A 55457-nucleotide genomic window follows, 5' to 3' on the forward strand; every position below is an offset into this window, starting at 1 on the left:
CCGGCCTGTCCCTGGACCGCATCACGCTAGGCGTGCCCGCCATGTCCCCCCGCGACGTCCTGGCGGCCGTGATCCCCGCGCTCCTCTCCCAGCGACACCACTGAGGCACGCCAGGCCCGTGAACGTCGCTCTCAGTCGCCGGGCCGGCGGCGTGAGGCCAGCTCGGGTGCCGGCTCGCGCGCCGCCAGCCAGTGCTGGAGCACGCGACGGAACAGCTCCGGGTCCTCCGCGCTCCACACGTGGTGCATCCTGGGCACCACCCGCGCGACCGCCTTCGGCGCCCGGGAGGTCACCTCGGCCAGCGCTCGATGCACCGCCTTCGGCTCCCGTTCGCCCGCCAGCATCAGGATCGGCGTCCGTGTACGCCGCAGGCCCTCGAGGTCCGTGGCCGGCACGCCTTCGTACACCTGGGTCAGCATGCGTCGCGCCGACGCCCGGTCGATCCCCATGCCGGTCTCCACGAACGTGTCGACCGAATCATCGGGTAACCGAAACGCGCGCGCCATCACCCGCCAGTACGAGCGCGAACCCCACCACCGGATCTGCGCGACCCCCGACACCCTTGTCGTCGTCCCCACGCCCTGGAGCGGCGCGCCGGTGAGCATCGCGCTCCTGACGAGATCGGGATGGCGTGCCACAAGAACAGTGCCGACCACGGCGCCGAGGGAGAGGCCGACGACGTGCGCGCGTCCGCCGTGGGCGCGGTCTCGGATGATCGCCGCCGCCGAGTCGGCCACCTCGGCGACGCTCGTCCAGGGCTCGGCGTTGGACGCGCCGAAACCGGGCAGGTCCGGGATCAGGCTGTGGTGATCGGGCAGCGACGCCGCCAGGTCGCGCCACATCCACCCCGCGACATTGCCGCCGTGCAGGAACAGGAGGGTCTCGCCGGCGTCCTGATGTTCCTCGTGCACGAACATCACAGCGCCTCCTCGAGCTCGTCGAGCCAGCTGAGCTCGGCCTCGTGGTGCACGATGCCGTTGCGCAACGTCATCGCCCGCAGACGCTCGGGGTACGTCGTCGTGGGCGCCTCCAGCGCCCGCAGCTCGTCGAGTCGTCGCCTCAACAGCGCCCTGCGCTCATCGACGAGCTTCCGTACGAGCTGGGGATCCTCGGCCCGGCCGGCGAAGTAGACCCGCGCCAGGAACGCCTCGCGCGGCAACTCGGTGGGCGCAGGGGAGCGCAGCCAGGTGTCCAGTTCGGCGGAGCCCGCCTCGGTCAGCCGGTACTCATGCCGGTCCGGGCGTGAGCGCTGGCGGATCACGTGCTCGTCCAGCAGGCCGTCGGCGTGCAGGGCGCCGAGGGTCCGGTAGATCTGCGACCGATCGGCAGCCCAGAAATGCCGGGCCGTGTCGTCGAAGGTCTTCTTGAGGTCGTACCCGGTCATCGGCTTCAGGTCGAGGAGGCCGAGGATGGCATGTCTAAGGGACATGACACATAGTCTACATCACACCTATGGCCGTCTGCGGATCGCTGAGCCATCTGCCGTCGATCATGAGATCGCGCCCGGCGAGCTCGTTCACCTCGCGCCAGGCCTGGACCTGCAGCGGGACCACATGGAAGTAGGGGTAGGCGCCGCGCTGCTCGCGCGGGTCGAAGCCCGTCTTGGCGGCGAAGGCGTCGCCGACCTCGGCCGGGAGCTCGGCGGCCGGTATCACCTCCCGTACCTCGGCGTCGATCAGGACGACGTCGCGCGTGGGGCCGAGCGCGACTCGGACCTTGCCGGTGGCCTCCAGGAATCTGGCCGTCGGGTTGGTCCTGGCCGTGGAGATGAGCAGGGCCCTGCCGTCCCACAGGAACGACAGCGGCACCAGGTACGGCAGGCCGGCCGGATCGGCGGTGGCGAACCAGGCGTCGACGTCACGGTCGAGCCGGTCCAGGGTGTCGCGGATGCGCAGGGCGAGGGAGCGGGCGGGCGGGTTCACGGTGGTCAGGGTGGTGCTCATCGGTCAGCCCCACGCCCCGGCGATCTGCCGCGTCGAGGCGTTGAGCCGGTTGAACAGGTTCGTCGCACCGATCATGAGGATCAGCGCGGCCAGTCCGCGCTCGTCGTAGTGCCTGGCCGCCTCGTCCCAGACCTGGTCAGGGACGGCGTCCTGCCGGTCGGCCAGCCGGGTCGCCGACTCGGCCAGGGCCAGCGCGGCCCGCTCGGCGTCGGTGAAGTACGGCGTCTCGCGCCAGGCCGTCACCGCCCCCAGGCGCTCCTCGCTCTCACCCGACTTCCTGGCGGTGCGTGACCCGCCGTCGACGCAGGCGCTGCAGCCGTTGACCTGGCTGACCCGCAGGTGCAGCAGCTCCAGCGTGGTCTCAGGGACACCGCCCTGCCTGGCGACCTCCACGATCTTCATGAGTGGCCGCATCGCGCCGGGCAGCACGGTGACGGGGTTCGGCATCCGAGGGTTCATGGTGTCCTCCTGAATGAGTGGCTCGCGGCTCCATGACGCCACGGGGCCACGGCCGCCCGCCACCGGCCGCGAGCCGTCCGGGACGCGATCACCGTCTGGGCGGACGAGCTGACCTCGGGCGATACAGTGAGATCCAGTTGTCCCTGCGCTGTCCCGGGACGGGACGTCCGAAGGATGGAGCATGAGCGAGGATCTCGCACGGCGCCTGCGCCAGATCCGGGAGACCGGCGGCCGCAGCCTGCGCGACCTGGAGCGCTCACTCCACGTGAGCAGTTCCTCGCTCTCGCGCTACCTGACCGGTCAGGCCGTGCCGCCCTGGTCGGTGGTCGTGGGGCTCTGCCAGGTCGCGGGCGTCGACCCCCGGCCGCTGCGGCCGCTGTGGGAGGCGGGCAAACGCGGCCCCCGGGTGGGTCCCGCCGTCACCGTGACCCGCAACGACCTGCCGTACGACATCACCACGTTCACCGGACGGCAGGAGGAACTGGCCGCGGTGCTGACGGCCGCGCGCGCCGACCGCGTGGTGGCCATCGACGGGATGGGCGGGGTCGGGAAGACCACCCTGGCCGTCCACGCGGCTCACCGGCTGACCTCCGACTACCCCGACGCGCAGCTCTACCTCGACCTGCACGGCTTCACCCCCGGCCGGGATCCGGTCGAGCCCGCCGAGGCGCTGCGGATCCTGCTGGCCGCGCTCGGCGTGCCGTCCGGGCGGATACCGGAGGCGGTGGAGGAGCGCGCCGCGCTGTGGCGGTCGGAGCTGGCCATGCGGCGCGCCGTCGTCGTGCTCGACAATGTCGCGGGCCAGGCGCAGGTGCGGCCGCTCCTGCCGGGGGCCGGGTCCAGCATCGTCCTGATCACCAGCCGCAGGCGGCTGGTCGGGCTCGGCGACGCGCACCCTGTCTCGCTCGACGTGCTCGGCCCGCGCGAGGCGGCCGACCTGTTCGGCGCGGCGCTCGGCGACGCGCGGGCCCAGGACTCGCCCGCGCTGGAGGAGGTGCTGCGCCGCTGCGGGCACCTGCCGCTGGTCCTCGGTGTGGCCGCCGCGCGCATGCGGCACCGCCCGGCCTGGACGCTGGAGACGCTGGCGGAGTACCTGCGCGAGGGCGACCTGGGCACCGCGGGGGTGCTGTCGATGTCGCTGCGCGACCTCGACGGCGGGCAGCACCGCATGTTCCGCCTGCTCGGCCTGGCGCCCGGCGTGGACCTGAGCGTGCACGCCGCGGCGGCGCTCGCCGAGGTCCCGGTGAGTACGGCGCGCCGGCTGCTGGATGACCTGGTCGACGCCAGCCTGGTGCTGGAGAACGTGCCGGGCCGCTACCACCAGCACGACCTGCTGCGCGAGCTCGCCCGCGGGGCGGCCGAGGAGCGGGACGAGAAGCGCGGGGCGCTGACCCGGCTGCTCGACCACTACGTGAGGGCGGCGGCCACCGCCACGAACCTGCTCTACCCCTCAGGCGCGCACCTGCGGCCCGCCGTACCCGCGGGGGAGCCCTTCGCCCGCCCCGCCGACGCGCTGCGCTGGCTGGACGGCGAGCGCGCCAACCTCGTGACGGCGGGGACGTACGCCGCCGAGCACGGCTGGCCTGAGCACGCGGTCCTGCTGGCGCGGACCCTCTACCCCTACCTCGACGGCCACGCCCACCACGCCGAGTCGCTCCCGCTGTACGGCGGGGCGCTGGAGGCCGCCCGCCACCTCGGAGACCGGGGCGGCGAGGTGCACCTGCTGAACGAGCGGATGTCGATGAACGCCCGCCAGGGCCGCTACGACCCCGCCCACGACGACGCCAAGCACGCCAGGGATCTGGCCCGCGAGATCGGCGACCGGTACGGCGAGGCCAGAGCGCTGAACGCGCTGGGCGACATGCACTGGCGCGAGCGCGACGACCTGCGGGCGGAAGAGCGCTTCCGCGCCGCCCTTGAGCTGTTCCGCGAGGTGGACGCCGGCACCGACGTGGCCATCGTGCTGGGCAACCTGGGGCTGGTCGCCGGGCGGCAGGGCCGCTACGACGAGGCAGAGCGGGCGCTGCGGCAGGCGCTGGCGGGCTTCGAGGCGATCGGGCTGCCCGGCGGGCAGGGCACGATCCGCGCCAACCTGGGGCAGATCTGCCTGTGGCGGGGGCGCCCAGCGGAGGCGCTGGAGCACTACCGGCAGGCGCTGGAGCACCATCGTGGCCTCGACTACCCCGGCGGCGAGGCCGACGCGCTCAACGGCATGGGCACCGCGGCGCGCCACCTGGGCGAGACGACACAGGCGGTGGAGGACCACCGTGCGGCCCTCGCCATAGCGGTCGAGGCCGGCGACCCTGCCCGACAGGCCGCCGCCCACGAAGGGCTGGCCCGCGCCCACCGCGAGCGCGGCGAGCGGGATCTGGCCCGCGAGCACGCCACCGGCGCGCTGGATGTCTACGTGCGCATGGGACTGCCCGAAGCCGACGACATGCGCGCCTTCCTCGCCGGCTGAGCCGCGCCGCGCTCTCGCGACCCGACCCCGCGACGTCGGATGACGCGCGTGCCGTCCGGTCGAGCGCCCACGGGCACCCCGCCTCACGGCCGGATCTCGTAGACCACGTTGAACGACGTCTGCGCGGACCGCCGGAATCGGGTGAAGCCCGCCTCCGTGATCACCTCGCGGATCGCCGCCTCACCGGCCTGCGCGCCCAACGCGTACCCGCCCGGCTGGGACAGGCCGTTGGGGACGCACAGGAACGTGGAGGCGCTGTAGAACAGCCGTCCCACCGGGTTGAAGTTCTCCTCGACCCTGTCGGAGGCGAACGGCTCCACCAGAAGCCACGTGCCGTCCTGAGCCAGCGCTTCCCGCACCCGCCTGGCCGCCCCGAGCGGGTCGCCCATGTCGTGCAGGCAGTCGAACATCGTCACCAGGTCGTAGCCGGTCCCTGTGAAGGTCTGCGCGGTGGCCACCTCGAAGCTGACCCGGTCGGCGAGCCCGGCCTCCGCGGCACCCTTGCGCGCCAGCGCGATCGAATCGGCGTGGTAGTCGGAGCCGACGACCGTGGTACGCGGATACGCCTCGGCGAGCAGGACCGACGACGAGCCCAGACCACAGCCGACGTCGGCGACCAGGGCCCCGGCCGTCAGCTTCGCCTCGACACCGTCCAGCGCGGGGATCCAGCTCGGGATCAGCTCGGCGACGTAGCCGGGCCGGTAGAACGCGTCGCACCCGACGAAGACGTCCTCGTCGTGCTCGTGCCAGCCGACGCCGGCACCGGTACGGAACGCCTCGGTGATGCGCGGTTCCGCGCGCAGCATGCCCAGAGAGATGAGGAAGGCCGTCGGCACGTTGGGACCGTTCGGGTCGGCCAGGCAGAACGCCTGCTCCTCGGTCAGCGAGAACTGACCGGTCTCCGGTTCGTAGCTGACATATCCCCCGGCGGCCTGTCCGCGCAGCCACTCGGTGAGGTAGCGCAGGTGGCACCCGGTGCGCTCGGCGAACTGCTCGGGCGTCGCCGGGCCCTCCGCGAGCGCGCGATAGAGGCCGAGCCGCTGCCCGATGACGACGGAGCCGGCGGCGTCGGTCGCTGCCAGGTCGCTCACGAACCGGCCCAGGAACTCGTTCACCTTCTCGTGGTCCATCTCTGGTCTCCCCTCCTGTCGGACCGGCTGGTGCCGGTCACAACCCCAGGGTCGGCCCGCCGCCTTTCACGGCCCTCGCACGGGCTATCGTCGTGCTAACAGGCCGAGTTCGTCCTCGTCACGGGAGTGTTGGACACGGGGGATGCCATGGCAGTCAGGAGCCTGCCGCCGCCGGTCCGGGTGGAGGTGCTCGGGCCGCTGCGGCTCCTCGTTGACGGCGCCCCTGTGGAGGTGTCCGGCCCGAAACGACGGGCGGTGCTCGCGCTGCTCGCGCTCGCCGAGGGCCGAGTCGTCACGGTCGATCGCCTCGTGGACGCGCTCTGGCCGTCGGAGGTTCCAGAATCCGGGCGTCAGGCCCTGCACAACCACGTGTCCCGGCTGCGTGGGCACCTCGGTCCTGCGGCGGCCCGGCTCGAGACGCGGCATGACGGTTATCTGCTCGCGCTCGAGCGCGACGAACTGGACGTGGCACAGGCGCGAGCACTGCTCGCGACGGCGCGTACGACGGCGCAGCGGGACCCGGCAGGCGCGCTCTCCCTGCTGCAGGAGGCGCACGGGCTGTGGCGAGGGCCGGTTCTCGCCGACCTCTCCGACGTCGTGCCCATCGCCACCGCGGTCGAGGAGTACGCGCAGCTGCGCCGCGAAGTGACCGACGCGCTGGTCGACAGCGCCCTCGCCGCAGGACAGGCTGATGAGATCCTGGGCCTGGCCGCCGCGTCGTCGGCCGCCGACCCCCTGCGGGAGCCCGCCGTCCTGCTGCTCATGCGGGCGCTGGCGGCGACCGGGCAGGCGCCGGAGGCCCTGCGCGTCGGACGGGAGTATCGGCGCAGGCTGGTCGAGGAGACCGGCCTCGATCCTTCAGCCGCGCTCGACGCGCTCGACCGCGAGATCATCGGCGGCGCCGCCGGTTCCCCGCCCAGCCGGCCCGAGGGGCCCGCCCGGCCGACCACGCGGCTGTTCGGCCGGGAGTCCCAGGTCGCTGCCCTGCATCGGCTGCTGGCGGCCGAGCGCCTGGTCACGCTCGTGGGGCCAGGCGGCATCGGCAAGACCCGGGTCGCTCTGGAGGTCGCGCTGCGGAGCGGCACGGCGACGGTGCTGCTGCTGGCGCCGGTCACCGACCCCGCCGCCATCCCGCACGCGCTGGCGGCGGCCATGAACCTGAAGATCGACCAGGGTGACGTGCTGTCCGCGTGCGTCGCCGTGCTGGGCGACCACCCCGGCCTGTTGATGATCGACAACTGTGAGCACCTGCTCGACGGGGTCAGGGACACGGTGGACGTGATCCTCTCCTCATGTCCCGGAATCTCCTTGTTGACCACCAGCCGCGAACCTCTCGGACTGGCGGCCGAATACGTCTCACGGCTGGCGCCGCTTCCGCTGCCCCGCCCCGACCAGGACCCCTCGCGGGCTCCGTCCGTGGCGCTGTTCCTGGACCGGGCCCGACGGGTCCGCCCCGGTCCACCGCCGACGCCGGCGGAGCTGTGCACGGTCGCCGACATCGTGCACCGGCTCGACGGGATGCCGCTGGCCATCGAACTGGCGGCGGGCCGGCTGTCCACGCTGTCCCTCGCCGATCTGCGTGGCCGCCTGGACCGCTCGCTCGACCTGCTCGGTGATGGCAGGCCCAGCGCGGACTACCGGCACCGCACGCTGCGCGCGACCATCGAGTGGTCGTACCAGCTCCTCACCGAGGACGAACGGCGGCTGTTCCGGCATCTGTCGGTCTTCCCCGACGGTGTCGATCTCGACACCGCCGAGCGGCTCGCCGCCGAGCTGGGCCTGGACACTGATCCGGGAAGCGCTCTGGCCCGTCTCGTCGACGCCTCCATGATCGACGCCTCCTTCCAGGGGACCACCCGGTATCGCATGCTGGAGACGCTGCGGGCCTTCGGGCTGGACCGGCTCGCGGCGGCCGGCGAGGAGAAGGCCGCCGTGGAGCGCATGGCCCGGTGGGCTGTGGAGCTGACCTCATGGATCGAGGCCACCATGACCACCGAGCGGGAGCCCGAGGCGGACGCCGTCCTGCGCCGCGAGCTGCCGAACCTGCGGGCCGCGTGGCGGCTGGTTCGCAGCCGGGGCTGTCTGGACGAGGCCGCGGCGATGGTCATCGCGCTGTTCGAGACGGTCGCCTACCGCGACCTGATCGAGCTCCGGGACTGGGCAGAGGAACTGGCCGGCGACCAGGGGCTCGCCGGCCACCCGCGGGCCGGCGCCGTGCTCGCGACCGCGGGGGAAGCCGCCTACCACCGTGGCGACTACCGCCAGGCCGACCGGCTCGCCCGCGCCGGGCTGGAGAAGGCGGGCGACAGCATCGGGTCATGGCACTGCCTGATGGTGCTGTCGGTGGCCGACCTGGCGCGCGGCGCCTACGACGACGTGGTCGAGCATTCCCTCGCCGCAACCGTTCTCGCCGGCCCGCACCGGGAGAGCCTGGGGATCGCCGCCCTCGCGACCGCCTACGCGGGTGATCCTGATGCGGCGCGCGGACTGAACGAGCGGGGGCTGGCCGGCGCGGTGTCGCCCACGATGCTCTCGTGGGGCGCCTACGTCGCCGGAGAGATCGAGAGTCTCGCGGGCCACAGCGAGCCGGCCGAGCGGCATTACCTCCGTGCCATCGACCTGGCCCGCACCTCGGGCGCGACCTTTCTCGTCGGCGTCGCGACCGTCGGGCTGCTGTCGGTGCGCGCCGCCACGGGCCGGGTCCACGAGGCGCTGGGCGGCTACCGCGACGTCATCGAATACTTCGCCCGCAACGGCAACTGGACCCACCTGTGGGTCACCCTGCGCAACCTCGCCGATCTGCTACGCAGGCTCGGCGACGACGAGCCCGCGGCGCTGATCGACGCCGCGGCGGCCCAGGCTCCCGACGCTCCGGCCGTGGACCGCTCCCACGGCGAACGCCCCGCGCGCGCCGTGGCCGCTTCAGCGACGCCGATCCCCAGCCGGGTCGCCCTCCTCGAGCTGGCTCGGCAGGCGATCGAGCGGAACCTCACTCGGTCCTGACAGCCGTTGGGCGCGGCTCGGCGAACGACTCGTCGCCGACCCATGCCGTGAAACGGTCGACGCCCATGGCGGCGATGAGCTCGCCCGTCTGCGTCTCCTGCGCCGCCAGGGCACGGACTTTGCGGGCCGCCGTCTCCGCGTCCAGCACGAGGTCGACCGCCAGCAGGTGGGCCGGTGTCGTGATCGGGTATCCCGGCGGGAAGATGCCCAAGCTCTCGTTGAGCGCGCTCCAGCGCGGTGCCCGCCGCTCCGCGAAGGTGGCGTACAGCAGCCGCGCTCCGGTTGAGGCGGCGCGGCCGAACGCCGCGGTGGTCCAGGCCGAGACCGCCTGATGGTCCGGGTGACCGGTGATGCCGTCAGGGCCGAAGGTGAGCACGGTGTCGGGCCGCACCCGCTCGATGACGTCGCACAGCCGAGCGACCGCGTCGGACCTGCTGGCCTGCGCGCACTGCCCGTCCCTGTAGCCGAGCCAGTGGTGCTCGCCGACCCCGAGGATCTCCAGGCAGCGCGCCAGCTCGCGGGCGCGCGCCGCGGCGAGTCGATGCGGCGGCCACTCCACCGGGTCACCCGTGCCGAGCTCGCCGCAGGTCGCGGTCACGCACACCACCCGCGATCCGCTGTCGCGAGCCAGGGCCATCAAACCGCCGGACAGGTAGGCCTCGTCGTCAGGATGCGCCCAGATCCCCAGGATGACGCCCAGGTCGGCGACATCACACGCACGCTCGATCATGCCAGGACCTCCCTGCCGAATATGCCGTGTACGGCCAGGCCCGCGCCGCAGCAGGCGACGGCGATCACACAGAGACCGCCGACTCCCGCGGTGTCGACCACCAGGCCACCGGACAGCGCGCCGGCCGCGGACCCGAGATGGATCGCGGAGCTGTTCAGGGCGAGCAGCAGGGGCGCCGACCCCGCCCCCAATCCGATCAGGCGGTGCTGCTGTGCGGGGACGAACGCCCAGGCCGCGATCCCCCACGCGACCATGACCGCCGGCGCCCCGGCCGCCGTCGTCGCGACGTGCGGGAGCGCCGCGAAAGCCACGGCCAGCACGGCCACAGCCGGCAAGATCACCCGTCGAGGGCCGCTCCGGTCGGCCGCGGTCCCGCCCCACCAGGTGCCCAGCATGCCTCCGATGCCGAACGCCCCGATCAACAGCCCGAGCCCGAGCGGCCCTGCCCCTGCCGCCACCTGCAGGGGAAGGTAGGTGTACATGCTGTACGAGGCGGTCATCACCAGGAAGGTCACGCCGAGCACCCCCACGACGGCAGGCGAACGCATCGGGCGCAGCCGCTCGCGCACCGTGGCGCGCGTCAGCGGGCCCGGCCCCGCACGGGTGAGCAGCAGAGCGATCACGGTGGCCCCCGCCAGCACGGCGACCAGCCCGAACGCCACCCGCCACGAGAGCCTCGACGCCAGCGCCACACCCAGCGGAGCGCCCAGCACCATGGCGGTCGCCGTACCCCCCAAGATCACGCTCAGCGCCCGCCCGCGGTGGCTCGCCGGTACGGCCGCGACGGCCGCCGCGCAGGCGGCCGGCACGTAGACCGACGCGGCAAGCGCTCCCAGCACCCGGACGGCGAGCAGCGCGGGAAGCGCCGGCGCCACCGCCGACAGCGCGCTCAGAATCCCGAACAGCGCCGCTGAGCCGATCAGCACCCGTCGCAGCGGCCACGACCCGAGCAGAGCGCTGAGCAGCACCGCGCCGATCGCGTACGCCAGCGCGAACACCGTCACCGTCAGCCCCGCGGCGCCGACGGTGACACCGAGGTCCCGTGAGATCCCGCCGAGCATCCCGGCCATCGCGAACATGTCGGTACCGATCGCGAACGCGCCGATCCCGAGGGCCACGACCGCGAGCCACCTGCGCCGGTCCCCTTCCGGTAGGCGGGCTGTCCGGTCCAGCACCGCCGTGCTGACCACGTCATCGTCCATCTCGTCCTCCACGTTCGTCGCCATCCGATCGTGGAAGCACGGACTCGCAGCGCACTACCGCGGCGCTGTCACCGCCGGAACCAGGCCTGCTCGGAGGTGATCTTGCAGGGCCACTGGATCGCCTTCTTGCCCTTGAGCTTCTCGCCTGACCCGATGGCCAGGCACATGCCGGTGGCCCTGTTGCGCAGCCGCTGCATGCCGTCGTAGACCCACTCCTGGGCCAGCCCGCCATCGGTGCACGGCCACTGGATCGCGACCTTGCCCTGCTTCTTCTCCCCCCGCCCGATCGCCAGGCACAACCCGGTCTTGACGTTCACCAGCCGACGGTCGGAGCGGTGGATCCAGCGCTGGGCCTTGCTCCCGATGCAGGGCCACTGGATCACCGGCTTGCCGGCCTTCACCTCTCCCCCGCCGACGGCCAGGCACATGCCGGTGGCGCCGTTGACGTGCGCCCGGCCGGGGCCGGCGGAGGACGCCACGGCCTGTGAGGACGCGGCGGGCGACAGGGACAGGACGGTCAGGGCGGTCACGACCACGGCGGTGGTCTTGGAGCTCGTGCGCATGGAGGTCCTTCACTCGGTGGGTGATCAAGGGGGGATGGGATCACGAGACTGGTCACGATGGGCAAGCAGGCCGGGACAGCTCCCCCTGCGGCCCACGGCGGGCAAGCGGCCCTTGACCGTTTGCCCGCGGAGACCTGTGGCACCAGGATCATGGCGGCACGATTGTTCGACACCCCTCATCAGACAGGCAAACAATGCTTCTCTCGGCGAACGGGTCCTCGCCACGCCTCCCCGACCCGTGGCAGTGGCTTCTGACACCGATCGGCCCTCGTGCGTTGCCTGCCCGCGCAGGCCTGCACGCCGCGACGCACGCGATCGGCGAACCCGGGTCACGCGTCGAGGCGAACCCTCTTGGTCGTCCAGTGAACGGAGTCCGATAGCGGTGGCAGGCCGTCGCGAAAGTCCGGTGGACCCGGAAGCAGGACCGGTTCAACGCTTCGCCTCCGAGTTACGCGACCTGCGCCAGAAAGCGGACGGCCTCACCTATCGGGCCATGGCCAAGCGCGCGGGTTACTCGGTCACCACGCTGTCGCAGGCGGCGGCGGGCGAGCGTCTGCCTTCACTGCCCGTCGTCCTGGCCTTCGTGCAGGCATGCGACGGAGACCTCTCCGAATGGGAGCGCCGCTGGCAGCAGGTCGCCGATGAACTGGCCCGCCAGAGGGCGGACGAGGATGACGCCGCCGGGCCGTACCTGGGGCTGGCTTCCTACGACACCCATGATTCCGGTCGATTCTTCGGACGGGAGCGGCTCGTCGAGGAGGTGCACGAGTTGCTTCGGCGGCATCGCTTCGCCGCGGTGTTCGGCCCTTCGGGCAGCGGTAAGTCGTCCCTGTTGCGTGCCGGGCTCGTCCCCGCGGCACGTGGGGAGACGACACCCTCGGGTCAGTCCTTCGGGCAGAGCCTGGTACTCACCCCGGGGGAACACCCGATGCGGCACGCCGACCGGTTCGTCCCTGGCGAGGGCGGCTTCGACACACTGATCGTGGTCGACCAGTTCGAGGAGGTGTTCACGCTCTGCAGGGACCAGCGTGAGCGGGGGCAGTTCATCGACCTGCTGCTCAGCGCGCGACAACCGCAGAGCGGGATGAAGGTGGTCATAGCGGTGCGCGCCGACTTCTACGGGCGATGCGCCGAGCACCGCGAGCTCACCGTAGCGCTGCGCGAGGCCAACCTGCTGGTGGGGCCGATGCGGCACGAGGAGCTCAGGGAGGCGATCGTCCGGCCGGCGATGGCCGAGGGCCTGACGGTGGAGCGGGCGCTGACGGCCGCGATCGTCGCCGACGTCGCCGACGAGCCGGGGGCACTTCCGCTGATGTCGCACGCGCTGCGGGAGGTCTGGCGCCGCCGTACGGGCAAGATGCTGACCTTGGGCGCCTACGAGAGCGTGGGCAGGGTCCATGGGGCGATCAGCCATACCGCGGAGGAGCTCTACGCCGGCCTGTCGCCGGCGCAGGCGAGGATCGCCCGGCGGGTCCTGCTCAGGCTGATCAGTCCGGGCGAGCAGGCCCAGGACACCCGCCGTCCCGCCGCCCGGGCGGAGCTGGACCCCTACGGGGAGGCGGACACCGCGCTGGTCATCGAGCAGCTGGCCGCGGCCAGGCTGCTCACGCTGCACCAGGACAGCGTGGAGCTCGCGCATGAGGCCTTGATCGAGTCGTGGCCGCGACTGCGTGGATGGGTGGACGAAGGACGCGATCGCCTGCGCACACATCGGCAGTTGACCGAGGCGGCCCAAGGGTGGGAGGCGCATGGCCGGGATGCCGGGCTGCTCTACCGGGGCAGCCGCCTGGCCGTCGTCGACAAGCTGTTCGTCGAGCCGGGGGACCGCGACGACCTCACGCCCCTAGAACGGGACTTCGTTCACGCGAGCGCGGCACTGGCCCGGCGCACCTCCCTCATGCGGGTCGCCGTCTCGGCCGTTCTGGTGATCTTGCTGGTCGCCTCCATGGTGGCGGCGGGAGTCGCCGTCCGGCAGGCCGGACTGGCCGACGACCGGCTGCGGGAGGCGACGGCCCGGCTGGCCGCCAGACGCGCGGCCACCCTGCGGATGAGCGACCCGCAGCTGGCCCGCCGCCTGAGCGCCGCCGCCTGGCGGATCGCCCAGGTCCCCGAGGCCAGGAGCGAGCTGATCGACTCGATGGCGCTCCCCTTGGTGGACGTCGTCACCGCCCCGTACAACGCGACGGACCTGGTGCATGGGCTCAGCGTGGACGGCACCAAACTGGCCGTCTACACACCCGGGACGGCGGCCGAGCCTGCCGCCCTGCGTATATTCGACCTGGTCACCAAGAAGGAGATCGCGAACACGAGATGGAGCGGGCAGCAGGTCTGGAAAGTGGTGTGGAGCCCCGACGGCCGTACGGTGGCGGTGGACGACGATACCGACACCCGGTTGTGGGCCGTCGACGGCGCACGATTGACGGATCTCGGCGTGGCATTCCCCCAGCTCGCTCCTACGGAGTTCAGTCCGGACGGGCGCTTTCTCATCGGGGTCCGCGATGAGCTGAACGAAGTCTGGAGCGTCGCGGACGGCACACGCGTGCTCCTTGAGCCGGTCAGCGCCATCAGCCCGGACGGCCGGCTGGCCCTGGTCATCCCGGTGAACGCCGACGAGTTGACGGCCACCCTGTCATCCTCAGGCGATGGAAGGAGTTCGGGGCGGCGAGTGGAGCTGTGGGACTTCGAACAGCGCAAGCCGCTCCGGGCCTCCTGGCTGCCGCACACCGCCACGGACGGCGCGTTCAGCCCAGACGGCAAGCACCTGGCCGTCTCCACCTCCGACGGCATCTGGCTGTTCGACCTCTCCTCGGGCAAGGCGGTTCTACGCCCGCTGCTTCCGGCGTCCGGGCGCGTGGAGTTCAGCCCCGACGGCCGGTTCCTGGTCGGAACGCAGGCGGAGGGGCGGGTGACCTTGTGGCGGGTGGACGACGGCACACTGCTGATGAGCTCCCCGATTCCCTCCGACGTCGTGGCAGCCGATGCCCGTTTCTCACCGGATACCCGCCTTCTCCGGGTGACCGGCCAGTACGGCACGGTGAACGTCCTGGACATCTCCCCCTACACCCACCCCGAGGTACTCGCTCCGGGAGGTGACGAGCGGCTGTTCAGCCCCGACGGCCGCTACCTGGTGACGACGAATCACCGGAAGGGCAGGCCGGAGGTGCGCCTTTGGGATGTCGCCGCGCGCAAACCCGTGAGCGGCCCGCTACCCGTCGACGATCTTCCTGAAGAGGATTCCACGGAGACGGCGTACGCCCCGGTGTTCAGCCCCGATGGGCGTACGCTCGCGCTCGCCCACCCCGCGTCCCCCGTGGTGACCTTGTGGGACGTCACGAACGGCCGCCGCGTCGGCGCGTTCCGCGTCCGGAGCCGGGGCGCCGTCGGAGTCATGTCCCTGACCTTCTCCCCCGACGGCGAAACCGTCGCGTTCGTCCCGCTCAGCCCGTATCCAGATGACAAGGAGGCGATGTGGGACCTGGAGCTGTGGGACGTGCGAGCTCGCCGATGGCTCCGCACCGTCGCCGGTGCGGGATCCGGGATCATGATCTTCGAGCCTGACGGGCGCCGGCTGTTCGTGGACGTGTCCCCGGAGGGGCGCCTACTGGTCGACACGGCCACCGGCGAGATACGCCGGCGATCATCCGACGCCCGCGCCGAGGGAGAGATTCTCTTCATCGAGAACATGGCCGCGATCGGCGACGTCGACGGGCGTGTGACGTTCTGGGACAGGGAGTTGCGCAGGCCCCTGTCCCCGCCGCAGACGGCGCACACGGCATCGATCAACGCTCTCGTTCCTTACCCGCGGGGCGAACTGCTCGCCACCGTCGCCGGCGAAGGCGAATACGGCATCCAGCTATGGGACTGGCGGGGACACCAGCGGATCGCCTCACCGATCACCTACCACACCCGGTCCGTACCGGCCGTGGCGTTCAACCGGACCGCTCTCCTCGTCTCATCCGCCGACGGGGCCTTACGGGAGATCACCGTCGATCCAGGCGCCGCCACCGCCGTGATCTGCCGCCGGGACGGCGGCCTGTCCCCTGCCGAGTGGCAAGCGCACATCCCGGAACTGGCCTATCAGCGGACCTGCCACCGATGACCTCATGGAGCTGCCGCCTGACGGGGCTCCGCCATACCGCGGGCGGGCTACCGCAGAAGTTGCAGCACCGTCGGCAGGGCGGGTGAAGGTCCCCTTCTCTTTCCACCCTGCGGCTGACGCGCAGGACGGCGTCCCGTTCGTAACCTGATGCGGCCCAACGGCCTCGAACGAACCGCTCGCGCAAGGATCTGCGCCGTTTCCCGGCAGCGAGCCCGTTCACAGCGCCCTGTATGGCCGCCACATACGAGAGAGGACGGACTTTATGCGTGCAGCCATGACCCTCCTGACCGGGATCACGCTGGCCGGTGGCCTGCTGGTGGCTCCCGCCGAGGCCTCCGGCGGAGCCGGCGGAGCCGGCGGAACCATCGTCGAACTGCAGAACGCCGCCACCGGCATGTGCCTGGCGATCGGCCGCGGTGAGGCGCGCAAGGGCAAGACCGCCATCCAGTGGCCCTGCATCCACAGCCCGGCGCAGCGCTGGATGATGACGTCCGAGGGGTATCTGGTCAACGTCGCGACCGGGATGTGCCTGGCGATCGGCGGCGGACAGGAGCGCAGGGGCAAGGCCGCCATCCAGTGGACGTGCAACGGCGGATGGGCGCAGCGCTGGAAGAACAAGCAGATATGGCGTGGCTCCACGGATTCCCAGATCTCCGGCCTGCCGCGGCACTTCATGAACGGCGCGACCGGGATGTGCCTGGCGATCGGCAACGGACAGGCCCGCAAGGGCAAGGCCGCCATCCAGTGGCCGTGCAAGAAGTCGCTCTCACAGGCCTGGCACATCACCGTGGTCGGCTAGGAGCCGCAGAGCGTGAGGCTCTATCGGCCGGGGGTGACGAGGCCGGCTTCGTAGGCCAGCGCGACCGCCTGTGCGCGGCTGGTGAGGTTGAGTTTCGTCATGGCGCGGTTGAGGTGGGTCTTGACGGTGGCGGCGCTGACGCACAGGCGGCTGGCGATCTCGGTGTTGGACAGCGCGTGCCCGACCAGCTTGAGCACCTCGGCCTCGCGGGCCGTGAGGCTGCCCAGCTCGGGCGAGGGCGGAGCGGCGGCCGGGGTGGGGCGGCGGGTGTAGGCCTCGATCAGGCGGCGCGTGACGCTGGGGGCGAAAAGCATGTCGCCGGAGGCGACGGTGCGGATGGCGGCGATGAGCCGTTCGGGCGGGGTGTCCTTGAGGAGGAACCCCGACGCCCCCACGCGTAAGGCGCTGTAGACGTACTCGTCGAGGTCGAAGGTGGTCAGGATGAGCACCAGGGGCCGGTGGTCGTGCTCCGCGGCGAGGATGCGCTCGGTCGCCGTGACGCCGTTCATCCCGGGCATCCTGATGTCCATGAGGATCACGTCGGGGCGGGTGGCCGCCGCCATGCCGACGGACTCCTCGCCGCTCGCCGCCTCTCCCACGACGTCCAGGTCGGGTACGGCGCGGATGAGCGCCGCCAGGCCCGCACGGATGAGAATCTGATCGTCGACGACGAGTACCTTGATCATGCGTTCGGCTCACCGGGCGGGTCGGAGGGCTGATGGACAATGCCGGGGGGCGGCATGGGCAGGGTGACCACGACCTCGAATCCGCCTGACGGCTTTACTCCGGCCGTGACCGTTCCCTTGTAGAGCTTGACGCGTTCGCGCATGCCGATCAAGCCGTGACCGTCTCCCTGCGAGGTGGGCGCCGTTCCGACGCCGTCGTCGGCGACGCGTAGTTCCAGCTCGCGCCCATAGGTGAGCGAGACCCACGCGCTCGCCTGGCCCGCGTGTTTCAGCACGTTGGTGAGGCACTCCTGAACGACCCTGTACGCGCACAGATCGATCCCGGACGGCAGCGGGCGCACGGAACCGGTGATCGACACATGGACCGGCACGCCCGCCGAGCGCACCCGTTCCACCAGTTGGTCGAGCCGTTGCAGGCCGGGGACCGAGTCGTAGCCGTCCCCCTCGTCGTCGGCGTCGATGCGCAGGACGGACAGCAGCCGCCTCATCTCGCCCATGACCTCGCTGCCGGTGTCGGCGATGGTGGAGAGCGCGCCGCGCGCCGTCGCAGGGTCGGAGCCGAAGACGTACCGGGCCAGCCCCGCCTGGATCACGATGACGGACATGTGGTGGGCGACCACGTCGTGCAGCTCGCGAGCGATGCGTACCCGTTCCTCGGTGACGGCGCGCCGCGCCCTGTCCTCCTGCTCCTGGCGCAGCCGCTGCGTGAGGTGGGCCAGCTGCTTGTTGCGCTCGACCAGCAGCCGGGTGCTGTTGCCGAACGTCCAGGCGACCGCGACCATGACGCTCACCTGCACGAGGTTCGGCCAGAGGTACTCGCCAGGACCGAGGAACGACGCGTGCCACCAGGAGGCCGCCACGGGCAGCCCCCACGGGAGCGAGACCGCCGGGCGCCGCCGGCTGGCCACGGTGTAGAGCGCCAGCAGCGGTGCCACCTCGTTGAGCCTGGAGTCGTAGCCCGCCGCGTGAAAGACGACCGCCGCAGCGCACGAGATCGCCAGCACGGCGAGCGGAGCCCTCCGCCGCCATGCCAGCACGAGGTTGGTCAGGAGCGTCAACCCCACGCCGACGGCGTCCAGGGGGCGCTGCGCATAGCCCAGATCGCCGGAGTCCGTGGCGAACGCGAATCCGAAGCCCAGGGTGGTGCCGGCGGCCACCACGCTGAATGTCAGGTCGACGACGAAAGGATCGATCTCGGCGAGCCGTCTGAGGGACGGCAGCACCTTTGCGCGCATCAGCGCATGGTAGCCGCGATCGTCTCCGTCCCTCATCGGCCGCATGGCTACCTGCCGCTACGACTCGGGCGGTATGCGCCGCGCGCCGTACCGCGCAGGTTTACCTCCGCGGCCGTCCGCGGCCTTGGAGGCGATGCAGGCACGGCATCGCGGCCCGTGACAGGCGTCATGCAGGCACCTGCTGCCGGCTCTTTCAACTGAACTATTGAGTACAGAAACAACTGTCCTGTACAGTACAGTTCAGTTAATCTCCTCAGCGAAAGGCAGCCATGAACGAGACCTGGGCCGTGGTCCACGCCGAACGCGAGGCACTGATCCGAGATCTGGAGACCGTCCCACCGGAGCGGTGGACCACACCGTCCCTGTGCCCCGGCTGGGACGTGCACGACGTCGTGGCGCATCTCGCCGATGACGCCAAGACCACCCGCCTGAGCTTCCTTCTCCGTCTTGCCGCCGCCCGCTTCGACTTCGACCGTTACAACAACGCGGGAGTCGCCCGGGAGCGCGCCGGCGAACCGCGACGCACGCTCGCCTCGTTCCGCGCGGCGCGCAGGAGGACTACCGGGGCTCCTGCGCCGCAAGCCACCCGGCTGGTCGAAGCGTTCGTGCACGGAGAAGACATCCGGCGCCCACTCGGCCTCAGCAGGGACCATCCGGTCCAGCACGTCGCCGCCGCGCTGCGTTACCAGCTCGGCGCGGGAGTGGCGCTCGGCGACGGCAAGGAACGAGCGCGTGGACTGCGCCTGATGGCGAGCGACACGGCTGTCGATGTCGGCAAAGGCCCTGAGGTGCGCGGCACCGCCCTGGCGCTGCTGCTGGCGGTGTCCGGGAGGCCCGTCGGCCCAGACGAGCTGACCGGCACCGGCGTCCCCGCGCTGACACGAGACGGAGGACTCCACCACGGGTGACACCGCAGGAGCGGCGCGGGAGATCGATGCCCTGTTCACCGCCTCGATCGGATGCCCGGCTCGACCGAAGCCGACCTTCCTCTAGATATTCGTTGACACGAATATTCTCTATGGTGAATACTTCACCTCATGGACGCACTCCTCACCGCACTGGCCGACCCGGCCCGCTGGCGGCTCGTCTGCCTGTTGGCCGAGCGGCCCCGCCCGGTCGGCGTCCTCGCCCAGCTCGCCGAGGCGCGCCAGCCGCAGACGACCAAGCATCTGCAGGCCCTTGAGCGCGCCGGCGTCGTCACCTCCCAGCGCACCGGCCAGCGCCGCATCTACGCGCTCCAGCCCGGTCCGCTGCGGGAGTTGGCGGCGGCGCTCAGCCGGCTCGCCGACACCGCCGACCAGGCCGGTGGCCCGCGCGAGACCTACGACCGCTACGGGCTGAGCCTGCGCGCAGAGCGGCTCGCCGCGCAGGAGCGGGGGTGGGCCGACAGCCGCTCATTCAGATTCCACCGGTCACTGATGGGACCCCCCGAGCTGGTCTGGCGCCACCTGACCGAGGCCGCCCTGCTCGCCCGATGGTGGACGCCCGACGATCTGCGCGTCTCCGAGCTCCTCTTCGAGGCGCGGCCGGGTGGGCGGATCGTCCACGAGTACCGCGATGCCGAGGACGCCGACGGCTCCGACCTGGTCGCCGGGCGCGCGCATGGAGTCGTCGACGACGTACGCCCCGGTGAGCGCCTCTCCTACCGGCTCTCCCCGCTGCTTCCCGACGGCAGCCTCGCCTTCACCGCCCACGTCGACCTCGGCCTCCGGCCCACCGACGCCGGCACGGACCTCGACGTCCACTGGCGGATCACCGACAGCACCGTCGACTCCGCGGACTTCGTCGCGGGCATCGAGATCGGCTTCGGCCAGAGCCTCGACAAGCTCGCGGCGACCCTCGCCGCGAGCCCGCACGACACCGACAGCACCGGGCACGTCAACACCGAGCACGTCAGCACCGGGCACGACACCGACACAAGGAGCACGACATGACCAACCCGACCGGCCGCAGGGTGACCGCGAACCTGAGCCTCACCCTCGACGGGCGTTACAACGGTCCCGGCGGGCCCAGCGATTTCGGGGCGTTCGCCCCGTATGTGACCACGGAGGTCGCGCGCGACCACATGACCCGCATCTGGGAGGGCGCGACGACGGCGCTGCTCGGCCGGCTCAACGCCGAGGGATTCATGGGGTACTGGCCGTCGGTCGCCGACGACGAGAACGCCGATCCGCGTGATCGCGGGTACGCGAAGTGGCTGGTCGACACGGACAAGGTGGTCCTCTCGACCACCTTGACGCAAGCGCCGTGGGAACGCACCCGCGTGGTGAGCGCCCCCGCCACGGACGTCGTCACCGAACTGAAGTCCACCGGTGAGGGCGACATCCTCGTCAACTCCAGCGCGAGCATCATCAAGCCGCTGCTGTCGGCGGACCTGCTCGACCGGCTGTACCTCATGATCTTCCCCGAGATCGCCGGGGGCGGGCAGCGACTGTTCGACGACGGCCTGCCGGCCACGAAGTGGACACTCTCTCACCAGCACACCGGCGAGCTGGGCGAAATGGCCATGGTCTACGACCGAGCCCGCTGAACCGACCGATCAGGGTCAGCGCACCCCGCCCACGACCGCCTTGCCCTCGCCGGCAGCCGCCGCGTAGAACGACCCGAGGGCCTCGAATCCCTCATGAGCGCCGAGGAACGGCTATCGCCGGCACCCCGATCGATGCCGGGTCCGCCATCATCATGAGACTGCGGGCGATCGGGAAGACGTCCGCTGACCACCCCGTCCCGCTCCGAGTTCCCTCGGCCCTCCTGCTGCGGGCAACCCGGCAGCTGGTAAGACTCACCTGCGGCTACTCGCGGGCGGCAGACCCTCGATCCGAGTCGCGTTCTTGGGCGATGCGGTTCTGCACCTGGTCCCATTCGATGGGCAGTCGCTCGGCGGGCACCGTCCAGAAGATGAACGTGGACTCCCGCATCACAGCACGCTTGCGACGCATGGTCGTCCTGTGCGGCTCGGTGGCGGCGTAGGCGTGCACGGCGGCCTTGTCGGTCCAGGCGGAGACGGTCCAGAAGGTTCGTTTGAGCAGGTCGGCCTTCAAGGAGACACCCAGAGCACCAGGCGATCGACGAGCCTGGCGCAGCAACGTCATGGAGGCCATCAGGAAGCCTGGCACCTGGCGCAGCGATCTGACCTCCAGACGAGAGGCCATGATCAGCGCGTCGGGCGCGACAGGGGTGTCAACCTTGATCCAGGGCACAGTGGGCATCAAATGGCCTTTCGGTGGTGAGGTGTGGCGAGGTCGCGGGAGGCGAAGCCGTCCGCCTCCCGTCGAGGTTGGGTCCTGCACGCATGGGAAACACCCCCTTGCTGCGGTCCACCCTAGGGAGATCGGAAGGTCGGCAGAATGGCCGTCTGTCTTCGCCACATGTCCCAGCGTCTCGCCCCTGCGGCGTTCTCAGCGAAGATCACCAACGGGGCCGAACTCGCCCGAGGGCGGGGGCGCTCTTCGCGCGATAAGTCGGACCGAGGAGGGCCGCCACCCCGTCCGGCTCGCTTGGAGCGACGGTCGTCAGCTGAACAGACCGGTGACGAGTTCCATGCTGCATCCTCGCTGCGCACGTCGAGCGGCCCGAGAACTCCGATACGCATCGGCCCAGTATCCCGGCTCAGGCCAGCACGCCTCGAATCCTCGTCGAGGACCTCGAGGGCTGGAAGGAGCGGCTCTGACGGTGTGACGACGTTCACGCCCGGTTGACTTGGAGCGCGCTCGAAGCCCTAGCGTCCCTGGGCAGAAGACGGTTCCGAGCCAGGAGGCAGCAGCATGAACAACGTCCCCACCCGGTACCTGGGCGAACTGGCGGTCTCCGCGCAGGGCCTGGGGTGCATGGGCATGAGCCACGGCTACGGCGCCACGGACGACGCGCAGTCGATCGCGACCCTGCAGCACGCCCTCGACCTCGGGGTGACCTTTCTCGACACCGCCGACTTCTACGGCGCCGGGCACAACGAGGAGCTGATCGGACGGGCCGTCGCAGGGCGCCGCGACGAGGTGGTGCTGGCCACGAAGTTCGGCTTCGCCAACCGTCTGGGCGAACCCACCAGGGTCCGCGGTGACGCCGCCTACGTGCGGCAGGCTTGCGAGGCGTCGCTGCGCCGGCTCGGGGTCGACCACATCGATCTGTACTACCAGCACCGGGTCGATCCGCAGGTGCCGATCGAGGAGACCGTCGGCGCCATGGCCGAGCTGGTGCGGGAGGGGAAGGTCCGTCACCTCGGGCTGTCCGAGGCCGGGGCGCCGACCATCCGGCGGGCGCACGCGGTGCATCCGATCGCCGCGCTGCAGAGCGAGTGGTCGCTGTGGACCCGCGACCTGGAGGCGGAGATCGCCCCGGTCTGCCGTGAGCTCGGCATCGGCCTGGTCCCCTTCTCCCCGCTCGGGCGCGGCTTCCTGACCGGCCGCTACAACTCGGTCGAGGGGCTGGAGGAGAGCGACGTACGGCGCGGCCAGCCGCGTTTCGCCGACGGCAACCTCGAAAGGAACCTGGCGATCGTCGCGAGGCTGAACGAGCTGGCCGCGGCGAAGGGAGTCACCGCCGGCCAGCTCGCCCTGGCCTGGATGCAGTACCGGGGCGACGACGTGGTGCCGATCCCCGGCACCCGGCGGCGGCAGTACCTGGAGGAGAACCTCGCGGCCCTGGACGTCGAGCTGTCCGGCGAGGACCTCGCCGCCATCGAGGCCGCCGCCCCGCCCGACCAGGTCGCGGGCACCCGGTACGACGCGACCAGCCTCTCCTTCGTGAATGGTTGAGCCCACGCCCTCGGAGCGGTTCCGGTGGCCCCGGCCGCCACATCCGCCACGACGGTCGGGAGCACACGCAGGTGGTATATACGGGTGATGAACGAGCGCGACGCCGAAGTGATCCAGCCTGCGATGCTCGAACGTCCGGTGAATCCAGCCCGTTACAGAGGTGTGGTGCGGCCGGACAAGACCGTGCGGTGGGCGAGAAACGAGCTCGAGCAGGTCAGCCGGATGCGTGGGCGATCTCCGGACATGTGGCGCTTACCCGAGGCGCTGGACCACCTGGCCTCGTTGCTGACCGAGCTGGGTTGGGACGATCTCGCCTGCCTGGCTCGCCGGGAGGAGCTGGCGGTCTGCCGGACGTTGTCCCCTGCCCGGCCGGGCTTCTTCGCTGACCGGATCGTCCACGCCCTGGCCGCGTTACGCGACAACCTCATGGAGTGCAAGCGGCATGAGGAGGCACTGGAGGTTGTCGAGGAGCTCCTGCGACTGTCGGAGGCCAACCGATCGGCGCAGGCGCAGGCTCCGGGTGCGCGCTACTGGCGGACGGTGCTCCTGGCCAGGCTCGGCCGCGATCGCGAGGCGGTGGAGTCCGCGGCCGAGGCGGTGACCGAGATCCGTGAACGGCTACAGCACGCCGAGGCCCTCTCGACGGGCTTGGAGCTCATCCACGCGCTGGCGGCCTATGCGGATCGTCTGGACAAGGTCGGCCGCGTGGCCGAAGCCGCCGAGGTGAGCGCCGAGGTCATGGCGGCCTGGTGGCGCCGGGCCGACTCGACGGTTCAGTTCCTCCAGACGCTGGACCTGTGCAGCGAACGGCTCGTCCGGAGCGGGCAGACCGAACGGGCGCACGCGTGCATCATCGAGGCGATGAGAAAGCTGCGGCGCCGTAAGCGCGACACCTACCAGGCAGGGGCCTGGCACAACCTCGGCGTCCGGCTGCTCGCGCTGGGGGCGCCGGAGGCGGCGCTGACCGCCGGCCAGGAAGCGGTACAGCTCTACCGCGACAGGGCGCGCGCTCATCAGGAGCGGCACCGGGAGCTGGAGGCGGAGGACGACTGGGACGACGACCATCGCTACTCCGAGGCCTACCTGCTCGGCCGGCGACGTGAGGAGCTGAAGTCCTCGCGCAGGCAGGTCCGTCGCGCCGAGCAGGATCTGCACGACGCCCTGCTCAGCCTGAGTGCCTGCCTGCAGCAGCTCGGCCGCCTCGACGAGGCGGCGGCGGCCGGCGCCGAAGCCGCCACACTCCCCGGCTGAGGCGCGTCCGCCGCCGTAGGCGGCTCAATCCTCGGAGGCGCTCGGCGTGCCCTGAGTGTCAGGGCGAGGGGGTACGGCGCGCAGGGCCAGGGCGAGCAGGGCGCGGGCGTCGGCGACGGGACGCTGTTCCACGACGTGCTCCAGCCACTGGGCCGTGACCGTCGAGTAGATCAGCCGCGCGGTGGGGTCGTGGGCGGGCAGCCCGAGCGCGTCGGCGACGATGGCGACGCATCCGTCGGTCCAGCGCCTGGCGAGTCGCTGGAGGGCGGGGTCGCGTCCGGCGTGCACGTACAGCTCCCACAGGGCCAGCTGACGCCCACGGTCGGCGTCCGCGACCTCGTCGATGATCTGCTCCAGGCCGTGGTCGGTCACCCATGCGCGGGTGGCGGCCAGTTCGCTGTCCACCAGGCAGGCGAAGGCCTCGGCCAGCAGGTGATCACGCGAGGTGAAGTAGTAGGTGGTGGCCGCCAGGGGCAGCTGCGCGCGCTGGGCGACCGCGCGGTGGGTGACGGCCGCGAAGCCGCCCTCGGTGAGCAGGTCGACGGCGGCCGCCAGCAGGGCGGCCCTGCGGCGCAGGCCGCGCGGCTGGGTGGCGGTCAATGCCCGCCCGCCAGGTTGAGCACGACCACACCGCCGACGATGAGCAGGATGCCGGCGACCTTCACCAGAGTGAGGCTCTCGCCGAGGAACAGCGCGCCGATGAGGGCGATGGCCGCGGTGCCCACGCCCGACCAGACGGCGTAGGCGGTGCCGACGTCCATGTGGAGCTTGAGCACCTGCGCCAGCAGCACGAAGGAGGCGACGTAGCCGAGGGCCACCACGACGCTCCAGCCCAGGTGGGAGAAGCCGTTGCTGAGTTTGAGCGCCGAGGTCGCCACGACCTCCGTCGCGATGGCGCCGAAAAGCAGGAGCCAGGCCATAGGGGACCCTTTCACGAAAAAGTGGTACGCACGTGCCACTTTAGCGGAGCCGGAATCGCGGATCCGCTTGAAACCGCTGTCGAATGCGTGTTCTATGTGGAGTGTGGGTTGGGACGCGCTTTCGCTCGTGGACGTCGCCGACGAGCGCCCGGCGATCGAGCGCCGCGCGCTCGCACGCGGAGCGTTCTACGAGACGCAGGCTCGCACGATGATCGAGAAGGTGCCCGCGAGCGCGGGCATCACCGAACGCTGGGCCGTCAGCCCCTACCGAGGGTGTGCGCACGCCTGCAGAGGGTGCGGCGCCAGGCGCCCGCATCGTGGTCTCGGTCTCGACGCAGGGCGCGACTTCGACACCCGCATCGTGGTCAAGGCCAACGCCGCGCCGCGCCTGCGCGCCGAGCTGACGCGCTGGCAGGGCGAGCCGGTCGCGATCGGCGTGGGCGGCGACTGCTACCAGGAGGCCGAGCTCACCTACCACCTGATGCCGCCACTGATCGCCGCGCTGGCCGAGGCCGGTGTGCCCTTCACCGTCTACACCAAGAGCCCTCTGGTGCTGCGCGACGCGGCCCTGCTGCGATCCGCGGGGGCGCGGGTGGCGGTCTCGATCGCCTTCGTCGACGAGCAGATCCGCCGCGCGGTCGAGCCCGGCGCGCCGACCGCGCAGCGCCGCCTGGAGCTGGTGGCGGCCCTCGCCGAGGCGGGCGTGGAGTGCAGGGTGCTGATGGCGCCGGTGCTGCCGCTGCTGAGCGACGCCGCCGACCAGCTGGCCGCCACCGTACGGCGCATCGCCGCCGCGGGGGCCACGGGGGTGGAGCCGGTGGTGCTGCGCCTGCCGCACGGCACCCGGCAGTGGTACCTCACCTGGCTGGAACAGGCACATCCCGCGCTGGTCGAACGCTATGCGGAGCTGTATGACAAGGCGGGCATGCCGGCGCTCGGCTACGAGTCGCGCATCACCGGTCAGATCGCCCAGCTGGCCCAGGCGTACGGCATGAGCTGCGGCCCCGCCCCCTCCCCCGCGCCCCGCCCACCGCAGGCCGACCAGCTCGCCCTCGTCTGACCCCGCCACCACCTCACCCACCCCGCTCCCCCGGCTCGGAGATGCGGCCGATCACGACAGCACGTCAGGCCGATCGTTCGCGGCGCTCGCGTGAGAGCTGCTCGCGCGGCACCAGGGTCGGGTTGACGTGCTCGAGGACGGTGTCGCGGGTGACCAGCACCTTGCCCACCTCCTCCAGGCTCGGCACCTCGAACATCACGTTGAGCAGGACCTCCTCGACCACCGCCCTGGCCGCCCTGGCGCCGGTACGGCGCAGCAGCGCCTGCTCGGCCAGCGCCTCGATCGCGTCAGGGGTGAACTCCAGCTCCACGCCGTCGAGCTCGAACAGGCGCTGGTACTGCTTGACCAGCGCGTTGCGCGGCTCGGTGAGAATGCGCCGCAGCGCCGTCGCGTCCATGGGCTGGAAGGTCGTCACCACCGGCAGCCTGCCGACGAACTCGGGGATCAACCCGAAGCTCAGCAGGTCAGAGGGCATGACGTCGGCGAGGCTGTCGCGCGGCGCGGCGCGCGGCGCCGCGTTGAAGCCCGAGCCGTGATCGCCTGCTCGCCGTTCGATGATCTGCTCGAGGCCGGCGAAGGCGCCGCCGACGATGAACAGCACGTTGGTGGTGTCGATCTGGATGAAGTCCTGCTGCGGGTGCTTGCGGCCGCCCTGGGGCGGCACGGAGGCGACGCTGCCCTCCAGCATCTTCAGCAGCGCCTGCTGGACGCCCTCGCCCGAGACGTCGCGGGTGGTCGACGGGTTGTCGCTCCTGCGGCCGACCTTGTCGATCTCGTCGATGTAGACGATGCCGCGCTCAGCTTTGGCGACGTCGTCGTCGGCGGCCCGCAGGAGCTTGAGCAGGATGTTCTCGACGTCCTCGCCGACGTAGCCGGCCTCGGTGAGGGCGGTGGCGTCGGCGACGGCGAAGGGGACGTCGAGCAGGCGGGCCAGGGTCTGGACGAGGTAGGTCTTGCCGCTGCCGGTGGGGCCGATGAGCAGGATGTTGGACTTGCCGAGCTCGACGGGGTCGTGGCCGGAGAGGGTGGCGTTGATGCGTTTGTAGTGGTTGTAGACGGCCACCGAGAGGGTCATCTTGGCGGCGTCCTGCCCGATGACGTACTGGTCGAGGAAGTCGTGGATCTCGCGCGGCCTGGGCATCGGGGCGCGCTCACCGGCTTCGGGCGGCAGGTCTTCGACGATGAGCTCGTTGCACAGCTCGACGCATTCGTCGCAGATGCAGACGCGGCCGGGTCCTGCGATGAGCTTCTTGACCTGCTGTTGGTTCTTGCCGCAGAAGGTGCAGGTCAGCGGGTTGGCGATGCGAGCCACCGCGGTCAGAGGGTGACCGGCAGCGTGGACAGCCGCCAGGTGCCGGGGTCGGGGACGCGCCGCGCCTCGTGCGGCGCGGCCGCCAGGGCCAGGCCGGGATAGCGGCGCAGCAGCGCGGTCAGGGCGACCTCGGTCTGGACGCGGGCCAGGGAGGCGCCGAGGCAGAAGTGCGGACCGTGGGCAAAGCCGAGGTGGGGCGCGGTGCCGGCGGGCCTGCCCAGATCGAGGGTCTCGGGGTCGGTGAAGGCCCGGGGATCGCGGTTGGCCCCGACGATGGAGGCGCTGACGGCCTCGCCCTTGTGGACGAGGGTGCCGAACAGCTCGACGTCCTCGCGGGCGTAGCGGGGAATCGACAGCAGCATGGGGCCGCACCAGCGCATGAGCTCCTCCACCGCGCGGGGCATGAGTTCCGGCTCCGCGCGCAGCCTGGCCAGGTGGTCAGGGTGGGACAGCAGCACGTGGACGGCGTTGGCGATGAGGTTGATCGGGGTCTGCCCGGCCAGGACGAGGTTCCAGACCATGGTGACCATCTCGGTGTCGCTGAGCCTGCCGCCGTCGTCGTCCTGGGCCCTGATGAGGTCGGTGAGCAGGTCGTCGCCGGGTTCGGCGCGCCTGCGCGCGATGGCGGCCCTGGCTCCCTCCAGGACGGCGGGGATGGCCTCGCCGAATCTCTGTCCCGAGCCGGCGGCCACGGCGGCGCCGTACTCGCGCCAGCGCGGGCGGTCGGCGTCGGGGACGCCGACCAGCTCGCAGATGACGTCGATCGGCAGGGGGGCCGCGAAGTGCGCCATCAGGTCGACGGCGCCGTCGTCGAGGAGGCGGGGCAGGTCGTCGAGGAGCGCCTCGACGAGGGGTTCGAGACGTGGCCTGAAGTCGGCGGCGCGCCTGGCGGTGAAGGCGGGGGCGACGAGCCTGCGCAGGCGCAGGTGCTCCGGTGCCTCCATCTCGGTCATGGTCCTCATGTACGGCAGGCAGTCCTCGGGGATGCCGGGCGGCGGGGTGAAGCTGCCGGAGGTGATCTCGAAGCGGGGGTCGTTGAGCATGGCCCTGGCGTCGTCGTAGCGGGTAAGCACCCACAGGGAGAAGCCGGGGGCGCTGACACGGGCCAGCGGTGCCTGCTCGCGGGCGCGGCCGTAGGCGGTGAAGGGATCCGCGACGACGTCGGGGCTGGTGAGGTCGATCTCGGGGACACCGCTGGTCATGAGGGCCTCCACGGGTTAGATGTTAATAACAGATGATGATGTCATCTGAATGGTCACGGTATCTTGGATCCGTGAAGGACGGCAACGCGAAGGAGGGCGATGGAGCGGCTCAGCAGGGCGCAGACGCAACAGCTCAACCGGGCCAGGGTGCTGAGCGCGGCCAGGCAGGAGTTCGCCGAACGCGGTTTTCGCGAGGCCAAGGTCGACGGCATCGCCGAGCGCGCGGGGCTGACCCGCGGCGCGGTCTACTCCAACTTCCCCGGCAAGCGGGCCCTGTACTTCGCCGTCCTGGCCGAGCTCGCCGAGCAGGCTCCCGAGTCGCCACGGCCCCAGCAGGACATGCGGCCCGGCCAGGCGCTGGGCGCCTTCGCCCGCGCCTGGGTCGCCAGGCTCCCGCTCACCACCGACGACCGGCACGGCAGCACCGGGCTCGGCATGGATCTGCTGGCCGAGGTGATCGCCGACGAGCGCACCAGGCTGCCGTTCGCGCAGCTGCTGAAGCTGCAGGCGATCCTGCTGGGGCTGGCCATGGAGCGGGTGGGCTCGCCGCGGACGCCGCCCGCCCGCCTGGTGGGCGTCGCCGAGGCGGCGCTGACCACCCTGTACGGCGCCGCGCAGCTGGCCGCCGCCGCGCCCGGCTTCGTCGAGCCGTTCAACGTCGTCAGCGCCTGCGAACGCCTGGCCGGCCTCGAACTGCAGGACACCTGGCCGCCCCCGCACCTGCCGTGGGCTCCGCATCCGCGCCCCGCCGACGAGCCGTGGTCACCTCCCGCGATCGCCGACGCGCTGCGCGGCGAGACCGTGCCCCTCGAGCAGGACGGCGTGCTGGCCGTCCTCGGGCTGCACCGGCTGGAGGCCGTCGAGGAGGCGGTGCGGGCCGCGCCGCAGGGCGCGCCGGTGACCCTCGCCATGGTCACCGGCGACCCAGGGGAGCTCGCGCCGCTGGCCAGGCTCGTCATGGCCGAGCTGCGGCACTGCCTGCGCCAGTCCTTCGCGCCGCGGGACTGGCCGCGCCTGCGGGTGGTCTTCGACGACAGCGGCGAGCTGGCGACGGCGGCGGGGCTGAGCGCCGTCAGCGACGGCACCGAGGCCGCGATCGCCGTCAGGGCCGCGCGCGTGGTGGCCAGGGCCGACGGTCGCGGGGCCTGCCACGCCGCCGCGCAAGCCCTGCACGAGGAGGACTTCGCACGCCGCTCCTTCGCCCCGAAAAACGATTGACCCGGTTGCTAGCGTGACCTGCATGGCAATCAGCGAGGATTTCGTCGCCAACGGCTTCGTCAAGATCCGGGCAGCCTCCGACGAGGTCGGGCTGGCCGCCCAGGCGCTGCTGTGGAAGCAGATCGGGCTCACGCCCGACGACCCGTCCGGGTGGACCGAGCCCGTCCGATGGGCCGCCGACCTGACGGGCGAGGGGCCGTTCGGCCAGATCATCAACTCGCCCGAGCTGGCGCGGGCGCTGGACGAGGTGTGCGGGCAGGGCGGCTGGCGCAAGAGCGGCAGCTGCGGCAACATCCCCATCCGCTTCCCCAAGGTGCCCCCTGCCGACGACAGGGGCTGGCACCTCGACCTGAACGTCATGCGCGAGGACGGCAGCTGGGCGGTCAGCGCCCGCTCGGCCACGCTGCTGATCCTCATCCTGTTCTCCGAGGTCGGCCCCGACGACGCGCCCACACGCATCAGGGTGGGCTCCCAGCGCGACTCGATCGCGGCCCTCGGCGAGGGCGTCCACGAGCACGTGCCGGCCAGCCGGCTGGTCGAGGCGGCCAGCGCGCATCGGCCGCTGGCCCACGCCACGGGCGCGCCGGGCGAGGTCTACCTGGTGCACCCGCTGACCGTGCACGCCGCCCAGGAGCACCTCGGCACCAGGCCGCGCTTCATGGCGCAGACACCGGTCTTCCTGTCGGCGCCGCTCGACCCCTCGGCCGACACCCCGCTGGCCAGGGCCGTACGGTGAGCGGCTCGGCGTCGGCAGCGCGGCGAGACTCCGCGCGCGGGTAGCCCGCACGCGCGCCCTATGATCTCGGCGTGGATATTCGCAAAGGTGGACCAGGAGACGTCGCGGCGGTGCTGCGGATGTTCGACAGCGCGATCGAGTGGCTGGTGGCACAGGGTAGGACCGGACAGTGGGGCAGCGAGCCCTTCTCCGCCGACCCCAAGCGTGTCGGGCAGGTGGCCGGTTGGGCCGAGGGTGAGGGCATGCGCATCGCCGTGATCGACGGCGAGGCGGCCGGGTGCATGACGGTCGGCGGGCCGCTGCCGTACGTCAGCGCGGCCGACGAACCCGAGCTGTACGTGCAGGGGCTGGTCATCGACCAGCGCTTCCACGGGCGCGGCGTGGGCAGGGCGCTGCTGGACCTGGCAGTGGGCGAGGCCAGAGAGCAGGGCGTGGACCTCGTGCGCGTCGACTGCTACGCCGGTGACGACGGGCAGTTGGTGCGCTACTACGAAAGCTGCGGTTTCCGGCGCGCGCAGACCTTCACGGTGGGTCAGTGGCCAGGGCAGGTGCTCGAGCGCAGGGTCTCCGACCCCGTACGGCTGTGACCACGGGCCCCTTTTGGTAAAGGAACTCCGCCACAGGGATTGACGGAGGGTTTGAGACGGAATGATGGCGTATGCGCGTCGCGGCTGGCCTCGATCAGGGCCCCGGACGGCGGCGCGCACGTCTCCCCCCAGACACCGACCCCGCGCAGGGGCAGTCGAAGAATCGGGGACCTCATGAGCAATCTCATCGCCATCGCCTATCCGGACGTCGAGACCGCCACGCGGGTGCGCGACCGCCTGCTCGACATGCAGCGCGAGAAGCTCATCACGCTCGCCGACGCCGCGGTGGCGGAGAAGAAGCCCGACGGGAAGATCAAACTTCACCAGCTGCGCAGCACGGTCGGCGGCGGCGCGGCGGCGGGCAGCCTGTGGGGCGGGCTGATCGGCCTGCTGTTCCTGGCCCCGCTGCTGGGCATGGCGGTGGGCGCGGCCGCCGGAGCGGCCGGCGGCGCGGCGACCGACATCGGCGTGGACGACTCCTTCATGAGGGACCTGGGCCAGCGCATGCAGCCCGGCAGCGCCACGCTGTTCCTGCTGGTCGTCCAGAGCACCCCTGACAAGGTGATCGCCGAGGTCGCGCCCTACGGCGGGGAGATCATCCAGACCTCGCTCAGCGCGGAGGCCGAGGCATCCCTGCGTGAGTCGGTCGAGGCCGCCCGGTCGGCCGCCGCGGCCCGCTGACCCACCGGCTTCACGCTCGGACGGCTGAGCACATGAGCCAGCACACGAGCGGCGCGGTCGCGCAGACCTCCAGCGCTCAGAAGTTGCCGCTGCTGACACTGACCGCCATGGTGGTCGGCTCGATGGTCGGCGCCGGGGTGTTCTCGCTGCCCCGTAACTTCGCCCAGGCCACCGGCGTGCTCGGCGCGCTGATCGCCTGGACGGTCGCCGGAGCCGGCATGCTGATGCTCGCCTTCGTCTTCCAGACGCTCGCCGTGCGCAAGCCCGAACTCAACGCGGGCGTCTACGCCTACGCGAAGGCGGGATTTGGCGAGTTCCCCGGCTTCTTCTCCGCCTTCGGCTACTGGGCCAGCGCCTGTGTCGGCAACGTGTCGTACTGGGTGCTGATCAAGTCCACGGTCGGCGCGGCCGTGCCGGGGTTCGGCGAGGGAGACACGCTGCTGGCGGTGGCCGTCTCGGTCGTCGGCGTGTGGGCCTTCCACTTCATGATCGTGCGCGGCGTGAAGGAGGCCGCCGCCATCAACAAGATCGTCACGATCGCGAAGCTCGTGCCGCTGCTGCTGTTCGTGGTGATCCTCACCGTCGCCTTCAAGGCGGACGTGTTCGGCGCCAACTTCTGGGGCGGGCAGCAACGCTCGGCCGGAGCGCTGTTCGAGCAGGTCAAGGCGACCATGCTGGTGACGGTCTTCGTCTTCCTGGGTGTGGAGGGCGCCAGCGTCTACTCCCGCTACGCCCGCAGGCGCGAGGACGTCGGCAGGGCCACCGTGCTCGGCTTCCTCAGCGTCCTGGCCCTGTTCGCCTCGGTGACGATCCTGTCCTACGCCACCCTGTCCAAGGCCGAGCTCACCGGGCTGCGGCAGCCGTCCGTGGCAGGGGTGCTGGAGTCGGTGGTCGGGGGCTGGGGCGCGGCCCTCATCAGCGTCGGGCTCATCGTCTCGGTGCTCGGCGCCTACCTGGCCTGGACCCTCATGGCCGCCGAGGTGCTGTTCGTGGCCGCCAGGGACGATGACATGCCGGCCTTCCTCAAGCGCGAGAACCGGCAGGGCGCGCCGGTCACCGCGCTGGTGATGACCAGCGTGCTGGTCACCGCCGTGCTGGCGATCACGCTGTTCTCCGACGACGCCTTCACCTTCACGCTGAAGCTGTGCAGCTCGCTGTCGCTGGTGCCGTACCTGCTGGCCGCCGGGTACGCGCTCAAGCTCACCCTCACCAGGGACGGCTACGAGAGGGAGGCGCGGGCGCGGCGCAAGGACCTGGTGGTGGCGGCGCTGGCCGTCGTCTACACCGCTTTCCTGATCTTCGCGGCGGGGCTGGAGTTCCTGCTGCTGTCGTTCGTCATCTACGCGCCGGGCACGATCCTGTTCATCATCACCAGGCGCGAACGCGGCAGGAGGGTCTTCTCCCCCGCCGAGCTGGTGCTGTTCGTGGTGGCCGTCGTGGGGGCGGTCATCGGCGTCGCGGGCCTCGCCAGTGGCCTCATCACCATCTGAACCTTTCGCCAGGACCACAGGGGACGACAATGACCAGGTCACATCGAACGAGCGGACGGCGTGCGGCGCTGCGGGCCGTGGTGGCGGCCTGTCTGCTGCTGGTGTGCGCGGCCTGCGCCGAGGAACGCGGCCCCGACCAGTGGGACCGCGGCGGCCTGGTCGACGGGCAGGTCGGCGCGGTGCAGCTGATCCACGCCCACGTCCTGGCCCCGCCCATGGACGCGCAGAAGACGGGCGACGACCTCGGCCTGTACGTGACGCTGGTTAACAACAGCGACAGGGACCAGGTCCTGAACGGCGTCAGCACCGTGCACGCCGACAGCGTCGTCTACCGCGAAGGGGACCAGCAGCCGCAGCCGATCGCGGTGACGCTGCCCGCCCGCCGCACCGTCAGCCTGCAGGAGGGCCATGACCGGCCGCACCTGGAGCTGGTCGGCATCCACCGGCCGCTCGGCGCCACCCCGATCGACGTCACCTTCCGCTTCCCCTCCGCCGGGACCATCACGCTGCGCGTCCCCGTGCTGCCGCTGAGCCGTGGGGCGGGCTCGCCGGCTCCCGGGTAGCGGCCGAGGACCTGCGCCGCCAGGGGCGGTCACCCGCCGGCAGACGGGGCTACTTACTTCGCCTGCCGTACGCAAGGAGCCTTCCCTGGGACGACGACCGGGCGGGGTGGGCCGGGCGACGATCGACAGCATGAACGACATCCTTCGTGAACGGGTGGAAGGCGCCGTGCACGCCCCCGGCGACGAGCGCTACGAGGCGGAGCGGCGGCCGTGGAACCGGCTGGTCGATCATCGGCCGGCCGTCGTCGTCGAGGCGGCCGGCCCCGGTGACGTGCGGGCCGCGCTGCTGACGGCGCGCGAGCGCGAGGTGCCGTTCGCCGTCCAGTCCACCGGGCACGGCACGCTGGTGCCCACCGACGGCGGCGTGCTGGTCAAGACGACACCGATGGCGTCGGTGCGGGTCGATCCCGAGCGGCGCACCGCCCGGGTGGGCGCGGGCGCGATCTGGTCCGACGTCATCACCGCCGCCGCGCCGTACGGCCTGGCGCCCGTCTCCGGCACCCCCGCGATCGGCGTGGCCGGCTACACCCTGGGCGGCGGGGCGGGCTGGCTGTCGCGTCTGCACGGCTACGCCGCCGACAACCTGATCGGCGCAGAGGTCGTGACCGCCGAAGGGCACAGCGTCACCGTCAGCGCCGACGAGCACCCGGAGCTGTTCTGGGCGCTGCGCGGCGGCGGAGGCAACTTCGCGGTGGTGACCTCGCTGGAGTTCAGGCTGCACCCGGTGGGCCGGGTGCACGCGGGGATGGCGCTGTTCCCCTTCGAGCGGGCGGCCGACACCCTGGCCCGCTACAGGGAGTGGGCGCTGACCGAGCCGGACGAGCTGAACACCTCGGTCATCCTGATGCGCATGCCGGGCCGCGGCTGGGTGCTTGCCGTCCGGGCCTTCTGCGTGGACGGCGGCGAGCACGCGCTGGAGTCGCTGCTGGAGGTGGCCGGGCCCTCGCTGGGCGGAGAGTTCGCCACGATGAGCTTCGCCGAGGCCGCCACCGCTTTCGGCGGCCCCCCTCCGCCTCCGATGGCCGTGCTCCAGCACATCGACCTGCTGGAGCAGGTGAGCGACGAGGCGATCGACACGATCGTCAAGAGCGCGGACGGCACGCTGACGGCGATCGAGGTGCGACACTGGGGCGGCGCGATGGCCAGGCCCGAGCCGGGAGCGGGGCCCGTGGGGCATCGGCGGGTGCCGTTCTCGGTGATCGCGACCTCGGTGCTCGACGGCTCAGACGAGCGCGAACAGGTGGAAGGGGACCAGCGGGAGGTGGCCAGGGCGCTGCGGCCGCACGCCATGGGCGGCACGTTCCTGAACTTCCTGTACGACCCGTCGAGGACGGCGACGGCCTACACCGCCGCCGACCACGCGCGACTGGCCGAGGTGAAGCGGGAGTGGGATCCCGGCAACGTCCTGGGCCGCAGCCACAACATCGCCCCGGCTAGCGGGTCTCCTCGAGGGCGGAGCCCTTCTTCCACTCCTTGAACGACAGCTGCCAGAAGCCCCAGCCGTTGTTCCACTCCAGCTCGCGGTTGGTGCCGGTGATGTCGACCACGTCGCCGCGCTGCATGGTGTCGTGGAACCACTTGGCCTGGTCGGGGCGGGAGTTGATGCAGCCGTGGCTGACGTTCTGCCTGCCCTGCGCCCAGACGTTGTTCTTGGCGTGGACGTATTCACCGGAGTTGGAGATGCGCACGGCGTGGTTGATCATCACGTCGTAGTAGCCGGGGTCGCCCTTCTTGCGGCCGGGCGAGATCATCCGGACCGGGTTGGCGCGCTCCATGGTCAGGTGGACGCCCGAGGTGGTGGTGTACTCCCGCGTGGTGGCCATGCCCGCGCTGATGCGCATGGTCTTGACCTTCTTGCCGTCGCGGTAGACGTACATCATGTGCGTCTTGGTGTTGACCTTGCTGATCTGCTTGGCGCCGATCTTGATGGTCGTGGTGTAGTCCTTCACCCCGTACATGTCCTTGCCGCCCTGCACGCCGTTGAGGCGCGCGGTCAGCTTGACGTCCTGGTGGGCGGGCCAGTACTTGGCGGTGCGGTAGATGACGGTCTTGTCGTTGATCCACCGCCAGGCGCCCTCGACGGGCTTTTCCGCCTCGACCTCCAACGCCCCCTCCACGGCCGCCTTGTCGGAGACCGGGTTGTTGAAGGTGAGGATGATCGGCGCCCCCACGCCGACCTTCTCGCCCTTCTGGTTCGGGGTGACGTCGGCGACCTCGAGCTCGACCTCGGGCTTGAGGGTCTTGAAGCTGGCCGCCGCCGTCGTCGTCCCGGCCTTGGCCGAGACGCTGTAGCTGCTGGTCGGCCTCAGCGGTTCCTTGGAGACCCACTTGGTCTTGTCAGCGTTGAAGGAGCCTTCGAGCTGCTTGCCGCCGCCTTGGACGACCACCTCGTCCAGCGCGCCGCCCGAGGCGGTGACGACCACCTTCTTGTTCGGCTTCACCTTGGAGCTGCCCTGCGCTGGGCTGATCTTGATGGCGGGAGCGGGCGAGGCCGAGGCCGTCGCCGACTTCCCAGCTGCGGCGGGCCCGCCCGGGGCGGCTGGGCCGCCCGAGCAGGACGCCGTCAAAGCGGCGGCCACGACGACCGCGACTCCGGCGACGGGCCTCCTCCAAGCTGGCGCAACACTCAACACAGATCTCTCCCCCAGAACAGCAAAGCGCACCACAAGACTTTATTGGTCATACCTGTTAGATGCCGAATCATATGGGAGAGTTCGGTAACAATTAGGACACCTAAGAGCGTCAACCAGTTGACAGGCGGTGAGTCAGACCCGTGTGTCGGCGTCCCGCGCCCTTGGTGCGGATGGCCTGGGCCAGCGCCCGGCGCGATCCGACGATCACCACCAGGCGTTTCGCCCTGGTGATCGCGGTGTAGAGCAGGTTGCGCTGCAGCATCATCCACGCGCTGGTGGCCAGCGGGATGACCACCGCCGGGTACTCGCTGCCCTGGGAGCGGTGGATGGAGACGGCGTAGGCGTGGGCCAGCTCGTCCAGCTCGTCGAAGGAGTAGTCGACGCTCTCCTCCTCGTCGGTCAGGACGGTGAGCTTGTGGTCGTCGGGGCGGATGTCGGTGACCACGCCGACGGTGCCGTTGAAGACGCCCGCCGCGCCCTTGTCGTAGTTGTTGCGCAGCTGGGTGACCTTGTCGCCGATCCTGAAGACGCGCCCGCCGTAGCGCCGCTCGGGCATCCCCTCACGCGCGGGGGTCAGCGCCTCCTGCAGGGCGAGGTTGAGCGCGCCCGCGCCGGCCGCGCCCCTGTGCATGGGCGCCAGCACCTGCACGTCGCGGCGGGGATTGAGGCCGAACTTGCGGGCGATGCGGCGCGCGACCACGTCCACCGTGAGCGTGGCGATCTCCTCGGGCTCCTCGCAGGGGAACAGGAAGAAGTCCTTCATACCCTCCAGCACCGGGTGGCGGCCGGTGTTGACCCGGTGGGCGTTGACCACCACGCCGGACTCCTGCGCCTGGCGGAAGATCTGCGTCAGCCGTACGCGGGGGATGTCGTCGGCGGCCAGCAGGTCCTTGAGCACCTCGCCCGCGCCGACTGAGGGCAGCTGGTCGACGTCGCCGACCAGCAGCAGGTGAGCTCCTGGGGCGATGGCCTTGACCAGCTTGTTGGCCAGCAGCAGGTCGAGCATGGAGGCCTCGTCGACCACGACCAGGTCGGCCTCCAGCGGGTTGTCGCGGTCGAAGGTGGCCTCACCGCCAGGACGCAGTTGCAGCAGGCGGTGCACGGTGGTGGCCTCGTGCCCGGTCAGCTCCGACAGGCGCTTGGCCGCCCGTCCTGTCGGGGCGGCCAGGATGACCTTCGCCTTCCTCGCGCGGGCCAGCAGCACGATGGAGCGCACGGTGAAGGACTTGCCGCAGCCGGGGCCGCCGGTCAGCACCGCGACCTTCTCGGTCAGGGCAAGGCGCACCGCCTGACGCTGCTCGGTGGCCAGCTCCGCGCCCGTCTGACCGTGCAGCCACTGCTCGGCCCTGACCCAGTCGACGTCGGCGAAGCCCTTCAGCCGGTCGCGGCCGGTGCGCAGCAGGGTGAGCAGGCTGCCGGCCAGCGACAGCTCGGCGCGGTGGAAGGGCAGCAGGTAGACCGCGGGCACCACGTTGTCGCCCGCGGGGATGTCCTCGCGGACCACGCCCTCCTCGGCGACCAGCTCCTCCAGGCAGCTCTTGACCAGCTCGGGCGTCACCTCGAGGATCTTGACGGCGTCGCCGACGAGGTTGGGGGCGGGCAGGTAGCAGTGGCCGTCGTCGGCGGCCTGCGACAGGGTGTAGCGCAGGCCCGCCTTGACCCGCTCGGGGCTGTCGTGCGGGATGCCGACCGCCTGGGCGATGGTGTCGGCGGTCTTGAAGCCGATGCCCCACACCTCGTCGGCCAGCTTGTACGGCTGGCCGCGCACGACCGAGATCGACGCCTCGCCGTACTGCTTGAAGATGCGCACCGCGATCGAGGTGGACACGCCCACGCCCTGCAGGAAGATCATGACCTCCTTGATGATCTTCTGCTCCTCCCAGGCGACGGCGATCAGCTTGGTGCGCTTGGGGCCCAGGCCCGGCACCTCGACCAGGCGCTCGGGGCTGGTCTCGATGACGTCGAGCGTGTCGGTGCCGAAGTGGTCGACGATGCGCTCGGCCATCTTCGGGCCGATGCCCTTGATCAGGCCCGAGCCCAGGTAGCGGCGGATGCCCTGCACCGTGGCCGGAAGCACGGTGGCATACGACCACACCTCGAACTGCCTGCCGTAACGGGGGTGGGAGGTCCAGCGGCCGGTCAGCCGCAGCGACTCGCCGACCTGCGCGCCCAGCAGCGGCCCCACCACGGTGAGCAGCTCCGCGCCCGAACGCTCGGTGGCCACGCGCGCGATGGTGTAGCCGCTCTCCTCGTTGGCGTAGGTGATCCGCTCGAGCACCGCCTCCAGCACGCTGCCGTTCTCCACGCCGACCATCCTAAAGGCGATCTTTTCAGCGTCTCCCTGCTCTCTCGGTACTCTTCGGCGTTATGAGCCAAGTGGGTGAGTCCACCGCCAGGGCGCTGCTGCGCAGGCTGGCCGTGGAGCAGAGTGAGTCCAGGGTGCCGTCGCTGACGGCCGCCGTCGTGCGCGACGGCGAGGTGGCGTGGTTCGGCGGCAGGGGAAGGGTCGGCGAGGGCGAGCCCACCCTCGACACCCAGTACCGCCTCGGCTCGATCACCAAGAGCATGGTCGCCACCGTCGTCATGCGGCTGCGTGACGAGGGCCTGGTCGACCTGCTCGACCCGATCGGCAAGCACGTCGAGGGCACCCCCTTCGAGCAGGTGACGATCGCCCAGCTGCTCTCGCACACCGCCGGCCTGACGGCCGAGCCGCCCACCGAGTGGTGGGAGCGCACGCCCGGGCTGCCGACCGACGAGCTGCTCGCCAGGCTCGGCCCCGAGAACTCCAGGCACCGGCCGGGCCGCCGCTTCCACTACTCCAACCTCGGCTACGGGCTGCTGGGCGAGCTGGTGGCCCGCCATCGCGGCATGCCCTGGCTCGAGGCCGTCCGCCGCGAGGTCCTCGAGCCGCTGGGGATGAACGACACCACCGCCAGGCCGCGCGCCCCGCACGCCAGCGGCTACGCGGTGCATCCCTTCGCCGACGTGCTGCTGGCCGAGCCCGAGCACGACGCGGTCTCGATGGCGCCCGCGGGCCAGCTGTGGTCCACCCCCGGCGACCTGGCCCGCTGGGCGATCTTCCTGACCGGGTCGGGCGACGGCGTGCTCGGCAAGGCCACCCTGGCCGAGATGCGTGAACCCGCCACCGTCGCCGACGGCGACGCCTGGAGCGCGGGCTACGGCCTCGGCCTGCAACTGCTGCGCGACGGAGGACGCCGCCTGTCCGGCCACACCGGGTCGATGCCCGGCTTCCTGGCCACCGTGTGGGCCGACCCCGCCGAGAGGGTCGGCGTGCTGTTCATGGCCAACACCACCTCGGGGGTGCGTGGCACGCTGCTGACCGACCTGCTGGCCATCCTGGACGAGCACGAGCCGCGCCTGCCCGAGCCGTGGGAGCCCGTCGCCGCCGACCCCGACCTGCTGGCCATGACGGGGCTGTGGCACTGGGGGCCGACGCCGTACGTGCTGAGGCTGCTGCCCGAGCGCGGCCTGTCCCTGACGCCCCTGCGCGGCGTGGGACGCGCCTCCCACTTCGTGGCCCAGCAGGACGGCACATGGCTCGGGCTCGACGGCTACTACGCGGGAGAGGTGCTGAGGGCGGGCGACGGCTACCTCGACCTGAACACCTTCATCTTCACCCGCGAGCCGTACGATCCCGCCGCCCCGATCCCTGGCGGACCCGGGGAGTGGAGCGCGTAGCAGCCGAGGCCCCTGGCCGCCGCCGATCCCAGGGGTCGGCGGCGGCCGGCTCGCGGATCGGCTACCCTGGCTCCGTGCATTTGTACTTCCTCTGAGGACGACGACCTCGGCCGCCTGTTCTGTCCCGACTGAGCCCCGACAAGCGGGCATTCCGGGCGCGGCCGAGCATGCCTGTCGTCGTCCCTCATCTCCGGGTTCCCCGTCTCCACGCCATGTGTCGTGCCGAGGCGCGCGAGAGCCTGCTCTCGGAGGAAGCATGTCCACCGTCATTGCTCTACCGGCTCGTGCGCGGGCCCATCTCAACGCCACCGACCTGCACCTCTCCCGCGGCGGCCAACCGGTCCTGACCGGCGTGGACCTGACCGTCTCCCCCGGCGATCGGCTGGGGGTGGTCGGCGAGAACGGCCGCGGGAAGACCACGCTCCTCCAGGTGCTCGCCGGCACCCTGGCTCCGGACTCCGGCTCGGTGCACAGGGCCGGCACGCTGGGCGTCGCCGACCAGGAGATGCCGATCGGCGGCGACCGCACGGTCGGCGAGCTGATCGACCTCGAACTCGCCCAGGTACGCGCCGTGCTTCGTGCGTTCGAGTCGGCCACGCTCGCGCTCGTCGAGGAACGCCCCGGCGCCGAGCAGGCCTACGCCGACGCGCTCGCGGCCGCCGAGTCCATCAGCGCCTGGGACGCCGACCGCCGCGTCGACATCTCGCTGGCCGCCCTCGGCGCGGTGGACGACCGCACCCGTCCGCTGGCCGAGCTGTCCGTCGGCCAGCGCTACCGGATCCGGCTGGCCTGCCTGCTGGGCGCGGGACACGATCTTCTGCTGCTGGACGAGCCGACCAACCATCTCGACGCAGGAGGTCTCGACCACCTGACCGCCAGGCTTCGTGAGCATCAGGGCGGGGTGGTGCTGGTCAGCCACGACCGGGCGCTGCTGGCCGACATCGTCACCGCGGTGCTGGACCTCGACCCGACCAGTGACGGGCGTCCCCGAACCTACGGCGGCGGCTACGCCGGCTACCGGGAGGGCCACCGCGCCGAGCGGGAGCGATGGGAGAGCGAGTACCGGGATCAGCAGAGCGAGCGGCAGCGGCTCGCCCAGGACCTCTCCGCGGCGCAGAACCGGCTGTCCACCGGGTGGCGGCCGGAGAAGGGAACCGGCAAGCACACGCGCGCCACCCGAGCGCCGGCCCTGGTGCGGGCGGTTCACCGGCGGCAGGAGGAACTCCAGGCTCACGTCGTCGACGTTCCCAAGCCCCCGTCGCGGTTCCAGATGCCGCGCCTGGACGCGCCGCAGGGGGCCACGCTCCTGCGGGCCGACGAGGTGATGGTGCACGGCAGGATCCCGTCGCCTCGTTCGGTGCTCCTGCGGGCCGGTGACCGTCTCGTGGTGACCGGCCCGAACGGCTGCGGCAAGTCGAGCCTGCTCGCCGTGCTCGCGGGGACGCTGGCACCCGACACGGGGACCGTCCAGCGCAAGCGGGGGGCGCGGGTGGGGGTGCTCGCTCAGGAGTCGCCGCCACCATCGCGGCGGCGGGCCTTCGAGGTCTACGACGCCGCCATGGGCCGGCTCGTCAGCTCGGGCGAGCTCGACGAGGCGGAGCGGCTCGGCCTCACGCAGCTCGGCCTGCTCCCCTCCGGCGCCGCCCACCGGCCGGTGAGCGAGCTGTCGGTAGGCCAGCAACGGCGGCTCGACCTGGCCGTACTTCTGGGCGCGCGACCACACCTCCTGCTGCTCGACGAGCCGACCAACCACCTGTCGATGGCCCTGGTGGAGGAGCTGACCCAGGCGCTGGCCGCGACGGGCGCCGCCGTGGTCCTGGCCACCCACGACAGGCAACTGCTGCGCGACACGGCGACCTGGCCGCGGCTCCACCTCTGACCGCGGAGCCGGCCGCGACGTCCACGACGCACTCCACGTCCTCACGGCGGTGGCCGCGCCGCTCGTCACGGCATGTGGGTCCCCTGGCCGCCGTGAGGCCGTGCCTGCGGAGCTAACCGGAGCAGAGCTGGGCGCGCAGGGTCTGCTCGGCCCACCGCTCCCAGCGCTCACGCGGCCAGCCGCGCTCGTGCACGAACAGCAGGTACAGCTCGGGGCTGAGCAGGCCGTACAGCAGATCGGCGGCCTCCTCCGCCGACAGCTCGGCCCGCGCGCCAGGCTTGGCGACCAGGGCCTTGGCCGCCCCTTGCTGGACGACGTAGCGCGGATCGACGTCGTGCGGCCACAGGGCGGCGACCTCGGGGTCGCTCGCCACCGCGGCCTCCAGGACCCGGCCGATCGGCGCGACCCGCTCCAGGACCGAGGTCGTGCCGGCGACGTAGGCGCGCACCATGTCCTGGGCGGTGTCGGCGGCCAGCGCGCCGGCGTACCACGGCCGGTCCATGGTGGCCACCGGCTCGTCGTCACCGGCGATCGTGACGTCGACCAGCTCCTTCAGCAGGGCACGCTTGTTGCCGAAGACGAAGTAGATCGTCTGCACCGCGACACCGGCCTTGTCGGCGACGTCCTGCAGGTTCGTCGCGCCGTATCCGTCCTGCACGAACAGCTCCAGTGCCGCCGCGAGGATGCGCTGGCGCGTCTCCTTCGCCTTCTGCGCCCGCTTGTTCGTCCGCTTGACATCGCTCATGGCTAGAGTCTATCTCTAGATTAAGTAGCTAGAAGTCAACTCTAGAAATAAGGTCCAGCCATGTCCGTCATCACCGTCACCCGTTTCCAGGCCGATCCCGCCGATGCCGACCAGGTCCGGGCCCGGCACGCGGCCCTGGTCTCCGCGACCAGGGCCGCGATGTCCGGCCTCGCCGAGGCGCGTCTCGGCCGGACCGGCGACGAGACGTGGGTCGGCGTCTGGCGCTGGGATTCGGCCGCCTGCCTGCGGGCGGCCCGCCAGGCACTGCCAGGCACCGAGGCGGCCGTCGCGGCGTTCGCGGTGGCCAGCGAGGTCACCGCGGAGGACATCGAGATTCTCGACGAGCTCTGACCGCCCGACCCCGGCCCCGGGACCCAGGGGCCGGGGCTCCCCCGAACAGAGGAGATGACATGATCGAGATAGAGGCGCTGACGAAGATGTACGGCTCGGCGCAGGTACGGGCGGTCGACGAGGTGTCGCTGCACATCCCCGCCGGATCGGTCTTCGGCTTCCTGGGGCCGAACGGCGCGGGCAAGACCACCACCATCAAGATGCTGGCCGGCCTGCTGACCCCCACCTCGGGCCAGGTCCGACTGGGCGGCTTCGATGTGGTCCGGCAGCGTTCGGCGGCGATGGCCCAGTTCGGCGCCGTGCTCGAGGGCTCGCGCAACGTCTACTGGAGCCTGTCGGCCTGGCAGAACCTGATGTACTTCGGCAGACTCAAGGGCCTGCGCAAGGCCCAGGTCAGCGAGCGGGCCGAGGACCTGCTGAGCGGGCTGGGGCTGTGGGAGCGCCGCGACGACAAGGTCGGCGGCTTCTCGCGCGGGATGCAGCAGAAGGTCGCGATCGCCACCGCCCTGATCGCCGATCCGCCGATCGTGCTGCTGGACGAGCCGACGCTCGGCCTCGACGTCGAGGCCACCCGCGTCGTCAAGGACTGGATCGCCGAACTGGCCCGCGAGCTGGGCACCACCATCCTGCTCACCTCGCATCAGCTGGACGTGGTCCAGGAGCTGTGTGACCGGGTGGCCGTCATACGCCGGGGACGGCTCGTCGCCGACCTGCCCACGCGCGAACTGCTGGCAGGCTTCCGCGAACGCGACAAGTACGAGATCCGCATCGAAGGCGCTGCCCCCGCCGGGTTCGACGCCGTCACCCGCGAGGGCGTCACCACGATGAGCGTGCGGGTGAACGATCCGCGCGAGGTGTACGACGTGGTCGAGCGCCTGCGCGCGCACGGGGTCGTCCTGGAGTCGCTGACCCAGGTGCAGCCCGACCTGGAGGATGTGTTCCTCGCCCTGGTGAACGAGGCGTCCCATGCTTGACGTGCTGGGCGCGGAGATCGGCAAGGGCCTGCGCGTTCAGCTGGCCCATCCGATCGGACATGTCATCACCCTGCTGATCAGCACCATGATGTACCTCGGCCTGCAGTTCGTCCTGGGACAGGGTGAGCTGCGGCAGGACGTGCTGCCGCAGACCCTGGTCGCGATCGGCGGATACTGGTTCCTGCAGTACGCGGGCCTGGTGATGGTGGCCGATCTCATCGAGGAGAAACGGGCCGGCACCTTCGCCCAGGCGCAGATGACCACTGCGCCGCCGTGGCTGCCGATGCTCGGCCGGTTGATCACCGCCTCGATGTTCGGCCTGGCGGTGGCCGCCGTCGCCTCCCTCGTCCCGATGCTCACGGCCGGGATCGCGGTCCCGCTGCGCTGGGCGGCGCTCCTGCCCGCCATGCTGCTGGGGATCAACGTGCTGGCCTTCACCTTCCTGCTGGCCTCCCTCGCCCTGGTCTCCCCGATGATCGGCGCCCTGCAGTCGCTGTTCACCTCGCTGGTGCTGCTGCTCAACGGCTCGTTCCTGCCGCTGGCCCTCTATCCGGACTGGCTGGCCGCTCTCGCCAGGGTTCTGCCCACCACCCTCGGCATCGAGGCGATCACCCAGACGCTGTTCGAGGGCAGGACCGTGGCCGAGATCTGGACCGGCGGCACCCTGCCCTGGCTCGTCGCCCACACCCTCGCGCTCACCGCCGCCGGCGGCCTGCTGTTCGTCCGGAACCATCGCCGAGCCCTGCAGGAGTCGTCATGACCTTCGCACGCGGATTCGCCGCAGAGGTCGGCAAGGGCCTGCTCGACCTCGTCGCCGGATGGCGCGAGAGCCTCATCCAGATGATCACCTTCCCGCTGTTCTACCTGCTCATCGTGCTGTTCATGGGGCGCGGGCAGCTGCGTGCCGACCTGCTGCTGCCGGTACTGCTCGGCATGGTGGCGCTGACCTTCATCCACGAGCAGGTCAACCGGGTGTTCTGGAGCTACCTGGGCGACATCCAGTCCGGCGTGCTGGAACAGACCTACCTGACCCCGCTGCCCTCAGCCGCGAGCATCCTCGGCCGTCAGGTCGCCGCCGTGATCTCGGCCCTGCCCACGGCCCTCGCCGTCCTGGCCACCGGGGCCACCGCCATCACCGTCCAGGGCGGGCGAATGCCCTTCGACGCGCAGGTGATCGTGCCGCTGGCCGCCATCGTGCTGGGCACCTGCGGGCTGGCTCTGATCCTGTGCGGACTGACTCTGGTGTTCAGGCGCATCGAGATCGTCACGCAGCTGTCCGTGGCCGTCTACGCCATCGCCGGCGGCACCCTGGTCCCCCTGGCCGCCATGCCCGACCCCGTCGCCGCCCTCAGCCGGTTGCTGGTCCCCATCGCGCCCGGCATCGAGGCCATGCGCGACATCCTGCTCGGCGGCCATTCCCTGGCCACCCTCCCGACCGGCTGGGGCCTCGGCTGGCTGCTGATCCAGCCGCTGCTCATCACGGCCGCCGGGGTGCTGCTGTTCAACCGGCTCGAGCACCTCGCCAAGCGCCGCGGCACCCTCGGCCGTCCCTAGAGCGCGGCTCCTCTCCCCTTCGATCCGAAAGTGACTCGACCATGCTCAGACAGCTGCATCCCCTCGCCGGTCTCGCGGGGTCCTCACCCTGCTCGCCTCCTGGATCTCCACCGTGCTCGTCGAGCTGTTCGGCTCGCACGAACTGGTGGTCACCGTGAAACAGGCGATCCCGTGGGGGCTCATCGTCCTGATCCCCGCGCTGGCGCTCACCGGAGCGAGCGGCTTCTCGATCGCCGGGAACCGATCAGGCACCCGGATCGACGGCAAGCGCCGCCGCATGCTGGTCATCGCGGGCATCGGGCTGCTCGTGCTGACCCCCTCGGCGTTCTACCTGTCCGCCGGCACCCCGTTCACCACGGTCTTCACCCTGGTCCAGGCGGTGGAGCTGCTCGCGGGCGCGGTCAGCCTGACTCTCATGGCGATGAGTGTCAGGGACGGGTTCGAGCTGAGCGGTAGGTTCCGCACGAATGCCGACCGCGGCTAGGCATCGGAGATCACCATGACAACGGACACCGTGACCCTGCGACCCATCGGGCAGGTCGTCGGCGGGCGCAGCGAGATGTTCGAGGACGACTGGCACGACGTCCGGGCCGTGATCCGGCTCGACGGCGAGTCCTTCACCGCGTCGGCGGTGCTCGGCCTGGAGCATTTCTCCCACCTGGAGGTCGTCTTCCACTTCGACCGGATCGACCCGGCCGACGTGCGCGACGAGCCCCGCCCGCCGAGGGGGAATCCGGACGCGGCGCCCGTGGGGGTCTTCGCGCACCGCCGGCCGTACCGCCCCAACCGCCTTGGCGTCTCCCGCTGCCGGCTGCTCGCGGTGGACGGGTTGAACCTGCACGTCGCCGACCTGGACGCCCTCTCGGGCTCACCCGTCCTGGACCTCAAGCCGTACCTGGCCGAGTTCGCGCCCCGCCATCCGGTCGTCCAGCCGCCCTGGGCCACCAGGCTCATGAGCCGCTACTACTGACCATCTGAATGTTCATTCGAACATCCATGTGTTAGAATGGGGCATGGGTGTCACCGACCGCCTTGACCTGACCCTGCGGCTGGTGCAGGGTTCGGGGCGCATCTCCGTCTCCGAGCTGGCCCAGCGGCTGAGCGTCTCGGAGATGACCGTGCGCAGGGACCTGGACGCACTCGAGCGCCAGGGTCTGGTCCGCAGGGTGCATGGCGGCGCCGTCGCGACCCGCTCCCGCGAGGAGGAGGCGGGGTTCTCCGTCCGAGAGCCATGGCAGGCCGCGACGAAGGACCGTCTGGGCGCGCACGTGGCCGCCATGGTGGAGCCGGGCTCGCGGGTGCTGCTGGACGCCGGGACCACGACCGTGCACGTCGCCGAGCATCTGGCCGGCCGCGCGCCCCTCACGGTCGCGGTGCTCAGCCTGCAGGCGGCGCTGCGCCTCGCCGACTGTCCAGGGATCGACCTGCTGGTGGTGGGGGGCCGTTCCCGTCCGGGCGAGCGCTCCCTGGTCGGCCCGCTGGCGCTGAGCACGCTGGAGTCGCTGGCCTTCGACCGCTTCGTGATGTCCATCGGAGGCGTGCACGCCGAGCACGGCTGGTCGGAGTTCTCCCTCGACGACGCGGCCGTCAAGCAGGCAGGCCTGGCCCAGGCCGCCACCACGATCGCGGTCGCCGACGCCACCAAGCTCGGTGTGCGGGCTTTCAGCAAGGTCGCCGACCTCGGCGCGGTGGACGCCTTCGTCACCGACGCGGCCGCCGACGACCCCGAAACCCACCCGGGGGGTCCGCAGACCCTGCGAGCCCTGCGCGACGCGGGCGTCCGCGTCGTCATGATCTGAGGAGTGCCGTCATGAACGCCCCTGGCATCGACATCCCCGATCGGCGCGGCCGTACCGGCCTGGAACGGCACGGCCGCGACCTGACCGGCAACCCGCGGGTACGGATCACCGATGTGGAGGTGCTCTCCTGCGACTGGTACGTCCTGCGCAAGACCACCTTCGACTACCAGCACAGCGATGGCCACTGGAGCCGTGAGCAGCGGGAGAACTACGACCGCGGCGACGGCGCCACGATCCTGCTCTACGACACCAGCCGTCGCACCGTGCTGCTGACCCGCCAGTTCCGGCTGCCCGCCTACGTCAACGGGCACCCCGACGGGATGCTCCTCGAGACCGCCGCGGGACTGCTCGACGGCGACAGCCCCGAGGAGGCCATCCGCAGGGAGGCCGCCGAGGAGACCGGGCACACCGTCGGTAGGGCCGAGCACGTCTTCGACAGCTACATGAGCCCCGGCTCGGTCACCGAGCGCCTGCACTTCTTCGCCGCCCCGTACGGCCAGGCGACGGCCACCACCGACGGCGGTGGGATCGCCGCGGAGGGAGAGGACATCACCACCGTGGAGCTGCCCTTCGACCAGGCGCTCACGATGATCCGCGACGGCGCCATCCTCGACGCCAAGACCATCATGCTCCTGCAGTGGGCGGCCCTGGACGGCCCCTTCCGCCCCGCGTGAACCCGCTGCGGCCGTACGCCCCGGCGCAGAGCTCAGCGGAGCACGCGGAGCCAGAGGTTCGTCGCGTGCGGCACCTCGCCCAGGCTGAGGCGTTCGAGCCTGACGTTGGTCCCGCCCGGGTGGTCGAAGAGCCGGACGCCGTCGCCGAGCATGACCGGTGCGATGATCACGAGGACCTCGTCGAGCACGCCCGCCTCCAGGCACTGTCTGGCGACGCTCGCGCCCAGGACGTTGACGTACTTGTCGCCCGCGGCCGCCTTGGCCGCCGCGACGGCGCTGTCGAGGTCCCCGACGAAGGTGACGTCCGGGACCGGTGCGGCAGGGGCGTGATGGGTGAGCACGAACTGCGGCCCGCTCCAGCCGCCGCCGAACGCCTTGCCGTCCTGCTCCGTCCCGCGGTGCGGGTCGTCGCCGCGGAAGGTGCGGTTGCCGACGAGAAGCGCACCGACCTCGTGGATGAGGTCGTCCACCGCGGGGTTGGGCCCGAGGTGCCCGGTCAGCCAGGACATGTCACCGCCTGGCCCCGCGATGAAGCCATCCACCGACATCGTCGCCGAGTACAGCAGCTTGCTCATGATCCGCCTCCAGGTGGGACCCGATCGTCAGGGGTCCAGCGGTACTCAGAACCCTAAAGCAGGGCGCGGTGATCGCCATCCGGTCGGCGGTCCGTCGCCGGGACTCCCGTCCGCCCGCCGCCCGTACTGGACGGCGGGACGGTCGGCGGAGCCCATGGGGCCGCCTCAGCCCAGGATGACCGTGAGGTCGAACGAGCCCTGGTGGGGGACGCGGAGAGCATGGAAGCGGCGGGCGCCGTCGCGGAAGTATCGGACGCTTCCAGCCGCGATGGTCGCCTGCAGGGGGGTGCCCCAGCGGAAGCGGATCGTGGTGCGGCCCCGGCGCACGTCCAGGCCGTCGGCGGTGGCGGTGGTCGAGCCGCCGAACGTGGCCCGCGTGCCGTCGGTGAAGGTGAGGACGTCCTCGGGCTGGAGGACGAGGGGAATCTGCTCGGTGGCGGCGGCGTTCGCCCTGACGGCACGCCGGATCGTCCGGCGCGTGACCAGGACATCCGTGGTGACGTTCGCGTTGCCGTAGCGGATGCCGAGGGCGGCGGGGGCCCGGCCGCCGGTCCATTCCCTGCCACCTGGGGCGCCGTGGAAGTAGGTGGCCGGCAGGGGTCCGTCGGAGTCGGGCGCCTGGCCGGGGAAGACGGTGGACCAGCAGGCGTGGTCGTTGTCGTTGAGCCCGCAGATGATCGTGCCGGCCTCGGGATGCCACAGGAAGGTCAGCCCTGTGCGACCGCGGGAGACGCGGGCGCCGAAGTAGCCGCCCAGGTACAGGCCGGGCTTGCGGACGTACAGGAAGTCCAGGCCGCCGTCCCTGCGCAGTTCGACGAAGTCGTGTGAGGCCAGATAGGGCAGGTCCGCGATGGCGGCGGCCCGTTGCCGCCGGCTGGGGAACCGTTCACCGTACAGGCCGTGCGTGAGGATGCGCGGCGAGGTGTCCTGCTTGGCGAGCGGCGTCACCGGCTCTGTGGAGGCGGCCCAGGCGGCGCGGGCATCGGCCAGGTCCTCGCGAGCGGTCATGAACGCCGACAGCAGCGGCACCTGGCGGGTGAAGGTCCAGTTCAGCGCGGTCCTGTCGGGGTCGGGCCTGACCTCGTCGTACCAGCGGGTGCTGGTGCGCGTGGAAGGGGCGACGTTGACCAGGTACCCGGCGCCGTCAGGCTCGCGCAGCAGGTTGTAGGACAGGAAACCGGTGAACGCGCGTGCCATGTCCACCAGGTGCGGGTCCGAGCTGTGGTGGTAGGCGTCGGCCAGTTCGGGGAGCATGACCTCGAAGTTGTAGTTCATGTCGTGGCCGCCTTCCTCGTGGAAGAAGCCGGCGGGGCTGACACCGGTCGCGGCGATCCGGGCGAACGCCTCGGTCAGGCTCGCGGCGAGCGAGGGGTCGGGGTCGAGCTTGAGCGCGACCGCGGCCCCGGCCAGACCCGAGGCGGTCTGGTTGGAGTAGTGGAGGGGCTCCTGCCAGACGGTGCGGTTGGCGGGGTTCAGCAACCAGGTCATGGCCCTCCGTAACGCGGCGCTGAGCTGGGACTGCCGGGTCGGCAGCGCCCCCGTCCCGCGCAGGATCCCCAGGGTCTTGGCCAGGTAGCCCAGGCCGAATCCCGTGGGGGCCAAGCCGTGCTCGTTACGGTTGTACTCGGGGAAGGACCCGTCGCTGTGCTGAAGTGACAGGTAGTGGCCGAGCGCCGCGTCGAGCGCCGCCAGCAGGTCGGCGTTCCCCGTGTACGGATTCCACGGGCGGGCGTTGGCGTGGAACCAGGCCAGTGTGAAGACGTGCTCCTGCACGCGGGCGTTGTACGGCGCGGACGGTGAGCGCCACCAGCCGCCGGCGAAGAAGCCGGTGTCGTCCATGTCGTTGACCATGGGCGCGAGGGTGGCCAGGTACCGCGCGAAGCGCTGCTCGTGGGGGGCGAACAGCGTGCGGTTCAGAGGGGGCAGCGGCGCCAGATCGGGGAGCGCCGCGAAGGCGGTGCCGGGTGCGAGCGCGGGAACGGCCGGGAGCAGGGCGGCGGCTCGGAGGAGGGTGCGGCGGGAGAGCATGGTCAACCTTTCAGACCGGTGTGCGCGAGCCCCTCGATGAACTGCCGCTGGGCCAGCACGAAGACGACCAGGATGGGCAGGGCGGTCATCGTGGCGGCCGACAGCTGCACGTTCCACAGGGGCGAGCCGTAGGCGTCGACGAACTGGGTGAGCGCCTGAGGCAGGGTGAACTTCGACGGGGTGGACAGGAACACGATGGGTTCGAGGTAGAGGTTCCACGAGTGCAGGAACGTGAAGATGGCGACGGCGCCGAGCGCAGACCTGGACAGCGGCAACGCCACCCGGAAGAAGGTGCCGAAGCGGCCGAGCCCGTCGACCCTGGCGGCCTCTTCCAGTTCGCCGGGCAGCGTGATGAAGAACTGCCGCATGATGAACGTCGCCAGCACGCTGGGCGCGCCAAGGATCGGCACCAGGATCAGCGGCCAGTGGGTGTCGGTCAGCCCCGCCGTGTGGAACATCTGGAACAGCGGGACGATCGTCACCTCGCTGGGGATCAGCAGTCCGACGAGCACGACCAGGAAGAGCACGTTCTGGCCGGGGAAGCGGATGCGGGCGAAGGCGTAGCCGGCCATCGCGGCCACCGCCATCGTCCCGGCGGTCACCACCGCCGCGATGTAGAGGCTGTTGAGGTACTGCTGCCCGAACGGCTGCAGCTCGAAGACCCGGCCGTAGGTGGAGAAGTCGAACCTGGAGGGCACCAGCGCGGGCGGGAAAGCGAAGATGTCGCTGATCGGCTTCACCGACGAGGTGACCATCCACCACGTCGGGAAGACGAACGGCACGCACAGCACGCACAGCAGCGCATACAGCCCGAGCCTGAGCTTACGACTCATGGAAGACCCACTTCCGGCGCAGTCGCCACTGCAGCAGCGTCAGCGCCGCGACGATCAGGAACAGCAGGACCGACAGGGCGGCGCCGTAACCGAGGTGCCGGAACTGGAAGGCCTGCTGATACAGGTAGTAGACGAGGACCGTGGTGGACATGCCGGGCCCGCCCTGGGTGAGCACGGCGATCTGGGCGAACACCTGCAGTGACCCGACCACGGTGATGATCGAGGTGAGCAGGATCGTCGGGCTGATCTGCGGCACCGTGATGCGTGCGAACCGGGTCCAGGCGCCGGCGCCGTCGAGCTGCGCGGCCTCGTACAGCTGGCGCGGCACGCCCTGGAGCGCCGCCAGGAACAGGACCATGTTGAGCCCCACGTTCTTGACGACCTGGACCACGATGACCGACAGCAGCGCGGTGGTCTCGCCGCGCAGCCAGTTGGGGCCCTCGACGCCCACCACGCCGAGCAGGCCGTTGACGCCGCCGTCCTGCTGGAGCAGGAACTGCCAGACGATGGTCCAGGCGACCAGCGACACCAGCACCGGGGAGAAGAACAGCGTGCGGAAGAACGTGGTGCCGGCCAGCCGCTGGTTGAGCAGGATGGCCAGGCTCAGGGCGAGGGTGAGGTTGAGCACGACCAGGCCGACCGAGAAGAGCGCGGTGCCGGTCAGCACCTGCCCCATGTTGGGGTCGGCGAGCAGCTTGGCGTAGTTCGCGCCCCCGACGTACTCGAACGTGCTCGCCAGCACGTTCCACTCCTGGAGGCTGTAGTAGACGACCAGGCCGAGCGGCAGCAGGACGAACAGCGCGCTTCCCACGAGCTGCGGTGAGATCAGCAGGTAGCCGACGAGGGCGTCGCGCCGGGGGATGGTCCAGAAGGGACGGGCCCGGGTGGCGGCGCGCACGGCCACCCGGTCGAGGAGGTCCGTCGCCGCCACGTCATCCGCCCAGCAGCGGCTGGATCTTCGCGCACACGCCGTCCAGCACCGCCTTGACGTCGGCGTCCGGCTTCCACAGCGGGTCGAGCGCGGCTCTGGCGGTCTGGGCGAGCTCGGCCTGACCGGTGTGGGAGGGCTTGACCACGCCCTTCTGGATGCCGTCGACCACCACCTCCTGCAGTTGGTCGCCGTTCAGCATGGGGCTGGTCTTCGCCATGGTGTCGGCGGTCAGCACCGAACCGCGGGCGGGCGGGAAGTACGCGGCCAGCTTGGCGGAGTTGGCGGCGTTGGTGAAGTAGGTGAGGAAGTCGGTGGCCTGCTCGGCCCTCGGCGACTTCTTCAGCACGCCGATCCCGGCCTGGCCGATGACCGCGTACTCGCCCTTCGGCCCGGCGGGCAGCGGCACCAGGTCCCACTTGAACGTCGCGTCCTCCAGCATGGCGGCGCGCGAGATCTGGGCGACGGCCATCGAGGTGTCGCCGGAGAAGAAGTCGACGGCGGTGCCCGGACCCGGCATGGACTTGTCGGTGAAGATCGCCTTGTGCAGGAACGTCATCGCCTCGACCATCTCGGGCGCGTTGAACTGGCAGGTGCCGCCGTCGTCGCTCCACGCCTTGGCGCCCCAGCCCTGCCACACGGTGGCGAGGTTGTCCCAGGCCTTGTAGTCGAAGTTGAGGATGGTCAGGCCGTTCTTGCCCTTCGCCGCGACGGCCTTGTTGATCTCGTTGGCGTGCTGCCAGTCCCACTGGCCGGCCTTCATCAGCTCGCGCGGCGTCTTCTGGCCGGCGGCCTTGACCAGGTCGGTGTTGACGAAGACGCCGAAGGGCGAGGTGGAGAACGGGTAGGCGTACAGCTCTCCGTCGCGCTCCCACAGCCGGGTGGCGGCAGGGACCAGCTCGCCCGCGTTCTCGATCTTGCTCTTGAGCGGGACGAGGGCGCCGGAGCCGACGAAGTCCGGAGCGGAGTTCTCCAGGATCCACGCCAGGTCGGGGGCGTTGCCGCCGGCGATCTGCGTGGTCAGTGTGGTCGTGTAGTTCTCGAAAGGGATGGGGTCGAAGGTGATCTCGCCGACCTGCGGGTGGGACTTGCGGTACTCGGCGGCGATCTCGTTGAACAACTTCAGGTGAGCCTCGTTGGAGGTCCAGATCGACATGCGCAGCGGCTGCGGGCCCTGCGCGGCTGGAGCGGCCTCGCCGCCGCAGGCGGTGACCGCGAGGAGAGCGGTCAGCGAGAGGGCCGCCAGCTTCCCTGGTGCTTTCATGGGGGTTCTCCTTCTGGCGTGATTGCGGCGTCAGTAACCGGTGACGTCGGGCCAGCGCAGCTCCACGCCGTCCTGGGTGAGCCGGTCCTGGTAGTCGGCCAGGAGCCGCTCGCTCGCGCGCACGGCGTGCGGCGTGGTCGCACGGTCCAGGCAGAAAGCGGCGAGCGCGCCGGCCGCCTCGCCGACGTTCCACTCCACCGGGTGCAGGCGGTAGGCGCCGTTGGTGATGTGGGTGGTGCCGATGTTCTTGCATGCGGGCAGCAGATTGGTCATCCGCTGCGGGATCAGCGCCCCGAGAGGGATCTCGAACGGGGAGCAGGCGACGTCGATGTAGTTGTCGCCGCCGGTCGACGGATGCAGGTCGATGCGGTACATGCCCACGCCCACCGAGTCGTGATAGGAGACGGCGCCCTTGTCGCCGCGTACCGCCACGGACAGGTCCTGTTCGGTGACGGTGGTCAGGGCCCGGATGCGCCGGGACTCGCGGATGTAGGGGGCCTGGGCGAGCCCGTCGGCCCCGCCCGTGACGTCGCCGCGCAGCCGCAGACTCGGGTATCCGGTCCCGCCGTCGTGGCGGGGGGCCTCGGTCTGCAGCCAGTACAGCGCCGACAGGGACAGCTCGCGGGCCTTGGCCAGGTGCTGGTCGGCGTCAGACACGTCGATGACCGGGCCCTCCAGGTAGTCGATCATGGGCCAGTTGACCAGCGTGATGTCGCTCTCGTAGGCGCCGGGCACGAAGGTGTCGCGGGCGGCGATTCTGCGGAAGGTCCACAGGTTGCCGTCGCCCGGGTTGACCCGCTGATCGGCCTCCACCAGGCGCGGGTCGTCGCCGGGGTTCGGGGTGAAGGAACGCTCCACGATCTCCAGCGTCCGCGGGCTGGGGCAGCGCCATGACAGCAGCCGGTCGCCCCAGAAGGGCGGCTGGTAGGCGCGCCAGAAGTCGTACGAGGCGGGCTTGTCCACGGTGTGGTCGCCGTCCACGTGGTCGATCGCGAAGCACACGGACACGGCCTGCATGTTCATCGGCTGGGCCACCGCGGGGGCGCTCGGCTCCCCGGTGTCGCCCTGCGCCTCGAAGCCGGTCACGTACTCCGCCCCGGCCAGCGGCAGCAGTTCGCCGGTCTCGGTGGCGTCCAGCACGTACGCCGCCACGGCGGTGATCTGGTCGTCTCCGTCCCGGTGCGCGAGCCGCACGGCCGTGACGCGGTCGCCGTCCACCTCGGCCCCGACCGGCCGGTACGGCTGCAGCACGCGCAGCCTGCCCGAGCCCCGGTACGGGGCCAGCATGGCCTCGATGACCGCGACGGCGACCCTGGGCTCGTGGCACAGCTTGCTGACGTGCCCCGCTCCCGGGTTCAGCTCCCGCCAGGCCCGCGCCCGCTCGGTGAGCGGGTAATGGTCGCGGTAGTAGCGCCGGATGCCGTCGCGTAGCGCGCGATA

At 71.1% G+C, this 55457-nt stretch carries 52 protein-coding genes (2 of these 52 cut by a window edge); 28 read left to right on the forward strand and 24 right to left on the reverse strand.

Translation table 11 applies throughout. The features are described 5' to 3' along the window. Positions 1 to 104: the 3' portion of a TetR/AcrR family transcriptional regulator gene (locus tag FHR33_RS07370; protein WP_183645231.1), read on the forward strand. It extends 472 nt beyond the left edge of the window; the window shows 104 of its 576 coding nt (coding positions 473–576); the start codon falls outside the window, past its left edge; its stop codon occupies positions 102 to 104. A 27-nt stretch (positions 105 to 131) separates the two neighbouring features. Here the strand turns inward: FHR33_RS07370 and FHR33_RS07375 are convergent, their stop codons facing one another. From FHR33_RS07375 to FHR33_RS07390, 4 genes are read right to left on the reverse strand one after another with little or no spacing between them, the layout of a single operon-like run. After that, entirely contained in the window at positions 132 to 917 is a 786-nt protein-coding gene (locus tag FHR33_RS07375) for an alpha/beta fold hydrolase (RefSeq protein ID WP_246452576.1), read from the reverse strand. Beyond that, complete coding sequence (locus FHR33_RS07380) at positions 917 to 1429, reverse strand: helix-turn-helix transcriptional regulator (protein ID WP_183645233.1); 513 nt, start codon at positions 1427 to 1429, stop codon at positions 917 to 919. Before FHR33_RS07380 ends, FHR33_RS07375 begins: the two co-directional genes overlap by 1 nt. A 10-nt stretch (positions 1430 to 1439) precedes the next feature. Continuing rightward, positions 1440 to 1943: a pyridoxamine 5'-phosphate oxidase family protein gene (locus FHR33_RS07385; protein ID WP_183645234.1), complete on the reverse strand. Its 504-nt coding sequence runs from the start codon at positions 1941 to 1943 to the stop codon at positions 1440 to 1442. A gap of 3 nt (positions 1944 to 1946) precedes the next feature. Continuing rightward, positions 1947 to 2402 (reverse strand): carboxymuconolactone decarboxylase family protein, encoded by a 456-nt coding sequence (locus FHR33_RS07390; RefSeq protein ID WP_183645235.1) that lies wholly within the window; start codon positions 2400 to 2402, stop codon positions 1947 to 1949. A 181-nt stretch (positions 2403 to 2583) separates the two neighbouring features. On the opposite strand from FHR33_RS07390, the gene FHR33_RS07395 reads away from it, so the two are divergent. Next, on the forward strand, positions 2584 to 4863 hold the full coding sequence (locus FHR33_RS07395) for an ATP-binding protein (RefSeq protein ID WP_183645236.1): 2280 nt from the start codon (positions 2584 to 2586) through the stop codon (positions 4861 to 4863). Between the two features lie 83 nt (positions 4864 to 4946). Here the strand turns inward: FHR33_RS07395 and FHR33_RS07400 are convergent, their stop codons facing one another. Further along, the gene (locus tag FHR33_RS07400; protein WP_183645237.1) at positions 4947 to 5993 is read right to left on the reverse strand and encodes a class I SAM-dependent methyltransferase; all 1047 of its coding nucleotides are present in this window, start codon (positions 5991 to 5993) and stop codon (positions 4947 to 4949) included. Positions 5994 to 6140: 147 nt separating this feature from the next. Between FHR33_RS07400 and FHR33_RS07405 the strand changes: the two genes are divergently transcribed. Beyond that, the gene (locus FHR33_RS07405) at positions 6141 to 8996 is read left to right on the forward strand and encodes an AfsR/SARP family transcriptional regulator (protein ID WP_183645238.1); all 2856 of its coding nucleotides are present in this window, start codon (positions 6141 to 6143) and stop codon (positions 8994 to 8996) included. Here FHR33_RS07405 and FHR33_RS07410 read toward each other — a convergent pair. From FHR33_RS07410 to FHR33_RS07420, 3 genes are all read right to left on the reverse strand, one after another. After that, a complete protein-coding gene (locus FHR33_RS07410; protein ID WP_183645239.1) occupies positions 8983 to 9726 on the reverse strand; it encodes a PIG-L deacetylase family protein in 744 nt (247 codons plus the stop codon). The genes FHR33_RS07405 and FHR33_RS07410 overlap by 14 nt on opposite strands. Continuing rightward, positions 9723 to 10928 (reverse strand): MFS transporter, encoded by a 1206-nt coding sequence (locus FHR33_RS07415; protein ID WP_183645240.1) that lies wholly within the window; start codon positions 10926 to 10928, stop codon positions 9723 to 9725. Before FHR33_RS07415 ends, FHR33_RS07410 begins: the two co-directional genes overlap by 4 nt. A 68-nt stretch (positions 10929 to 10996) precedes the next feature. Next, positions 10997 to 11491: an RICIN domain-containing protein gene (locus tag FHR33_RS07420; protein ID WP_183645241.1), complete on the reverse strand. Its 495-nt coding sequence runs from the start codon at positions 11489 to 11491 to the stop codon at positions 10997 to 10999. A 34-nt stretch (positions 11492 to 11525) separates the two neighbouring features. Between FHR33_RS07420 and FHR33_RS07425 the strand changes: the two genes are divergently transcribed. Together FHR33_RS07425 and FHR33_RS07430 are read left to right on the forward strand one after the other, a co-directional pair. Continuing rightward, positions 11526 to 15590, forward strand: a complete 4065-nt coding sequence (locus FHR33_RS07425) for an nSTAND1 domain-containing NTPase (protein ID WP_281388310.1) — start codon at positions 11526 to 11528, stop codon at positions 15588 to 15590. 274 nt (positions 15591 to 15864) lie between these two features. Continuing rightward, a complete protein-coding gene (locus tag FHR33_RS07430) occupies positions 15865 to 16389 on the forward strand; it encodes an RICIN domain-containing protein (RefSeq protein WP_183645243.1) in 525 nt (174 codons plus the stop codon). A gap of 20 nt (positions 16390 to 16409) precedes the next feature. Here the strand turns inward: FHR33_RS07430 and FHR33_RS07435 are convergent, their stop codons facing one another. Together FHR33_RS07435 and FHR33_RS07440 are read right to left on the reverse strand one after the other, a co-directional pair. Continuing rightward, complete coding sequence (locus FHR33_RS07435) at positions 16410 to 17075, reverse strand: response regulator (protein WP_183645244.1); 666 nt, start codon at positions 17073 to 17075, stop codon at positions 16410 to 16412. Then, positions 17072 to 18310, reverse strand: coding sequence for a sensor histidine kinase (locus FHR33_RS07440; RefSeq protein ID WP_183645245.1), 1239 nt, complete (start codon positions 18308 to 18310; stop codon positions 17072 to 17074). The genes FHR33_RS07435 and FHR33_RS07440 overlap by 4 nt, the downstream gene beginning before the upstream one ends. 269 nt (positions 18311 to 18579) lie before the next feature. Here FHR33_RS07440 and FHR33_RS07445 point away from each other — a divergent pair, with 269 nt between their 5' ends. From FHR33_RS07445 to FHR33_RS07455, 3 genes are all read left to right on the forward strand, one after another. Continuing rightward, the gene (locus FHR33_RS07445; RefSeq protein WP_183645246.1) at positions 18580 to 19218 is read left to right on the forward strand and encodes a maleylpyruvate isomerase family mycothiol-dependent enzyme; all 639 of its coding nucleotides are present in this window, start codon (positions 18580 to 18582) and stop codon (positions 19216 to 19218) included. A 129-nt stretch (positions 19219 to 19347) separates the two neighbouring features. Next, entirely contained in the window at positions 19348 to 20244 is an 897-nt protein-coding gene (locus FHR33_RS07450; protein ID WP_183645247.1) for a metalloregulator ArsR/SmtB family transcription factor, read from the forward strand. Continuing rightward, positions 20241 to 20840 (forward strand): dihydrofolate reductase family protein, encoded by a 600-nt coding sequence (locus FHR33_RS07455; protein WP_183645248.1) that lies wholly within the window; start codon positions 20241 to 20243, stop codon positions 20838 to 20840. The genes FHR33_RS07450 and FHR33_RS07455 overlap by 4 nt, the downstream gene beginning before the upstream one ends. A gap of 262 nt (positions 20841 to 21102) precedes the next feature. On the opposite strand, the gene FHR33_RS07460 is transcribed toward FHR33_RS07455, so the two are convergent. Continuing rightward, positions 21103 to 21510 carry a DUF3291 domain-containing protein gene (locus tag FHR33_RS07460; protein ID WP_221240987.1) on the reverse strand — a complete coding sequence of 136 codons (408 nt, stop codon included), beginning with the start codon at positions 21508 to 21510 and terminating at the stop codon, positions 21103 to 21105. 564 nt (positions 21511 to 22074) lie between these two features. On the opposite strand from FHR33_RS07460, the gene FHR33_RS07465 reads away from it, so the two are divergent. Then, positions 22075 to 23061 (forward strand): aldo/keto reductase, encoded by a 987-nt coding sequence (locus FHR33_RS07465; protein WP_183645250.1) that lies wholly within the window; start codon positions 22075 to 22077, stop codon positions 23059 to 23061. A gap of 87 nt (positions 23062 to 23148) precedes the next feature. Continuing rightward, complete coding sequence (locus FHR33_RS07470) at positions 23149 to 24312, forward strand: tetratricopeptide repeat protein (RefSeq protein WP_183645251.1); 1164 nt, start codon at positions 23149 to 23151, stop codon at positions 24310 to 24312. A gap of 24 nt (positions 24313 to 24336) precedes the next feature. Here FHR33_RS07470 and FHR33_RS07475 read toward each other — a convergent pair whose 3' ends face one another. Next, the gene (locus tag FHR33_RS07475; protein WP_183645252.1) at positions 24337 to 24912 is read right to left on the reverse strand and encodes a TetR/AcrR family transcriptional regulator; all 576 of its coding nucleotides are present in this window, start codon (positions 24910 to 24912) and stop codon (positions 24337 to 24339) included. Further along, positions 24909 to 25232: a DMT family transporter gene (locus FHR33_RS07480; RefSeq protein ID WP_183645253.1), complete on the reverse strand. Its 324-nt coding sequence runs from the start codon at positions 25230 to 25232 to the stop codon at positions 24909 to 24911. Before FHR33_RS07480 ends, FHR33_RS07475 begins: the two co-directional genes overlap by 4 nt. Before the next feature lie 94 nt (positions 25233 to 25326). Between FHR33_RS07480 and FHR33_RS07485 the strand changes: the two genes are divergently transcribed. Continuing rightward, positions 25327 to 26292, forward strand: coding sequence for a radical SAM protein (locus FHR33_RS07485; RefSeq protein ID WP_183645254.1), 966 nt, complete (start codon positions 25327 to 25329; stop codon positions 26290 to 26292). A 64-nt stretch (positions 26293 to 26356) separates the two neighbouring features. Here FHR33_RS07485 and clpX read toward each other — a convergent pair whose 3' ends face one another. Both clpX and FHR33_RS07495 read right to left on the reverse strand, forming a co-directional pair. Continuing rightward, positions 26357 to 27604, reverse strand: a complete 1248-nt coding sequence (gene clpX, locus FHR33_RS07490; protein WP_183645255.1) for an ATP-dependent Clp protease ATP-binding subunit ClpX — start codon at positions 27602 to 27604, stop codon at positions 26357 to 26359. A gap of 5 nt (positions 27605 to 27609) precedes the next feature. Further along, positions 27610 to 28806 carry a cytochrome P450 family protein gene (locus FHR33_RS07495; RefSeq protein ID WP_183645256.1) on the reverse strand — a complete coding sequence of 399 codons (1197 nt, stop codon included), beginning with the start codon at positions 28804 to 28806 and terminating at the stop codon, positions 27610 to 27612. 99 nt (positions 28807 to 28905) lie between these two features. Here FHR33_RS07495 and FHR33_RS07500 point away from each other — a divergent pair, with 99 nt between their 5' ends. The 7 genes from FHR33_RS07500 (at position 28906) to FHR33_RS07530 (ending at position 35558) form a co-directional block, all read left to right on the forward strand. Next, positions 28906 to 30024 carry a TetR/AcrR family transcriptional regulator gene (locus FHR33_RS07500; protein ID WP_183645257.1) on the forward strand — a complete coding sequence of 373 codons (1119 nt, stop codon included), beginning with the start codon at positions 28906 to 28908 and terminating at the stop codon, positions 30022 to 30024. A 22-nt stretch (positions 30025 to 30046) separates the two neighbouring features. After that, positions 30047 to 30760 (forward strand): phytanoyl-CoA dioxygenase family protein, encoded by a 714-nt coding sequence (locus FHR33_RS07505; RefSeq protein ID WP_183645258.1) that lies wholly within the window; start codon positions 30047 to 30049, stop codon positions 30758 to 30760. A 71-nt stretch (positions 30761 to 30831) separates the two neighbouring features. Further along, positions 30832 to 31347 carry a GNAT family N-acetyltransferase gene (locus FHR33_RS07510; RefSeq protein WP_312895404.1) on the forward strand — a complete coding sequence of 172 codons (516 nt, stop codon included), beginning with the start codon at positions 30832 to 30834 and terminating at the stop codon, positions 31345 to 31347. 174 nt (positions 31348 to 31521) lie between these two features. Continuing rightward, positions 31522 to 32028 carry a DUF1269 domain-containing protein gene (locus FHR33_RS07515; protein WP_183645259.1) on the forward strand — a complete coding sequence of 169 codons (507 nt, stop codon included), beginning with the start codon at positions 31522 to 31524 and terminating at the stop codon, positions 32026 to 32028. A gap of 32 nt (positions 32029 to 32060) precedes the next feature. Then, a complete protein-coding gene (locus FHR33_RS07520) occupies positions 32061 to 33518 on the forward strand; it encodes a basic amino acid/polyamine antiporter (protein ID WP_183645260.1) in 1458 nt (485 codons plus the stop codon). Positions 33519 to 33547: 29 nt separating this feature from the next. Next, the gene (locus FHR33_RS07525) at positions 33548 to 34081 is read left to right on the forward strand and encodes a copper chaperone PCu(A)C (RefSeq protein WP_183645261.1); all 534 of its coding nucleotides are present in this window, start codon (positions 33548 to 33550) and stop codon (positions 34079 to 34081) included. Between the two features lie 130 nt (positions 34082 to 34211). After that, positions 34212 to 35558 carry an FAD-binding oxidoreductase gene (locus tag FHR33_RS07530; protein ID WP_183645262.1) on the forward strand — a complete coding sequence of 449 codons (1347 nt, stop codon included), beginning with the start codon at positions 34212 to 34214 and terminating at the stop codon, positions 35556 to 35558. Here the strand turns inward: FHR33_RS07530 and FHR33_RS07535 are convergent. Then, positions 35515 to 36660 (reverse strand): L,D-transpeptidase, encoded by a 1146-nt coding sequence (locus FHR33_RS07535; protein WP_312895405.1) that lies wholly within the window; start codon positions 36658 to 36660, stop codon positions 35515 to 35517. The genes FHR33_RS07530 and FHR33_RS07535 overlap by 44 nt on opposite strands. 163 nt (positions 36661 to 36823) lie before the next feature. Next, a complete protein-coding gene (recD2, locus tag FHR33_RS07540; protein WP_312895406.1) occupies positions 36824 to 39019 on the reverse strand; it encodes an SF1B family DNA helicase RecD2 in 2196 nt (731 codons plus the stop codon). Between the two features lie 62 nt (positions 39020 to 39081). Here recD2 and FHR33_RS07545 point away from each other — a divergent pair, with 62 nt between their 5' ends. Both FHR33_RS07545 and FHR33_RS07550 read left to right on the forward strand, forming a co-directional pair. Then, a complete protein-coding gene (locus FHR33_RS07545) occupies positions 39082 to 40413 on the forward strand; it encodes a serine hydrolase domain-containing protein (RefSeq protein ID WP_183645264.1) in 1332 nt (443 codons plus the stop codon). A 256-nt stretch (positions 40414 to 40669) separates the two neighbouring features. Further along, positions 40670 to 42292 carry an ABC-F family ATP-binding cassette domain-containing protein gene (locus FHR33_RS07550; RefSeq protein ID WP_183645265.1) on the forward strand — a complete coding sequence of 541 codons (1623 nt, stop codon included), beginning with the start codon at positions 40670 to 40672 and terminating at the stop codon, positions 42290 to 42292. Between the two features lie 112 nt (positions 42293 to 42404). On the opposite strand, the gene FHR33_RS07555 is transcribed toward FHR33_RS07550, so the two are convergent. Further along, positions 42405 to 43037, reverse strand: a complete 633-nt coding sequence (locus FHR33_RS07555; RefSeq protein ID WP_183645266.1) for a TetR/AcrR family transcriptional regulator — start codon at positions 43035 to 43037, stop codon at positions 42405 to 42407. A 60-nt stretch (positions 43038 to 43097) separates the two neighbouring features. Between FHR33_RS07555 and FHR33_RS07560 the strand changes: the two genes are divergently transcribed. The 8 genes from FHR33_RS07560 (at position 43098) to FHR33_RS07595 (ending at position 48389) form a co-directional block, all read left to right on the forward strand. After that, positions 43098 to 43388 carry an antibiotic biosynthesis monooxygenase gene (locus FHR33_RS07560; RefSeq protein WP_183645267.1) on the forward strand — a complete coding sequence of 97 codons (291 nt, stop codon included), beginning with the start codon at positions 43098 to 43100 and terminating at the stop codon, positions 43386 to 43388. Between the two features lie 59 nt (positions 43389 to 43447). Continuing rightward, positions 43448 to 44362 carry an ABC transporter ATP-binding protein gene (locus FHR33_RS07565; protein WP_183645268.1) on the forward strand — a complete coding sequence of 305 codons (915 nt, stop codon included), beginning with the start codon at positions 43448 to 43450 and terminating at the stop codon, positions 44360 to 44362. Beyond that, positions 44355 to 45122: an ABC transporter permease gene (locus tag FHR33_RS07570; RefSeq protein ID WP_183645269.1), complete on the forward strand. Its 768-nt coding sequence runs from the start codon at positions 44355 to 44357 to the stop codon at positions 45120 to 45122. The genes FHR33_RS07565 and FHR33_RS07570 overlap by 8 nt, the downstream gene beginning before the upstream one ends. Continuing rightward, on the forward strand, positions 45119 to 45916 hold the full coding sequence (locus tag FHR33_RS07575; RefSeq protein ID WP_183645270.1) for an ABC transporter permease: 798 nt from the start codon (positions 45119 to 45121) through the stop codon (positions 45914 to 45916). Before FHR33_RS07570 ends, FHR33_RS07575 begins: the two co-directional genes overlap by 4 nt. Positions 45917 to 46028: 112 nt before the next feature. After that, positions 46029 to 46400 (forward strand): hypothetical protein, encoded by a 372-nt coding sequence (locus FHR33_RS07580; RefSeq protein WP_221240988.1) that lies wholly within the window; start codon positions 46029 to 46031, stop codon positions 46398 to 46400. A gap of 15 nt (positions 46401 to 46415) precedes the next feature. Beyond that, positions 46416 to 46886 carry an SAM-dependent methyltransferase gene (locus tag FHR33_RS07585; protein WP_183645271.1) on the forward strand — a complete coding sequence of 157 codons (471 nt, stop codon included), beginning with the start codon at positions 46416 to 46418 and terminating at the stop codon, positions 46884 to 46886. A gap of 43 nt (positions 46887 to 46929) precedes the next feature. Continuing rightward, positions 46930 to 47715, forward strand: a complete 786-nt coding sequence (locus tag FHR33_RS07590; RefSeq protein ID WP_183645272.1) for a DeoR/GlpR family DNA-binding transcription regulator — start codon at positions 46930 to 46932, stop codon at positions 47713 to 47715. Between the two features lie 11 nt (positions 47716 to 47726). Beyond that, positions 47727 to 48389, forward strand: coding sequence for an NUDIX domain-containing protein (locus FHR33_RS07595; protein ID WP_183645273.1), 663 nt, complete (start codon positions 47727 to 47729; stop codon positions 48387 to 48389). Positions 48390 to 48421: 32 nt separating this feature from the next. Here the strand turns inward: FHR33_RS07595 and FHR33_RS07600 are convergent, their stop codons facing one another. The 6 genes from FHR33_RS07600 to FHR33_RS07625 form a co-directional block, all read right to left on the reverse strand. Then, positions 48422 to 48964, reverse strand: coding sequence for a dihydrofolate reductase family protein (locus tag FHR33_RS07600; protein ID WP_183645274.1), 543 nt, complete (start codon positions 48962 to 48964; stop codon positions 48422 to 48424). Positions 48965 to 49129: 165 nt separating this feature from the next. Then, entirely contained in the window at positions 49130 to 50992 is a 1863-nt protein-coding gene (locus FHR33_RS07605) for a hypothetical protein (protein WP_221240989.1), read from the reverse strand. Between the two features lie 2 nt (positions 50993 to 50994). After that, positions 50995 to 51825, reverse strand: a complete 831-nt coding sequence (locus FHR33_RS07610; RefSeq protein WP_183645276.1) for a carbohydrate ABC transporter permease — start codon at positions 51823 to 51825, stop codon at positions 50995 to 50997. Continuing rightward, positions 51815 to 52756: a carbohydrate ABC transporter permease gene (locus tag FHR33_RS07615; protein WP_183645277.1), complete on the reverse strand. Its 942-nt coding sequence runs from the start codon at positions 52754 to 52756 to the stop codon at positions 51815 to 51817. Before FHR33_RS07615 ends, FHR33_RS07610 begins: the two co-directional genes overlap by 11 nt. Before the next feature lies 1 nt (position 52757). Beyond that, complete coding sequence (locus FHR33_RS07620) at positions 52758 to 54017, reverse strand: ABC transporter substrate-binding protein (protein WP_183645278.1); 1260 nt, start codon at positions 54015 to 54017, stop codon at positions 52758 to 52760. A 30-nt stretch (positions 54018 to 54047) separates the two neighbouring features. Further along, on the reverse strand, positions 54048 to 55457 hold the 3' portion of the coding sequence (locus FHR33_RS07625) for an FAD-dependent oxidoreductase (RefSeq protein ID WP_312895407.1). It continues 195 nt past the right edge of the window; the window shows 1410 of its 1605 coding nt (coding positions 196–1605); the start codon falls outside the window, past its right edge; it ends in the stop codon at positions 54048 to 54050.

This window comes from Nonomuraea dietziae, from assembly GCF_014195505.1.
Lineage (GTDB): Bacteria > Actinomycetota > Actinomycetes > Streptosporangiales > Streptosporangiaceae > Nonomuraea > Nonomuraea roseola.

What these genes read in the sequence shown, in the direction of transcription:
- FHR33_RS07375 (WP_246452576.1), bottom strand. Translation starts at nt 917, where the DNA reads ATGTTCGTGCACGAGGAACATCAGGACGCCGGCGAGACCCTCCTGTTC.
- FHR33_RS07380 (WP_183645233.1), bottom strand. Translation starts at nt 1,429, where the DNA reads ATGTCCCTTAGACATGCCATCCTCGGCCTCCTCGACCTGAAGCCGATG.
- FHR33_RS07385 (WP_183645234.1), bottom strand. Translation starts at nt 1,943, where the DNA reads ATGAGCACCACCCTGACCACCGTGAACCCGCCCGCCCGCTCCCTCGCC.
- FHR33_RS07390 (WP_183645235.1), bottom strand. Translation starts at nt 2,402, where the DNA reads ATGAACCCTCGGATGCCGAACCCCGTCACCGTGCTGCCCGGCGCGATG.
- FHR33_RS07395 (WP_183645236.1), top strand. Translation starts at nt 2,584, where the DNA reads ATGAGCGAGGATCTCGCACGGCGCCTGCGCCAGATCCGGGAGACCGGC.
- FHR33_RS07400 (WP_183645237.1), bottom strand. Translation starts at nt 5,993, where the DNA reads ATGGACCACGAGAAGGTGAACGAGTTCCTGGGCCGGTTCGTGAGCGAC.
- FHR33_RS07405 (WP_183645238.1), top strand. Translation starts at nt 6,141, where the DNA reads ATGGCAGTCAGGAGCCTGCCGCCGCCGGTCCGGGTGGAGGTGCTCGGG.
- FHR33_RS07410 (WP_183645239.1), bottom strand. Translation starts at nt 9,726, where the DNA reads ATGATCGAGCGTGCGTGTGATGTCGCCGACCTGGGCGTCATCCTGGGG.
- FHR33_RS07415 (WP_183645240.1), bottom strand. Translation starts at nt 10,928, where the DNA reads ATGGACGATGACGTGGTCAGCACGGCGGTGCTGGACCGGACAGCCCGC.
- FHR33_RS07420 (WP_183645241.1), bottom strand. Translation starts at nt 11,491, where the DNA reads ATGCGCACGAGCTCCAAGACCACCGCCGTGGTCGTGACCGCCCTGACC.
- FHR33_RS07425 (WP_281388310.1), top strand. Translation starts at nt 11,526, where the DNA reads ATGGGATCACGAGACTGGTCACGATGGGCAAGCAGGCCGGGACAGCTC.
- FHR33_RS07430 (WP_183645243.1), top strand. Translation starts at nt 15,865, where the DNA reads ATGACCCTCCTGACCGGGATCACGCTGGCCGGTGGCCTGCTGGTGGCT.
- FHR33_RS07435 (WP_183645244.1), bottom strand. Translation starts at nt 17,075, where the DNA reads ATGATCAAGGTACTCGTCGTCGACGATCAGATTCTCATCCGTGCGGGC.
- FHR33_RS07440 (WP_183645245.1), bottom strand. Translation starts at nt 18,310, where the DNA reads ATGCGCGCAAAGGTGCTGCCGTCCCTCAGACGGCTCGCCGAGATCGAT.
- FHR33_RS07445 (WP_183645246.1), top strand. Translation starts at nt 18,580, where the DNA reads ATGAACGAGACCTGGGCCGTGGTCCACGCCGAACGCGAGGCACTGATC.
- FHR33_RS07450 (WP_183645247.1), top strand. Translation starts at nt 19,348, where the DNA reads ATGGACGCACTCCTCACCGCACTGGCCGACCCGGCCCGCTGGCGGCTC.
- FHR33_RS07455 (WP_183645248.1), top strand. Translation starts at nt 20,241, where the DNA reads ATGACCAACCCGACCGGCCGCAGGGTGACCGCGAACCTGAGCCTCACC.
- FHR33_RS07465 (WP_183645250.1), top strand. Translation starts at nt 22,075, where the DNA reads ATGAACAACGTCCCCACCCGGTACCTGGGCGAACTGGCGGTCTCCGCG.
- FHR33_RS07470 (WP_183645251.1), top strand. Translation starts at nt 23,149, where the DNA reads ATGAACGAGCGCGACGCCGAAGTGATCCAGCCTGCGATGCTCGAACGT.
- FHR33_RS07480 (WP_183645253.1), bottom strand. Translation starts at nt 25,232, where the DNA reads ATGGCCTGGCTCCTGCTTTTCGGCGCCATCGCGACGGAGGTCGTGGCG.
- FHR33_RS07485 (WP_183645254.1), top strand. Translation starts at nt 25,327, where the DNA reads ATGTGGAGTGTGGGTTGGGACGCGCTTTCGCTCGTGGACGTCGCCGAC.
- FHR33_RS07495 (WP_183645256.1), bottom strand. Translation starts at nt 28,806, where the DNA reads ATGACCAGCGGTGTCCCCGAGATCGACCTCACCAGCCCCGACGTCGTC.
- FHR33_RS07500 (WP_183645257.1), top strand. Translation starts at nt 28,906, where the DNA reads ATGGAGCGGCTCAGCAGGGCGCAGACGCAACAGCTCAACCGGGCCAGG.
- FHR33_RS07505 (WP_183645258.1), top strand. Translation starts at nt 30,047, where the DNA reads ATGGCAATCAGCGAGGATTTCGTCGCCAACGGCTTCGTCAAGATCCGG.
- FHR33_RS07515 (WP_183645259.1), top strand. Translation starts at nt 31,522, where the DNA reads ATGAGCAATCTCATCGCCATCGCCTATCCGGACGTCGAGACCGCCACG.
- FHR33_RS07520 (WP_183645260.1), top strand. Translation starts at nt 32,061, where the DNA reads ATGAGCCAGCACACGAGCGGCGCGGTCGCGCAGACCTCCAGCGCTCAG.
- FHR33_RS07525 (WP_183645261.1), top strand. Translation starts at nt 33,548, where the DNA reads ATGACCAGGTCACATCGAACGAGCGGACGGCGTGCGGCGCTGCGGGCC.
- FHR33_RS07530 (WP_183645262.1), top strand. Translation starts at nt 34,212, where the DNA reads ATGAACGACATCCTTCGTGAACGGGTGGAAGGCGCCGTGCACGCCCCC.
- FHR33_RS07545 (WP_183645264.1), top strand. Translation starts at nt 39,082, where the DNA reads ATGAGCCAAGTGGGTGAGTCCACCGCCAGGGCGCTGCTGCGCAGGCTG.
- FHR33_RS07550 (WP_183645265.1), top strand. Translation starts at nt 40,670, where the DNA reads ATGTCCACCGTCATTGCTCTACCGGCTCGTGCGCGGGCCCATCTCAAC.
- FHR33_RS07555 (WP_183645266.1), bottom strand. Translation starts at nt 43,037, where the DNA reads ATGAGCGATGTCAAGCGGACGAACAAGCGGGCGCAGAAGGCGAAGGAG.
- FHR33_RS07560 (WP_183645267.1), top strand. Translation starts at nt 43,098, where the DNA reads ATGTCCGTCATCACCGTCACCCGTTTCCAGGCCGATCCCGCCGATGCC.
- FHR33_RS07565 (WP_183645268.1), top strand. Translation starts at nt 43,448, where the DNA reads ATGATCGAGATAGAGGCGCTGACGAAGATGTACGGCTCGGCGCAGGTA.
- FHR33_RS07570 (WP_183645269.1), top strand. Translation starts at nt 44,355, where the DNA reads ATGCTTGACGTGCTGGGCGCGGAGATCGGCAAGGGCCTGCGCGTTCAG.
- FHR33_RS07575 (WP_183645270.1), top strand. Translation starts at nt 45,119, where the DNA reads ATGACCTTCGCACGCGGATTCGCCGCAGAGGTCGGCAAGGGCCTGCTC.
- FHR33_RS07585 (WP_183645271.1), top strand. Translation starts at nt 46,416, where the DNA reads ATGACAACGGACACCGTGACCCTGCGACCCATCGGGCAGGTCGTCGGC.
- FHR33_RS07590 (WP_183645272.1), top strand. Translation starts at nt 46,930, where the DNA reads ATGGGTGTCACCGACCGCCTTGACCTGACCCTGCGGCTGGTGCAGGGT.
- FHR33_RS07595 (WP_183645273.1), top strand. Translation starts at nt 47,727, where the DNA reads ATGAACGCCCCTGGCATCGACATCCCCGATCGGCGCGGCCGTACCGGC.
- FHR33_RS07600 (WP_183645274.1), bottom strand. Translation starts at nt 48,964, where the DNA reads ATGAGCAAGCTGCTGTACTCGGCGACGATGTCGGTGGATGGCTTCATC.
- FHR33_RS07605 (WP_221240989.1), bottom strand. Translation starts at nt 50,992, where the DNA reads ATGCTCTCCCGCCGCACCCTCCTCCGAGCCGCCGCCCTGCTCCCGGCC.
- FHR33_RS07610 (WP_183645276.1), bottom strand. Translation starts at nt 51,825, where the DNA reads ATGAGTCGTAAGCTCAGGCTCGGGCTGTATGCGCTGCTGTGCGTGCTG.
- FHR33_RS07620 (WP_183645278.1), bottom strand. Translation starts at nt 54,017, where the DNA reads ATGAAAGCACCAGGGAAGCTGGCGGCCCTCTCGCTGACCGCTCTCCTC.